The organism is Amycolatopsis sp. NPDC104863, assembly GCF_055582965.1.
In genome coordinates this window covers 25,020-79,206 of the sequence record NZ_JBVJOW010000012.1, presented here as the reverse complement: position 1 = coordinate 79,206, position 54,187 = coordinate 25,020, and the positions used below count along the sequence as shown (strand labels likewise).

Here is a 54,187-nt window from a genome sequence, read left to right as displayed (position 1 = left end):
GCTCGCGCACGATCAACGACGCGGCGGTCCAGCACGCGCAGGGCCTCACGCCCCAGCAGTTCCAGCAGGAGTTCCACGACGCGCGCATCGAGTACGACCGGCAGGTCTACGGCGACACGACCACCCGCCAGGGCGGGCACACGCAGAACTGGTGGGACCGCTACGGCAACGGGCTGACCCAGCGCTACGACCGTGAGCAGAACGAGTTCCTCCAGCTGTCCCAGCCGCAGAACTGATCATCCCGGTTCGAAGATCGCAAAACGGGGAACCCTACACCGTGTAGCCGATCGACAACGGGAGGCACGCGATGAACCGGAGGATGATCGCACTACTGGGCGGGGTCGCCGCGATGGTGGGGACCTTGGGCTTCGCGGGAACGGCCGAAGCGGCGTCGACGCCGTGCAGTGCCGAAGCGAAGGCCTGTGTCCAGCGCAGTTCGAATACGGCGTGGCTGACGGACGGCGCCGGCAACGTCACCTACGGCGGGGTCCCGATCACGGTCGGGCTGCCGAAGTACCCGACCCCGCTCGGGAAGTTCCACGTGCAGTACAAGGACATCGACCACTACAGCAAGCAGTTCAACGGGCCGATGCCGTACTCGGTGTTCTTCACGACCACCGGCGTGGCGTTCCACCAGGGCAGCCTGAAGGTCAAGTCCCACGGGTGCGTGCACCTTTCGCACGCGGCCGCGGTGATGTTCTACAACTCGCTGCACCCCGGTGACGTCGTCGAGGTCGTGTCCTGACCCGTCCGATGTGGACGGTGCAGCAGCACGGCGGTGACGGCGCCGAAGACCAGGTGGTCGAGGATCTGCGGCACGCGCGGTAATGCCCGCACGGCGGGATAGGCGCGTGCCGCGACCCCGAGGTCGAGTGCGGCGATGACGAGTCCGGCCGCCGCGCCCCGGGTGCCCCCGAGGCGGACCCGGCGGGCGGCCGCGGCGAGGACGACGGTCCACGCCGCGGAGACCAGCACGTGCGCGATCAGCCCGGCGGCGACGCCGGGCCGGTCGCGCCGGCCGGGGAGCAGGGTGCCCGCCGCGCGGGTCGCGGCCAGGACGTCCCGGCCGGTGAACAGCGCGTGGGCGGTGGAGGGAAGGCCGCTCACGACGGCGGCGACGGCTCCGGCGCGGACGGCCCGCCTGACGTCGCCCGGGGTCATCAGCTCGCCGCGAGGTAGGCGGCCACCCGGATCCGCAGGCCACGGATCTGGGGGAGCCCGATCGTGAACGTGCGCGCCGGCCGGTAGCCGGGCCAGGGATCGGCGTGGGTGCACGGCCCGGCGAAGTAGACGAAGCCGTCTTCGTCGTCGTAACGGCCCGGTGACCACCGTGCGGCGTCGGCCGCGTTCCCGGCCCGCGCCAGCCAGTACGCCTCGTGCTTCATGACGCGTTTGAGCTGCCCGGCGAAGGCCGTCAGCTCGCCTTCCGGCAGGCCCAGGCCGCGACCGCTCCAGACCCGCGGGGCCCGTTCGTACGTGCGCGCGGGGCAGCCGAAGCTGACCAAGCTTGCGGTGTAACGACGGGTCCAGCGACCGGGTTCCCTTGTCAGGGCGGAAAAAGAGGATCCGCCGGTGATCTCCAGCGTCATGGGGGAACGATAGTCGATCACGCGCCGACGGGTACCGCCGCGCGGGTGTCGATCAGTGATCCCATGGTGTATACAGTATGCAGTAGGCTACCGTGGGCACAGGAGGCCACCATGTACTCAGTCACCAACCCCGCCACCGGTGAACGGGTGGCGGAGGTCCCGAACGCGACCGACGACGAGGTCCGCGCCGCGATCGAGCGGGTGCACGGCGGGTTCGCGGCCTGGCGCGCCCGGCCGGTCGCCGAGCGGGCCGCGATCGTGCTGCGCGCGGCCGAGCTGTTCGCCGAACGCGCCGACGAGCTGGCCGCGATCATGACCCTGGAGATGGGGAAGCGGATCAACGAAGGCCGCGGTGAGGTCGGGGTGGTCGTGGACATCTTCCGCTACTACGGCGAGCGCGGCCCTGAGCTGCTGGCGGACGAGCCGATGCCGATCCGTGCCGGCGAGGCCGTGCTGACGAAGGAGCCGATCGGCGCGCTGCTTGGCGTCATGCCGTGGAACTTTCCGGCCTATCAGGTTGCGCGGTTCGTTGCGCCGAATCTTGTGCTTGGGAACACGATCCTGCTCAAGCATGCTTCGATCTGCCCGCGTTCGGCTGTGGCTATCGAGGAGGTGCTGCGGGAGGCTGGGGTGCCTTCGGATGTTTACGTGAACGTTTTTGCGTCCAGTCGGCAGGTTCCTTGGATGCTTGCTGATCCGCGGTTGGTCGGGGTCTCGTTGACCGGTAGTGAGGGGGCTGGGATTTCTGTTGCTGCTGAGGCTGGGCGGAATCTCAAGAAGTGTGTTCTCGAGCTGGGTGGGTCTGATCCGTTGATCGTTTTGGATACTGATGATCTTGATGAGACTGTGAAGGTTGTTGCCACCGCTCGGATGCGGAATTGTGGGCAGTCTTGTAATGCGCCGAAGCGGATGATTGTTCTTGGGGAGTTTTACGACGAGTTTGTTGATCGGTTGGCTAAGCGGGTTGCTGAGTATTACGTGCCGGGTGACCCGGCTGATCCGGGTACTACCCTGCCGCCGTTGGCTTCTGTTGCCGCTGCTGATGAGGTGGCTGGGCAGGTTGAGAGGGCTGTTCGGGAGGGGGCGACGCTGCGGGCTGGGGGGCGGCGGGTTCCTGGGCCTGGGGCTTTTCTTGAGGCTACCGTGCTCACCGATGTGACGTCGGGGATGGCTGCTTATCATGAGGAGATTTTTGGGCCTGTGGTGATTGTTTTTCGGGCTGAGGATGAGGATGAAGCCGTTGCTCTTGCCAATGACACGCCGTTTGGGCTTGGGGCGAGTGTTTTTGGTACTGATCGGGCGCGGTGCTTGCGGGTTGCTCGGCGGGTTGAGGCTGGGATGGTTTATCTCAACAAGTCTGGGGGGTCTGAGGCTGATCTTCCCTTTGGGGGGATCAAGCGTTCGGGGATTGGGCGGGAGTTGGGGGTTTTGGGGATTGAAGAGTTTATGAACAAGAAGCCTATTCGGTTGTGACTTTGGCTTTGGGAGACCTGCCCCTCGTCGGATATTGTTTAACACCGGCTGACCAGCGTCAAGGGCGCCTTCGGCGTCGCTTCGCGATGGGCGCAAGCGCCCACCCTTGACACTGGTCAGCCGGTGCTAACCGGTGCTGGGACGAGGGGCTGGTGGGGGTCTGTCTCCCCTCCTTTTACGGGATTATTCCTCGTGAGTTCAGTGCGTCTGTTAGGCGCTCACGTAGTTCTTTTGCTGTTGCTTCCACGTTTATCTCTGCTGGGGGTGACAGTACCTTTGAGATTACCGTTGACAGGTTCTGGTACGCCGGGGTTAGGGGGCGGACTGCTGCGTCTGTCAACGCCTTTTGGATGTCGCCCTTCATGGGGTACTGGTCCTGCATTGTCGGGTTTTCCTTGGGGTCCGCTGGTTTTGCCGGATCCAGAGGGGTGTTGTCGCTGTAGATCGATGTCAGGCTTGGGGGTACTCCGTCGACCAGGGCCTGGTACTTCTGTGATGTTGCGTTTCGTAGGCACAGGGCCGCTTCGAATGCCTCTGGCTTGTGCTGCGAATACGTCGAGACCGCCAGGTTGAAGCCGCCGATTGTCACCCTGCTGGTGCGGCCTGGGATCACCGATGGGTAGCGGGTCCACTTGAAGTGGGTCAGGTCCTGGGGCTTCTCCTTCGCGTACGACGCGTACACGAACGGCCAGTTCAGCTCGGTCGCCGCCTGGCCGCGTTGGAAGGCCTGGCGGATGTCGTCTTCCTTCTGGTTCGTCAGGGACGGGTCCGTGATGCCTGCCGTTGTCAGCCTCTTCAGCAGCTCCAGTGCTTGGACTGCGCCGTTGTCCATGACCACCGACTTGCCGTCGTCGGACAGGATGTGGCCGCCTGCCGAGGCGACCAGCGTGTTGTAGAAGACCACCAAGCCTTCGTACTGCGCGCCGGTGAACACCACCTGGTACGGCTTGCCCGCCGCCTTCAGCTGCTGGGACTGGGTCATCAGCTCGTCGAACGTCTTGGGCGGGGATGGCGTTATCCGGTCGTCGTACCAGAGCAGCTGGACGTTCGTGTTCTTCGTTGCGCCGTAGAGCTTTCCGTTCCACTTGGCGGTGGTCAGGGGCCCTGGCAGCACGTCCTGGGTGGCCGCCGCCGCGTTGGCGCCCGTCCACTCCTCGGCCCAGCCCGCCTCGGCGAACTCCGGTACCCAGGTGACGTCGAGGCCGAGGACGTCCAGCGACGTGTCGCCCGCTGCGAGGCGGCGGACCATCTGCTCGCGCTGGCCGTCCGCGCCGCGGGGGAGTTTGTTGTAGACGATCTTGTAGCGGCCCGCGGCCTCCTGCGTGCAGCGGTCGACCACCGTCTGCAGGTGGTCCTCCGGCGAGATGTACAGGTTGATCGTCAGCCCGCCGGCGGAGGAGCACGCGCTGAGCGTGGTGGCGGCCAGCAGGGCCGCGCCGGTGACGGGGAGGAGCAGGCGCATGTCGGCCTCCTTGCCGGGCAGGCTATGCCCATTGCAAGCGCTTGCAGCGATGATTAGCCTTGTTTGGGGCAGCTGTCAATGGTAAGGGCTCGGATGGCTGCAAGCGCTTGCAACGAACGGGGGGTGAAGGATGCCGGAGAAGCTCGACGACGTCGCGCGGCTCGCGGGCGTCTCGGCCGCCACCGTCTCGCGGGCGCTGCGCGGGGTTCCTGGTGTTGCCGACCGGACGCGGGTGCGGGTGCTCGCCGCGGCCGAAGAGCTCGGTTACGCCATCTCGCCCGCCGCGTCGAGCCTGGCCACCGGCCGGACCGGGACCGTCGGCGTGATCGTGCCCTACGTCGACCGCTGGTACTTCTCGCGGATCATCTCCGGGGTCGAGCGGGTGCTGCGCGACGCCGGGATCAGCCTCCTGCTCTACAACCTCGGCGACGAGCCGGGCCGCGAACGGTTCTTCGCCGGCCTGCCGCTGCGCCGCCGGGTCGACGCGGTGCTCGTGCTCTCCCTGCCGCTGACGCGGGCCGAACGTGAGCAGGTGCTGGCGCTCGGCGTCCCGCTCGTCACGATCGGGACCGAGGAGCCCGGCGGAGACTCCGTCGGGATCGACGACCACGGCGCCGCGGTGACCGCGATGCGCCACCTCGTCCAGCTGGGCCACCGCGAAATCGCGTTCATCGGCGAGAGCGCCCCGATCCCGCTCGGGTTCACGACGCCGCTGCGGCGGCTGGCCGCTTACCGGGAGGTCTACCACGAGGTGTGCCGCGAGGACGGCCGCGAGCCGGAGCCCGGGTTCGAGACCGGGGGCGGCTTCTCCGTCGCGGGCGGGGAACGCGCGATGAGCGTCCTCCTCGGCCTGCCGCGCCGGCCGACCGCGGTGTTCGCCGCGTCGGACGAAATGGCGTTCGGGGCGCTGCGCACGTTGCGCCGGGCGGGGCTGCGGGTGCCCGAGGACGTCTCGGTGCTCGGGTTCGACGACCACGACCTCGCCGGCCTGCTCGAGCTGAGCACGGTCGCGCAGCCCGTGGCCGAGCTCGGCGAGCGGGCCGGCCGGCTCCTGCTGGCCAGGTTGTCCGGCGGAAAAATCGCGACATCTCCGGCGATTCTCCGGACCCGGCTAGTCCTTCGGGGCAGTACCGCGCCGACCTCAGGGCGCTGACCAGCGCTTTTTCCGGCGTTGCTCTGTTCGGTCGATTGCGGGCTACTCGATCTTTAGGTCAAATAATCGCCGACAAGGATTAATCGCCGTGAGGAGCTGGCTGTGCACTGGGGGTCCGTGCTCGAAGAAGGCGGGGCGGGGATGGTCCGCCCGTACTTCCGCACCCATGGCCGCACCCGCCCGACCCGGGACCTCCCGATCGAGACACTCGTGTCGATCACGCAGCGCGGACGCGCGGTGGTGCGGGGGAGCACGACGGAGGAGACGGAGATCTGCGCGCTGCTGCGCACTTCGCAGTCGGTCGCCGAGGTCGCCGCGCGGCGGCGGATCCCGCTGGGGGTGGCGCGGGTCCTGCTGTCCGATCTGGCGGACCGGGGGATCGTCGCCGTGCACACCGCGCGCAAGGGCTCGGGGAACCGGCCCAGCCTCGAGCTGATGGAACGCATCCTCCACGGTCTCAGCCGGCTGTGAACTCCCGGACGAGCCGGGCGAGCTCCGCCGGCTGGTCCAGGGGCAGCAGTGTGTAGCTGTCGGCCACCTCGACAAGCTTTCCCTTCGGTAGCAACGCCTCCAGCCGTCGGCCGTGCTCGAGCGGCATGACGCGGTCCTCGCTCGCCCAGACGAGGAGCACCGGCCGGTCGAAGCTCGGCAGCCGTTCGGCCGCCTCGAGCAGGAAGCCCGGCGAAGCGGCCGCCGCCCGCAGGACGCGGACCGTGTCGCGGCGGATCGCCGCGTCGGCCAGCAGGGGGCGGATCCAGCGGGTCGTCGCCGCGTCGCCGCGCTTGGTCAGCCAGCCGAACGCGATCGGGAGCCGCCGCACCGCGCGCAGCCGCATCTGCTGCATGAACACCCCGAACAGGCCCGGTGACAGCTTTCCGGTGGCGACCAGCGTCTTGCCGGTGAGCCCGGGCGGGAAGTTGTCGAACGCGTCGCACGAGCCGAGCACCACCCCGCTCACCCGTGGCGCGCCGCCGGCCATCAGCAGCTGCACCAGCGCGCCGCCGGTGTCGACACCGACGAGCGTGACGTCCCGCAGGTCGAGGTGCTCGAGGAACTCCGTGAGCAGCGCGGCGATGCCGCTCATCGACAGGTCGGCGTCTTCGCGCATCGGCTGCCGGTGCGCGCCCAGCGGCAGGGTCGGGACGACGCACCGGTGGTCACGGGCGAGGTCCTCGACGGGGGCGTCCCAGAGTGTTCCGTCCATCAGCAGGCCGTGGACGAAGACGGTCACCGGGCCCGGGCCGCCGGTGTCGGTGTATTCGACGGTGCCCGCGGACAGCTCGACCTGCATGACAGCCTCCCAGTGTGGTCCCCTGGGCTGAAGTGAACCACGTGGTTCGCAAACTGTCGAGCGTCAGCCGGCGGCTTCCTCCCGCTCCACCGCGCGCAGCAGCGCCTCGAACCCGGCCGCCGAGCCGTCACCGTCGTCGCTGGTCAGCAGGTCGACCAGGAAGCCACGCAACGTCGCGAGGATCATCGACGCCACCTCGAACTTCCGCTGCTCCGGCCACTGCGGCGGGCAGAAGGAGATGAGCGTCGGCAGGTACTGCTGGGACGCTCCCCGCCCGAGCGCCGCGTACCGGCCCGGGTCGTACATCGCCAGGCCCATCGCCTGGTCGAGGACCCGCCGCAGCTCCGACTCCTCGTCGCGCAGGCTCACCCAGGCTGCGCGGACCCGGTCGGCCAGCGATGACGAAGAGGCGGCGACCGCGGTCAGCGCGTTGCCGATCCGCCGCTCGCGCAGCGAAAAGACCACTTGGCGGAGCAGGTCTTCGGCGCCTTCGAAGTGGTAGAGCAGCACCTTGTGCGTCGTCCCGGCCGACTTCGCCGCGCGCCGCAGCGAGAAGTCGACCAGACCGTTCTCGGCGACGTCGTCGGTGATCCTCGCCAGCAGCTCCCGGCGCCGGGCTTCGCCGCGGGCCGAGCCGGCCGAGCGCCGGTAGCCGGTAGCGTTCTCCATGCGGGACAGCTTGGCACGGGGAGGGGACGGGCATGCGGGTGCTGGTGACCGGGGGCAACGCCGGGATCGGCTATTTCGCCGTCGAGCAGCTGGCTTCGGCGGGGGCGGAAGTGGTGATCGGCAGCCGTGACGCGGCGAAGGCGGAGGCCGCGATGGCTTCGGTCCGTTCGCAGGTCGCCGGCGCGAAGGTGGGGTACGTCAAGATCGACCTCGCCGACCTGGCGTCCCTGAAGGCGCTCGACACCGGCGAGCTCGACGCGGTCGTCTGCAACGCCGGGGTCATGCTCGACCACCCGCCGCGGCGCGAGACCGACGCCGGTCACGAGCTGATGTTCGGCACGAACCACCTCGGCCACTTCGCACTGGTCGCGGCGCTGATGCCGGTGCTGAGCCCGGAAGCGCGCATCGTCACCACGGGCAGCTTCGCGGCGAAGTCGTCGAGCCTCGACTTCGCCGACCTCCAGAGCGAACGCGACTACCAGCCGAAGCGCGCGTACGAGCGGTCCAAGCTGGCCCAGATGCTGTTCGCGCTCGAGCTCGACCGGCGGCTGCGCGACGCCGGTTCGAAGCGACTGAGCGTGATCGCCCACCCCGGTGGTGCGCTCGACTCGCTGACGCCGTCGCGGCCGCCGGTGCACGTCCGCACCGTCGGCCAGTGGCTGCGCGGCCTGCCCGCCCGCGCACTGCTGCAGGGCAAGGACGCCGGCGCGCGCCCCGCCGTCCGCGCGGTGCTCGGCCCGGACGTCGCCGGCGGCCAGCTGTGGGGTCCGCGGGTGTTCGGCCTGCGCGGCCGGCCACGGCTCGAATCGCGCTGGGCCAACCTCACCGACGCCGCGGCCGCCGAGCGGGTGTGGTCGGAAAGTGTCACGCTGACCGGGGTGGACCCTCTGGGCTGACTGCACAGTCCTGACGCGTGAACTGTGCACATCGCACCGTGACGCCGCCGGGACCACTGCTTACGGTGCGGGGAACCGTTCCCCAGCCCGGAGAAGGAGGTCGACGTGGCCTCAGCAGTCGGTGTCGACGACTATGCCCTGACCAGAGTGCCGGACCACGCCCGGTACTCGTGGTGGTCGGTCGCGGTCCAGCGGTTCGGCCAGGTTTCCGCCCTGTCCCAGTTCCTCCTCGGAGCCACGGTCGGCTTCGGGATGGGCTTCTGGCCGGCGGTACTGGCGTTCACCCTCGGCTCGGTCATCCTCGAGCTCATCACCATCCTCGTCGGCGTCATCGGCGTCCGCGAGGGCCTCTCGACGTCCATGATCGCCCGCTGGACCGGCTTCGGCCGCGGCGGCTCGGCGCTCATCGGGCTCGCCATCGGGATCAGCCTCATCGGCTGGTTCGGTATCCAGTCGGCAGTATCCGCGCAAGGCCTCGTCGCGCTCATCGGCGGCCTGCCGGAGTGGGCCTGGGCGCTGCTGTTCGGCCTGCTCGTCACCGCGATCGTGGTGCGTGGCTTCCACTCCATGGCCTGGACGGCGTACCTGACCGTCCCGGCGTTCCTGATCCTGGTCGGCTGGTCGGTGATCTCCGAGCTGACCCGCCACGACCTCGGTGCGCTCGTCTCCTCGGCCCCGCCCGGGCCGTCGATGAGCTTGTTGCAGGGCACGACTTTGGTGGCGGGCGGGTTCATCGTCGGTGCCGTGATCACGCCGGACATGACCCGGTTCAACCGGTCCACTTCGGACGTCGTCAAGCAGACGCTCGTCGGGATCACCCTCGGCGAGTACGTCATCGGCCTGTCCGGTGTGCTGCTCGCGCACGCCGTCGGCAGCGCCGGGATCACCACGATCGTGACGTCGTCGGTCGGCTGGGTCGGCCTGCTGATCGTCATCGCCGGCACGATCAAGATCAACGACTGGAACCTGTACTCCTCGGGGCTCGGGGTCGTGAACTTCATCGGCACGGTGTCCGGCCGCCGCGCCCACCGCGGGCTCGTCACGGCGGTGCTCGGCCTGGCCGGCAGTGTGCTCGCCGCGGCCGGGATCCTGGCGAAGTTCACCGACTTCCTCACCGTGCTGGGGGTCGCGTTCCCGCCGATCGCCGGGATCATGGTCGCCGAGTACTTCGTGGTCAAGAAGTGGCGCGGGGAGCTGGAAAGCGCTCGCTCGCGCGGCACCGTGCCCGAGGACGCCCCGGTGTGGGTGCCCGCGACGCTCGTCGTCTGGGTCGCCGCGGCGCTCTTCGGCGAGTTCGTCGAGTGGGGCCTGCCGAGCATCAACTCGCTCGTCGTGGCCTTCGTCCTGTACGTCGTCGCCGGGAAGCTCGGCCTGGTGCGCGGGATCGGCAGCAGCCGGACCGCCGAGGCCGCTCCCGTCGTCCAGTCCGCTTAAGGAGAATCCCTGTGCGCATCGGCATCGACGTCGGCGGCACCAACACCGACGCCGTCCTCCTCGACGGCCGTCAGGTGCTCGCCTCGGTCAAGACCAGCACGACCGCGGACGTCACCTCGGGCATCGTCGCCGCGATCGACGGCCTGCAGCGGCAGCGCGCGTTCGACCCGGCGGCGGTGCGGGCGGTGATGATCGGCACCACGCACTTCATCAACGCGCTCGTCGAGGCCCACCGGCTCGCGCCGACCGCGGCCGTGCGGCTGAGCCTGCCGGCCGGGGCGTCGCTGCCGCCGATGGTCGACTGGCCCCAACGGCTCGTCGACGCGGTGCAGGGGCGCAGCTACCTGGTCCACGGTGGACACGAGTTCGACGGCCGCCACATCGCGGAGCTCGACGAGAGCGAGCTGCGCAAGGCCGCCGACGACATGGGGGAGGCCGGGGTGCGCAGCGTCGCGATCACCTCGGTCTTCTCCCCGGTCAACGCCGAGTTCGAGACCCGCGCGGCCGAGATCATCGGCGCGCAGCTGCCGGACGTCGCGATCTCGCTGTCCCACGAGATCGGCCGGATCGGTTTGCTGGAGCGGGAAAACGCGACGGTGATCAACGCGGCGCTGCGCGAGCTGGCCGCGCACATCGTCGACGGCCTGGCCGCGTCCGTCACCGGCGCGGGCATCACCGCGCCGCTCTACCTGAGCCAGAACGACGGCACGCTGATGGACGTCGACTTCGCGCGCCGGTACCCGGTGGCGACCTTCGCTTCCGGCCCGACGAACTCGATGCGCGGCGCCGCCGTGCTGTCCGGTTTGGACACCTGCGCGGTGGTCGACGTCGGTGGCACCACTTCGGACGTCGGCGTGCTGCGGCAAGGATTTCCGCGTGAGGCGACCACGGACGTCAGCGTCGCGGGCATCCGCACGAACTTCCGGATGCCGGACGTGCTGTCGATCGGCCTCGGCGGGGGCAGCCGCGTGCGCGGGAACGTCACTGTGGGCCCGGATTCGGTCGGCTACGAGCTGACGTCCAAGGCCCTCGTGTTCGGCGGGGACACGCTGACCGCGACGGACATCGCGGTCGCCGCCGGTCGCGCCGACATCGGGGACGCGTCGCTGGTGTCGCATTTGGACCGCTCGCTGGTGCGGGCCGCGCTGGACAAGATCGCCGCGGACGTGTCCGATGTGGTCGAACGGATGCGGACGTCCGCCGAGCCGTTGCCGGTGGTGGCGGTCGGCGGTGGTTCGGTGCTGCTGCCGGACGAGCTGGCCGGGTGCGGCGAGGTGCACCGGCCGGAGAACTACGCCGTGGCCAACGCAATCGGCGCGGCGATCGCGCAGATCGGCGGGGAGGTCGACCGTGTGTACGTGATCGAGCCGGGCCGCCGGGAGTCCGTTGTGGACGAAGCCAAGCAGGAGGCGATCGACCGGGCCGTCGCCGCCGGCGCGTCACCGGCGTCCGTGGCCATCGTCGACTTCGACGAGGTGCCCATCCCGTACCTGCCCGGCAACGCCACGCGCATCCGCGCGAAGGCCGTCGGCGACCTGCAGCTGGGGGCGTGATGCGCGAGATCACGCTCACCGATCTGGACGACATCGCGCGTGGCGCGGCGATCCTCGGCACCGGTGGCGGGGGAGACCCGTACATCGGCCGGCTGCTGGCGACGTCGGCGGTCCGTACTCATGGCTCGGTCCCGCTGGTCCCGTTGGCCGACCTGGACGACGACGCCGTGGTGCTGCCGGTGGCCATGATGGGCGCGCCGACCGTGATGGTGGAGAAGCTGCCCTCGGCCGAGCAGGTCGGGCTGGCCGCGCGCACGCTCGCCGGGTACCTCGGCAAGGAGCTGACGCACATCGCGTGCGCCGAGGCGGGCGGGGTCAACTCGCTGATCCCGGTCGTCGCGGCGGCGCAGCTGGGCCTGCCGCTGGTCGACGCCGACGGGATGGGCCGCGCGTTCCCGGAGCTGCAGATGGTCCTTCCCACACTGTATGGAATCCGCGCGACACCGATGTCGATTGCCGACGAAAAGGGCAACCGCGGAGTATTGGATACCGTCGACAATCACTGGGCCGAGCGGCTGGCCCGGTCGGCGACCATCGACATGGGCTGCTCGGCGATGATCAGCAACTACGCGATGTCCGGCGCGCAGGCCCGGGAAGCGCTGGTGCCGGGCACGCTCAGCCTGTGCGCCGAGCTGGGTGCGCTGGTTCGCGCGGCGCGAGAGGCGCACGTGGATCCTGTATCCCGGGTCGTCGAACGGCTCGGTGGCCGGCGGCTGTTCAGCGGCAAGGTCGTCGACGTCGCCCGGCGGACGGTCACCGGCTTTGCCCGCGGGGAGGCCCGGCTGTCGGGAATGGACGGTGACACCGGCGCGGAGCTGGTGCTGCGGTTCCAGAACGAGCACCTGGTGGCCGAACGCGACGGCGTGGTCGAGGCGTCGGTGCCGGACCTGATCTGCTCGCTCGAGCGGGAGTCGGGCGAGGCCGTCACCACCGAAGGCCTGCGGTACGGCCAGCGTGTCACGGTCATCGCCGCGCCCGCCGACCCGCGCTGGCACACCCCGGAGGGCATCGCGCTCGCCGGGCCACGGTATTTCGGATACGACATCGACCCGATCGGGGTGGCCGGGTGAGCTGGACCCTGACCGAGGACGACCTGCCCGACCTCGCCCGCGGCGCCGCGGTGCTCGGCACCGGCGGGGGCGGCGATCCGTACGTCGGCCGGCTGCTCGTGCGCGAGGCGATCCGCGAGCACGGGCCGGTCACGATCCTGGATCCGTCCGAAGTGGACGACGACGCGCTCGTGATCCCGACCGCGCAGATGGGCGCGCCGACCGTGGTGCACGAGAAGCTGCCCAACGGCGCGGAGCCGGTGCTGGCGTTGCGGACACTGGAGAAGCACCTCGGCCGATCCGCCGACGCCACCATGCCGATCGAGTGCGGGGGCATCAACTCGATGATCCCGCTGCTCGTCGGCGCGCGGCTCGGGCTGCCCGTGGTCGACGCGGACGGGATGGGCCGGGCGTTCCCGGAGCTGCAGATGGAAACGTTCGGTGTATACGGTATCCCGGGGTCACCGATGGCCATCGGCGGTGAGCGCGGCGAGACGACGGTGATCAACACCGGCGCGGACAACCGGCGGATGGAGTGGCTGGCCCGCGGGATCACTATCCGGCTCGGCGGCGTCGCGCACATCGCCGAGTACGCGATGAGCGGCGCCGACGTCAAGCGCACGGCCGTGCCGCAAACGCTTTCGCTGGCGTTGACCGTGGGCCGGACGATCCGGTCCGCGCGGGAACGCACCGAGGATCCGGTCGAGCGGCTGGCCGCCGCGTTGCGCTCGACGCCGTACGCACACCTGCGGGTGCTGTTCCGCGGCAAGGTGTCCGATGTGGAGCGTCGGACCGAAGAGGGCTTCGCTCGCGGCCGCGCCGAGGCGGTGTCGTTCGACGGCGCGCACAAGCTCGAAATCCTGTTCCAGAACGAGAACCTGCTGGCCACTGTGGACGGTTCCGTGCGATGCGTGGTGCCCGACCTGATCTGCGTGCTGGAGGCGGCCACCGCCGAGCCGATCACGACCGAGACCCTGCGGTACGGCCAGCGCGTCACGGTGGTCGGCATCTCGACCCCGCCGCTGATGCGCACGCCGGCGGCCCTGGACACCTTCGGCCCGGCCGCGTTCGGGTTGCCGCACCCCTTCCGGCCCGTCGAGGAGATCGCGTGAGCCTGACCGGGAAGCACGTCGTGATCATCGGCGGCGGGTCGGGTATCGGGCTGGCGGTGGCCCGGCGCTGCGCCGCCGCGGGTGCTTCGGTCCACCTCGGCGGGCGGACGCCGGAGAAGCTGGCCGCGGCGGCCGATCCGCTGGGGGCCACCTGGCAGGTCGTCGACAGCACCGACCAGGAGTCGCTGGCCGCGTTCTTCGGCGCGCTCGACCGCGTCGACCACCTGTTCACGCCCGGCGCGTCCTACACGGTCGGGCCGCTGCGGGAGCTGAGTGACGAGGACGCGGCGAGCCCGTTCGTCACGAAGTTCTGGGGGCAGTACCACGCCGTCAAGCACGCGGTGCCGCGGTTGGCTCCCGAGGCGTCGATCGTGCTGATGTCGGGGGCGGCGAGCGTCCGGCCACCCGGCGCGGCGCCTGCGTACGTCGCCTGCAACGCGGCGATCGAGGGCCTCGGGCGCGGGCTGGCGGTGGAGCTGGCGCCGGTGCGGGTGAACGTCGTCTCGCCCGGCACGATCGACGGCGACCTGTGGGCCGGGCGGCCCGCGGCGGTGCGGGAGGCGAGCTTCGCGCAGTACCGGGCGGACACGCTGCTGCACCGCGTCGGGAAGGAGTCCGAAGTGGCCGATGCGGTGCTGTACCTGTTCGGCAGCACGTACACCACGGGGTCGACGCTCTACCCCGACGGTGGGTACGCCCTGCGCTGAGTTCGTCTACTGTGGTCGTTCATGCGCATCACGGCCGGTGACGTGCCCGCCCTCGAACGCGGCGCCGCCCTGCTCGGCTCCGGCGGCGGGGGCGACACCGTCACCGCGGCCGTGCTGCTGCGGCGGCAGCTCGAACGCGGGCACGAGCCGGTGGTGCGGCCGGTGGACACGCTGCCGCCGTCGGCGCGGGTGGTGCCGGTCGGGGTGGTCGGCGCGACGGCGGCGTTCACCGAGAAGCTGCCGGGCGGCGACGAGTTCGCGTCCGCGGTGGCGGCGATCGAGCGCTGGACCGGCGAGCGCGCCGACGCGCTGATGTCGATCGAAATCGGCGGCCTGAACGGGCTGATGCCGCTGGTGGTGGCGCTCGAGCTCGGCCGGGCGTACGTCGACGCCGACCTGTCCGGCCGCGGCCTGCCCCGGCTCGACCAGCTGGCGGTCGCGGCGACCGGCCGCGGAGTCGCACCCGCGGCACTGGCGGAGCAGAGCGGCCAGGTCATGCTGCTCGCGGCCGGGTCGGACACGATGGTCGAGCGCGCGGCCCGGGCGTTCGTCGCCAGCTCGGGCGGCTGGGCGGCGCTGGCCCTGGCACCGATTCCGGCGGGCGAGCTGGCCGCGTGTTCGGTGCTCGGCTCGACGAGCGCGGCCCTGGCCCTCGGCCGCCGGGTGCTTGCGGCGGGGGAGAGCCCACCGCGCGACCGGCTGGAGACGGCGCTCAACGGGTCGGTGCTCGCCCGCGGCCGGGTCCTGGAGGTGGCGCGGCACGTGGGACCGGGCTTCGGCCGCGGCAGCGTGACCCTGGCCGACCACCACAGCGGCGAGCTGCTGCGCCTGGAGATGGAGAACGAGTACCTGCTCGCGTTGCGCGACGGCGAACCGGTGGCCTCGACCCCGGACGTGCTGTCGGTGCTCGACCACCGCACGGGAGTCCCGGTCCCGTGCGACGCACTCCGGGCGGGAGTGGAGGTAGACGTGGTCCGCCTGGCGGCGGCGGAGTTCTGGCTGGATCCGGCGCGGTTGCCGGTGCTGGAGCCGCGGGCGTACGGCATCGACTGCGATCCGGTGGGGTTGCGGTGAGCGGGCGGTGTGTCGGGTTGGCTGGGCCGCGGTGGGGTTTGCGTCTGCGGTGGGTCGGGTCGCAGGCGCCCGGCTGCGATTCGGTGGGGCTGGGATGAGCGCGCGGGTTGGTATCGGCTTGGCTGCTGCGGGGTGGGTTGGGCCCGCGGGTTGGCGCGGTGGGGTTTGTGCCGACGGTGGGTCGCAGGCGCCTGGCTGCGATTCGGTGGGGCTGGGATGAGCGCGCGCGATGGCATCGACTGGGCCGTGGCTTGGGGTTTGCCCCTGCGGCGGGCCGAGTCGCAGGCGCCCGGCATCGACTGCGATCCGGTGTGGTTGCGGTGAGCGGGCGGGGCTGGGCCGCGGTGCGGTGGGGTTGCGCCCCCGGGTTGGCATTTGCTCGGGGTGGGGCATGAACCCGTGGCGTGGCATCAACCTAGCCGCGGCAGGGCCGTCATGAGCCTCCGGCGGGTGCTCGCCCTCCCCGGTTGGGCCGAGCACGTCCGTCTTCTGGCCGGCGCGGCTGGGCTCGACCGTCCACTCACGACCGTCCAGGCCACTTTGGACGCTTCACACCTTCCGGCGCCCGGTGAACTCACCGTCGTCGCCCGGACTGTCGCCGGGACCGACTGGCAGATCGATGCCCTGCTGCGGCGGTGTGCCGATGCCGGGGGCGCCGGTGTGCTGCTGCCCGGCACCGACCCGCTCACCGCGTCGCGGCTTCTTGCCGAACGGCTCAGTGTGCCGCTGCTGACCACCGCTGCGCCGCCGCTGGATCTGCTTGTCGAGGCTCGGCTGCTGCTCGCCGCTCCCGGACTCGACCGGGCCGACCTGCTGCTGGCCACCCACCGCGCGCTCGGGGATCGGCTGCGGCCGCCCGAGGAAGTTGTTGCCGTGCTTCGGCGGCTGCTTCGGTCGCCCGTCGCCGTGCTCGATGACGGGGGTGTGCCGCTCGCCGGGGAAGTCGGTGGGCGCGTGCGGCTTGATGAACCCGTGCCGCAGCGGACCGAGCTGGACGGCGGTGTCCTGCTCGCGCACCCCGTGCTGCTGGAGCGGCCGGCGATGTGGCTGGCCGTCGAACTGCGCGGCACCGAGGCCGCGCGCGCCGATGTCGTTCCACCCGCGCTCGCCGTGGCCGCCGGGGCGCTGCAACGCTGGCTGCTGGCCAACCGGCTGGAGCTCGAACGGGACGCGCGCTCGCGCACAGCCCTGCTCGCCGATCTGCTGCGGCTGGATTCCGAGCCCGGCGCGGACCTGCGCCGCCGGGTCGCCGACGCGGGCTGGCGGCTCGGCGGCTGGCACGTCGGGCTGCACCTCGGCGTCCCGGCGGCGGTCGACACCGTGGCGCGCACCCAGGAGGTCATGCGGGCGCTGGACGTCGAGGCCGTCGTCGAGCACGGTGACGGCTGGACCGGCTGGGTCACCTTCGACCACGAGCCCACCGCGGAACGCGTGCGCGCCCTGGCCACCCGGCTCCAGGCCGCGCACAGGACGCTGCGCCTCGGCGCCCACATGGGTGTCGGACGGCCACACCCGCGTCCGGAGGGGCTGGCGGCGACCGTCGCGGAGGCCCTCGACGCCGCCCGGCTGGCCGCGACCCGCCCGGAGACCGGGCACTTCCTGCACGTCGACCAGCTCGGCATGGCCCAGCTGCTGCTCGAGTGGACCCGGACGGACACCTTCGAGCCCGCGGCCCGAGCCCTGGTCGCACCGCTGCGCGCGGCACCCGGAGACCTCGTCCGGACGCTCGCCGCCTACCTCGACGCCGAGTCCTCGATCGCCGAGACGGCCACGGTGCTGGGCGTGCACCGCAACACCGTGGCCGCCCGCGTCGCGCGGATCGAGCAGCTGCTGGGAGTGGACCTGTCCCGGCCGGACGAACGGCTGGCGCTGCACCTCGCTTCGCGCGCGGTGATCCTTTCGGACGAGTGACCGGCCGGGTTTGACCCGGACCGCGCTCCGGGTTGCAGGATCGGGGCCATGACCGAACTGGACGACTACCGGCCGCTGGGCCGCTCCGGCCTGCGGGTTTCCCCGCTGGCCCTCGGCGCGATGACCTTCGGCACCGGGTCCTTCTGCGCCGACGACACCACCGCGCGCAAGATCTTCCGCGCCTACGTCGAGGGCGGCGGCAACTTCGTCGACACCGCGGACAACTACAGCGCGGGACGCAGCGAAGAGCTCGTCGGCGAGTTCCTGCGCGACGTCGACCGGGACGACGTCGTCCTCGCCACGAAGTACTCCGGGCCCGACTTCCGCGGCGGGGAACCGCGGTCGGACCCGCGCCGGCGCAGCAACGGCCGCAAGAACATGGTCGCCTCGCTGGAGGCGTCGCTGCGGCGGCTGCGCGTCGACCACGTCGACCTGTACTGGCTGCACATCTGGGACGGCTTCACCCCGGCGGAGGAGGTGATGGCGGCCTTCGGCGACCTGGTGCGCGCCGGGAAGATCCGCGCCGTCGGGCTCAGCGACGTCCCGGCCTGGTACGCGACGAAGGCCGCGATGCTCGACGGGCCACCGGTGACGGCGCTGCAGCTCGAATACTCCCTGATCGAGCGCGCCATCGAGGCCGAACACGTGCCGCTGGCGCGGGAGTTCGGCATCGCGGTCCAGCCGTGGGGCGCGATCGGGGGCGGGTTCCTGTCCGGCAAGTACACCCGCGACGGCGACGGTGAGGGACGGCTCGCCGAGGCGTCCCGGGCCACGCCCGAGAGCCGCTGGGCCGTGCTGGACGTCGTCCGCGAGGTCGCCGCGGAGGTGGGCGCGACCCCGGCCCAGGTCGCCCTGCACTGGGTGACGCGCCGGGCGGTGATGCCCGCGCCGCTGATCGGCGCGCGGTCACCCGAGCAGCTCGCCGACTCCCTCCGCGCGCTCACCCTCGACCTCACCGAGGCCCAGCTCGACCGGCTGACCGAGGTCAGCGCGCCGGATCTGCCGTTCCCGCACGGTGTCCTGGCCCGGCTCAACGCCGGCTTGCCGTCCTAACCGCGGCCGCGGTGGCCGCCGCTGTCGTCGGCGACGGTTTCGGCGTGCGGCTCACCGTTGAGGCACGTCACGGCCGTCACGTACTCGGCCCCGTCGTTCTTGAACTTCACCGACGCGGTGGCGGCGGGGCCGCGCGCGACGTCGTCGACGCGGTAGCCCGGGGCCGGGCTCCACGACTTCAGGGTGACCTGGCCGCCTTCGCACGTGGCGACCAGGCTGCCGCCGGAAACGGTCAGGCCGCGCGGCGCCGGCGCGCTCGAGGTGACCGGCGTGGTTGACGGTGCCGGGGTGGTGCTCGTCGGCACGGTTTCGAGCGCGCGGGCGACGTCGTCGGCGGACAGTGGCTGGTTCTGCGGGCCGAGGATGCCCGCGCCGACCAGGTCGAGGGCCACCGTGCCGACCCCGGCGGTGGCCGCGGCGGCCAGCAGCCAGCCCGCCGTCATCAGCAGTCCGCGCCGTCCCATCCGTCCACTGTGCCATCCGGGCGGGTTAAAGCGCGGCTAAGACGTCCTTAGCGTTCGCCAGAAGCCCGGCTAAGCGGCTTCGCCTGTGTAGCCTCCCCGGAATGGCGACCGTGCTGCTCGTCGAGGACGACCCGACCATCCGCACGGCCGTGCTGCGCGCGCTGGGCGAGCGTGGGCACACCGTGACCTCGGCGCCGACCGCGATGTCCGGGCTGCAGGCGGCCGTCACCGACCGGCCCGACGTCGTCCTGCTCGACCTCGGCCTGCCCGACCTCGACGGCCGCGAGGTGCTGCGGATGGTGCGGGCGGTCAGCGCGGTGCCGATCATCGTGGTCACCGCGCGCGGCGCCGAAGAGGAGATCGTCCGGCTGCTCGACGCCGGCGCCGACGACTACGTGGTCAAGCCGTTCGGCGGCGCGCAGCTCGACGCGCGGATCCGCGCGGTGCTGCGGCGGGCCGAGCCGGAGGAGACGACGGGCCCGGTGGTCGTCGGCGGCCTGTCGGTCGACGCGCGGACGCGGGAGGCGTCCCTCGACGGCGCGCCGCTGGACCTCACCCCGCGCGAGTTCGACCTGCTCCACTACCTCGCCAGCCGCGCGGGAACCGTGGTGAGCAAACGCGAACTGCTCGCCGACGTCTGGAAGCTGCCCTACGCCGGCGCGGACAAGACCGTCGACGTGCACCTGTCGTGGCTGCGGCGCAAGCTCGGCGAAACCGCGCAGGAGCCCCGGTACCTGCACACCGTGCGCCGCGTCGGCGTCCGGCTGGCCGAGCCGGGGACACAGCCGTGAGGAAACGGCTCGCGCTGCTGGTCGCCGCCGCGATGAGCCTGGTGCTCGTCGCGTTCCTCGTGCCGCTGGCGATCCTGCTGCGATCGGTCACGGCGGACCGCGCGGTCACCGCCGCGACGGCGAAGGCGCAGTCCCTCACCTCCTTGGTCGCGACGGCCGAGACGGCGGCACTGCGGCCGGCGGTCGACCAGCTCAATACCACCGCGGGTCACCCGGTCACGGTGTTCCTGCCGGACGGCACCGTGCTCGGCGCGCCGGGTCCGCGCACCCCCGGCGTCGCGCTGGCCGCGGCGCAGGGCAGCAGTCTCACCGTGGAGGACGCGGGCGGCCGGGAGATCCTCGTCGCGGTGCAGGGCCTGCCGCGGGGGACGGCCGTGGTGCGGGCCTTCGTCGACCGTGCGGAGCTGACGCGGGGGCTCGGCGCGGCGTGGCTGGTGCTGGCCGCGCTGGGCGTCCTGCTGCTGGCACTCGGGGTGTTCGTCGCCGACCGGCTGGCCCGGTCGATCGTCCGGCCGGTGCACGAGCTCGCGGCGGTGTCGCGCCGGCTCGCCGAAGGGGACCTCGACGCGCGGGCGCGGCCGGGCGGGCCCACGGAGGTGCGGTCGGTCGCCGCCGCGCTCAACCTGCTGGCCGCGCGGATCCGCGACCTGGTCCGGCAGGAGCGCGAGGCCGTCGCCGACATCTCGCACCGGCTGCGGACGCCGCTGACCGTGCTGCGGCTGGACGCCGAGTCGCTCGCCGACCCCGCCGAGGCCGAGCGGATCACCGGGCACGCCGAGAGCCTGGAACGCCAAGTCACCGCGCTCATCGACCAGGCGCGCGCCCGGGACTCCGCGCCGGGGGCATGCGACGCGGCCGCCGTCGTGGGCGCGCGGGCGGAGTTCTGGTCGGTGCTCGCGCAGGACCAGGACCGGGCGGCGACGGTCTCGCTCGATCCCGGCCCGCTGCCGGTCGCGGTCGGCGAGCCGGAGCTGGCCGCGTGCCTGGACGCGTTGCTGGGCAACGTCTTCGCGCACACGCCAGAGGGGACGGGATACACGATCCGGCTCACGGCGACACCGGACGGCGCCCGGCTGGAGGTCGCGGACGAGGGGCCGGGGTTCGACCTCGGTGGCGTCGAGCGGGGTGCGAGCGGCGCCGGGTCGACCGGACTCGGGCTCGACATCGCGCGTCAGACCGCGCGTGCGTCCGGCGGGACGTTCAGTGTTACGCGGGTGCGGCCCCACGGGGCGCGGGTCGTGCTCGAGCTCGGGAAGGCTTTAGGGATGCCTTAATCCTCGCGCAGTGCGCCGCTATCGTCGGGCGCGGGAAGCTCTTTTTGTTGTCGGAGAACCAAAAGGAGCAGACATGCGCAAGATTCTGGTGATCGCCGCGGCCGGTGCGGCACTCGCGGTCGGGGGTACTACGGCGGCGCTCGCGCAGTCCGGAGCCGACGACGGCACGCAGGTGCCGGCCACCTCGACGCCGTCGGCCACGACCTCAGCGGAGACCTCCACAGCCACTCCGGAGACCACGGAGACCTCGGCGTCGCCGAGCACGTACCCGACCCGGTCCGCGCCGAGCACGTACCCGACCCGCACCCACGACCTCGGTGACGACCACGGTGGCCGCGGGAACGAGCCGGGTGACGACCACGGCGGCCGCGGGAACGAGCGCGGCGACGACCACGGCGGCCACCACGAGGCCGGTGACGACCACGGCGGCCGCCGCTAACCGGTCCACAATGGACGACACGCGTGCCTGGATGGACGACACGCGTGTCGTCCGCCGGTGGGTTACGGCTGGGCGGGGCCGGCGGTGACCGGGCCGACGGTCAGGCCGTGCGCCTCGGCGGAGTTGTCGAGCGGGCCCTGGTTCCACGGCAGGGTGATCGCCGGGTCGCTGGTGTCACCGCGCGGGGTGGTCGTCTGCGGCGCGGTCACCGTGACGCTCGCCGGCGAGACCTGGTTCTCCGGGCCCTCGATGCCGGTCCAGTGCAGCAGCATCGACGCGGGCGCGCCGTCGGCGACGGTGACGCGCGGCGCGTCGGCCGCGGCCGGGTCGGGGGTCACCGTGATGCCCTCGGCGCCGGCCAGGCTGACCGGCAGGGCGCCCTGCAGCGTGCAGGACTCGCCGGGCTTGGCGGTGAACTGGACCGACGCGTAACGCTGGCCCGCGCCGGGGGAGCCGGCGACCAGCGTGGTGTCGACCTGGGACGAGGTGCAGGCGAAGTCGGTCGGCATCGCGGACGCGGTCCCGGCCGCGGCGACCACGGCGGTCGCGGCGGCGCCGGTCACGGCGAGGGCGGTCACGGTGCGGCGGACGCTCGGACGAACGGACATGAGCGGAACCCCTTCCTGTGTCAGGCGGTCCGGTGAGTTCCCCACCGGAATCCGCGCTCACTAGGAAAGATGCCCACGACACGATCAGGTTAGCTCCGAAGTGCGATTGCCCGCACAAAAGCAACCCTGGGTGATCTTGGACGTCTATCAGGATGGTTCATGTGTGCGGACCCAACCGTCTCGCGGGCTCGAGCGTGTACTTCGCCGACGGCTCCGGACCGACCGGGGCCCTGGGGAGGGATCCGGCTCATGACCCGACTGCTGACGATCGGCGCGGTGGCCGCCGCCGCGCTGGTGACGATGACCGCGCCCGCCACCGCGAGCCCGGCCGCCACCTGGCCGAACGACACGTTCCTCGTGTGCGTCCCGGTCGCGCCCTGCCCGGCCCAGACGAACGGCGGCATCATCTGGAGCAGCCGCTCGGCGCTGATGAAAGGGCAGGTGCGATCGTTGTCCGGCACCGGGACGACCGTGTACTTCGAGGCGTACGCCGGAAGCGTCAAGGTCGACAGCGACACCCGGACCGCGCACCCCGGCGAAGACCTGCCGTACGACGTCTCGCTCACCACGAACGTGGTCGGCGGGTTCGACCGGGTGAAGATCCAGATCTGCCTGCCCGGGCCGACGAAGTGCAGCGAGCCGCTCCACGCGCACCGCGACGCGGTCGCGGAGCAGCTGGTCGGCTGAGCGACGCCGGCGCCGGTGGGACCGGGTGCGTCTCAGCCCACCGGCACTCCGCGCACCGCGACCGGCCCGCGGGTCGGGTCCAGCTCGACTCCTTGATCGACCCCCGCCGGCGTGAGCACGTCCATCGCCTTCGGCGCCGTGGCCGGGTCCGTGGCGCAGATCGGCGCCGTGCCGCCCGCCGCGCAGAGCCCGAACGTGTACTGGCCCGCCGTCGGCGTGAACGGCCGTGCCTGGTCGGGGGAGTTGCCGTCCTGGCCGGTGAGCACCACCGCGACCGTCCAGCCCGCGGCCGGGGTCCCGAACGCCGCCTTCGCCACGCTGACCGTGATGTAGCGCGTCGCCTGCGAAGCCTGCACCGACGGCGAAGCGAGCGTTGCGCCCGAAGCGTCGACCAGCGCCGGTTCGGCGAAGCCCTGGACCTCGATGCGACGGCTCCAGGCGTCTTGTGCCGCGATCGTGTACGCGCGGCTCGCGAACGGCGGCGCGGTGGACGTCGCCGTCGCCGCCGGGTCGTGCGCGTAGATCGTCAGCAGCTGCGCGCCGAGCGGGGAGCCGAACGTCGGGGTCAGGTCGCGGACCTGGGCGCGGAACACGAGGTTGGCGCCCGAGTCGATGACCTGGAACCGCTGCAGGTCGAACGCGCCGGCGTGGAAGTCGCCCGCCGTCGGGTAGGTGTACGTGCCCGGGCCGGTGTCGTCGCCGTCCGGGTCGGTCGTGTCGAGCAGCACCGTGCCGGTGACGAAGTCCGAGCTGATCGTCTTCTGCGCGTACCCGGTGCCCGCGCCGGTGGTGGCGGTCGCGGTGACGACGTTCGCGCCCAGCGGCGTCGGCACCGTCGCGCTGAACGTGCCCGCCGCCGAAGCCCGGGTCGACAGCACGGAAGTCGTCCCGGCGTCGGTGGCCGACACGGCGAGGTCGACCCGGCTGCCGGCGGGCGCGGTGCCGGTGACCGCGGCGGTCGCGGTGGACACCGACGCGGGCACGTCCAGCGTCTCCGCCAAGGCCGTGGGCGGCGCGTGCGAGACGTACCGCTCGCGGACGTCGGCGGGCTGTTCGGGCAGGCGGCCGTCGGCCAGCGCGCGGGCCAGCCGCACCGACTGGGACTGCGCCCAGCTCAACGGTGCGACCGAGCCGGCGGGCTGCCCGGGGGTGAACCCGATCGACGCCGTACGGGGATCCGTGCCGTAGGGCGAGGCCGGCACTGCCGGGTTTTCCCACGCCTGCTCGGGAATCAGGCCGGTGCCGCCGGTCTGGGCCCGCATCGCGCGCAGCAGCGCCGAAGCACCCGCGCGGTCGCCGGTCTGCACGGCCTGCTCGCCGCGTTCGCCCGCGAGCACCGGCCAGAGGTGCCCGGACCCGGTGTTCGTCGTCGGCCAGGGCGCGCCGGTCGGGGCGCAGTTCGTCGGGTCCGGTTCGTAGCAGTCGCCGTACCCGTCTTCGCTGCCCGGCGCCGAAGTGCCGTAGCGGTACCAGCCCGGCCCGGCCGGGGTGTCCCGCTTGATCACGCGGTCCACCACCCCGAGGGACGCGGTGACGTCGGGGTCGTTCGCGGGCAGCACCCCGAGGCGCGTCAGCTCCAGGAACCCGGCGTCGACGACCGCGCGCTGGTCGGCGTCGACCGAACCGTTGCCCAGGTTGTAGAAGAACTCCGAGTTGGGATCACCGTTCTTGGTCAGCCGCAGGAAGTACCGGCCGCCGTACGGCCCGTTCGACGTCACCGTCCAGCCCTTGATGCTGCGCTGGAAGTGGTCCGCGGTGGCCCGGTAGACGCGGGCGCGCGCCGGGTCGCCGTTGCGGTCGGCGATCACGCCGGCCGCGACCAGCCCGGCGATCTCCGCGGCGATCGTCGAAGGGGAGTAGCCGCCCTGTTCTTCCCAGCGCTCCGAGCCGAACGACGGCCCGTGCGCGACGACGAAGTCCGCCGCCGCGCGGATGTGGCCGGTGTAGAGCGTGCGGTCGCGGTCGAGCCCGGCCTGCAACGCCATCAGGATCGGGTACGCGCTTTCGTCGAGCTGGTCACCGCCGGAGTCGGGCGCCTTCTTGCCGTTGAGCAGCGAGTTGCGCGGGAACCGGCCGTCCGGCTGCTGCTGGCGGGAGAACAGCCAGCGCACGCTCGCCCGCGCGGTGTCGCGGTCACCCGCGGCGAGCAGCCCGGAGAAGCTTTCGTAGAGGTCACGCGCGAAGATCTCGCGGTAGGACCCGAAGTAGACGGGTTTGCCGCCGGGCGCGTCCCCCGCGGAGACGGCCTGGCCCCACGGGCTGCCGAGCGAGGCCACCACCGCGCCCGGGAAAGTCTTGTCCTCACTGGCCTTCAGGACGTTGACCGACTGGAAGTAGGCGTCCGAATCCTTGCCCCGCAGCGGAGTCAGCCCGTTGTCGTAGTCGCGCCAGCCGCGCGCGTAGTCGCGGTAGCTCTGGTCGAACGGCGTGCGCAGGCTCGCTCCGGCCGTGGCGACGGCGGCGCGAGCGTCCGCGCCGAACCCGAGCGCCAGCACCGCCGGCCGGCGCGGCTGCAGGTCCAGCTGCGCGGTCTGGACGACGTTGCCGTTCACCGCGGACGGCGTCGTGTCGGTCAGCCGGTGGTCGCGGTCCAGCTGGGCCAGCCCGTCGCCGGCCGTGCCGGCAAAACCGCTGGCGGTGCTGAGGAACCGGCGGTCGGCGCGCAACGCCGCCGCCAGCGGCGTCCCGTAGTCGCGGGCCGGGGCGCTGGAGACGGTGTTCGTGTCGGCGCTGACCAGCGCGCTCGTGCCCGCGTCGACGCTGGCGGTGTCCCCGCCGCCGTTGGCCGGGCCGCCCCCGCCGTTGCCGTTGATGCTCGCGTCGAACCGCACGTAGACCTTGAGGTCCTGGCCCGAGCCCCGTAGCGGCTCCAGGCGCGTCCGGATCAGGACGCCGGTCCGCGCCGGGTCGGTCAGGTACTCGGTGACCAGCCGGTACTTGCCGCTGCGCGGGGTCGACGTCACTTCGCAGGCCATCCCGCCCGCGCTGGTCCGCACGGTGTAGGTCATGTCGCGGGCCTGCAGGTCGGTGAAGCTGCGGCCGTCGGTGACGGCGAACTGCAGCGTCTCGACGTTCGTGTTGTCGATCACCGGCGCGTAGACGTCGGAGAGCACACCGCCGGCGACCGTGAACCAGGCTTTGCTGGCAGTGGTGCGCGCCGTGCCCAGGCAGTCCTTGCGGGCCAGGCCGAAGTGCGAGACCGCGCCCGGTCCCGGCGCGGGCGCCGCGGCGGCCACCGGCCCCGGCAGGAGGGTCGCGGCCAGCACCGCGCACAGCACCACGGACGTCGTCGACCGAGTCATCAGCACATCCGATCACGCCGGTTCGCGGCGCACCAGACCCGAACGGCAGCACGGGAGAAGTTACCGATGATTGAGAAATCCGACCGGTGGGTAGCAAACCCACAGTCCCCCGAGGAGGTGAACGTGGAAGAGCACGGATCGGACGGCTGGCGGTACCGCGGCACCATTTCGCCGCGCACGTTGCCGAGCCTGCGCAAGCACCTGATTTCGTGGCTGCGCCGCCAAGCTGGAGACGCGGTCGGGCGCGAGGCCGACGACGTGGTGCTGGCCTGCTGGGAAGCGATGGCGAACGTGCTGGACCACGCCTACCGGGGCCGGCCCGGGCTGATCGACGTCCGGGCGCGGATCGACGAAGACGTGCTGGTGGTGACCGTCGCCGACCAGGGCCGGTGGGAGTCGCTCGAAGAGAGCGGCGGGCGCGGGCGCGGCCTGCGGCTGATCCAGAACCTCGTCGACGGGCTCGACCTCCGCTCGACCGAGGACGGCACGGTGATGACCCTGACCTGGCCGTTCCCCGCTCGCCGCCGCACCGCCTGAGGCACGTCAGCCGTCCGAGGACAGTCCGTCGACGAACCGCGCCGCGACGTCCCGGAGCTTCACGTTCGAGTGCTGCGACTCCTCGATGAGCCGTTTCATGGCGTCTTCGGCGGTGATCCGGTGCACGGCCATCAGGATGCCCTTGGCCTGCTCGATCACCGCCCGCGATCTCATCGCCGTCTCGAGGTCGGCGGCCCGCTGCCGGGCCTGCTGGTAGCGCCGGGTGGTGCGCAGGCCGAACGAGACGATCGTCGTGTAGAGGGCCAGCAGCCGGGAGTCGGTTTCGGCGAACCCGTGGTCGCCGTACCCGAAGAGGTTGAGCGCGCCGGAGAGGCGCTCGTCCACCTGCAGGGGCGCGGCGAGGTAGCTGCCCACCCCGAGGCCGCGGGCGTGCTCGGTGAACTCCGGCCACAGCTTCCCGGCCGTCGCCAGCGGCAGCCGGACGATCTCCCCGGTCGCCGCCGCCCGCAGGCACGGTCCCTCACCCTGCGCGTACTGGACGCGGTCGATCTCGACGGCGCGCTCGTCGGTGGAGGCCGCGGTGGTCGGCTCGCCGTCCCGGATCGCGGTGATGCTGGCCATGTCGGCGCCCGGGATCACCCGCACGGCTTCGGCGCACACGGCGTCGAGGATCTCGGCTTCGGCGGGTTCGGCTTCCAGCGTGCCCGTCAGGTCCGCCATCGCGGCGGTCAGCTCGTCGAGCTGCTCGGGCAGGATCGGCTCACCGGTCAAAGGTCCATCTCCCGTCCCGGACGACTTGCGGCAGGTGCCGAACCGCTGCTGCTCAACGCCGGCGGCGAAACCCTACCCGCGGCCGATGCGCGCTCCGCACCAACCGGGTCCGAGGGGGCGGTGGCTCCGGCCCGGCGCTCACTGCTGAACGTCCGTGGGTTGGCGCCGGGAACCACCTGGCGACGGCCGGTGGCACAACCCCACCCCGCGACCGTCGCTGGGTGTCGCATACCCGGTGGGCGCCGGTCCAACCCCTCAGCCGGGGGTCACTTTCACGATCTGCGCCAGCCCGGACACCCGCAGCACCCGGTCGAGCAGCCGCGGCGCGACCAGCCGCAGGTCGTGCTCGGCGGCCCGGTCGAACAGCACCGCGACCCCGGCGCTGTCGAGGTAGGCCACCCCGGTCAGGTCGACGATGACCGCCGTCCCGGCCGCCAGCTCGCGGTCGAGCGCGGCCCCGAACTCCGCGGCGTTGCTCATGTCGATCTCACCCGTGGCGGTCAGGACCCGGTGCCCGTGGTGGCCCGGGCCGGCGACCAGCGTGAGTGCCGTCGTCACGAACCGATCCTCCATTCCAGCGTGACGGTGGTGCCGCCCACGTCGTGGCGGACGGTGACGGTGTCGGCGAGTGCCTCCATCATCGGCACGCCGCGGCCGCGCAGCACGTGGTTGTCCGGCGGCGGCTGCCTCCAGCGGCCGTGGTCGGTCACGGTGACGACCAGGTGCGCGCCGGTGAGGTCGGCTGCCAGGTGCCCGTTCTCGCCGGCTCCGCCGTCGGCGTAGGCGTGCTCGACGGCGTTGGCGCAGGCCTCACCCACGGCGACCAGCACATCCTGGGCGAGGTCTTCGTCGAGCGCCGCGTCCGCCAGCCACGCGCGCAGCCCGCGGCGGGTCACGGCGAGGCTGTCCGGGTGCGCCGGGAAGTCCAGTTCGAGCGGCGGCAGCGAGCGCCGGTAGAGCAGCAGGGCGACGTCGTCCTCGTACCCGTCGGCCGGGCGCAGGCGGTCCATCAGGGCGGACGCCAGGCCGGTCAGGCCGCCGCCGCGCGCTTCGTGGGCGACCGCGGTGGCCCGGTCGATGCCGTCGTCCAGCGGCTCGCGGCGGCGCTCGACGAGACCGTCGGTGTAGAGCATCAGCAACGAGCCGATCGGGACGACCGCGGTGGCCTCCGGCCGGGCGGCGGCGATGCGGACGGCGAGCGGCACGCTGCCGGCCGCGTCGAGGAACTCCGCCGTGCCGTCGCGGTGCACCAGGGTGGCCGGCGGGTGCCCGGCACTGCTGTAGGTGAGCGTGCCGGTCGCGGGGTCGAGGACACCGCAGAAGACGGTGGTGCACAGGGCGCCCGGCAGCCGGCCGGCGAAGCGGTCGAGCGCGGTCAGCGTGTGCGCCGGGCTGTTGGCCTCCAGCAACAGCGCGCGGCAGGCGCTGCGCAGCTGGCCCATCACCGCGGCCGCCGCGAGCCCGCGGCCGACGCAGTCGCCGACGACGATCCCGATCCGGTCACCGGCCAGCGCGACGACGTCGTACCAGTCCCCGCCGACCTCGAGAGGCGGGTTCGCCGGCTCGTAGCGCACCGCGAAGCCGTCCGGGAGCCGGGCCGGGCCGAGGATCGAGCGCTGCAGCGCGATGGCGACCTCACGCTGCCGGTCGTCGCGGTGGGCGCGGCGCAGAGCGTGCGCCAGCGTCCCGGTCAGCAGGGCGAGCAGCGTCCGGTCCTCGGTGCCGAGCGGGCGGTCCGGCGCGGTTTCGACCCAGAGCGTCAGACGGCCGCCGGGGTGGTCGAGGGTGGCGCCCGCACCGCCGTCCGCCGGGGACGCGTGCAGCGCCGGCAGCGAACGCACCTGGCCGAGCGTCTCGCGCAGCGGCGCGGCGAGGTCGGTCCAGCTCCGGTCGCCGCGGTCAGTCGACATGAGGCCCGGCTCGCCGTCCCGCGCCCAGGTGACCGCCAGGACACGCTCGGCGTGCCACAGCTCCCGCAGCAGGTCCAGCGCGGTGCGCAGCACCTCCGGCACCCCGCTGACCCCGGCGAGGCGCTGGTTCATCGAGGCGAGCGCGGACTCCCGCTGCACGGCGTAGCGCTCCGCGGTGACGTCGCGGATCGTGCCGACCAGCCGGCGGCGGCCCTCGTCGTCGTGCAGCTCGTTGTAGGCGATCGCGGCCCAGACCCGGTGCCCGGCCCGGTGCCGCAGCGGCACCACGAAGCTCCCGGCGGGCTCGGCCTGCGCCCGGCGCAGCGCGGTGACCACCTCCCGGTAGGCGACGGGATCGGCGTCCCGGCTCGGCAGCCACGGGAACGGCGGCGCGTAGGGCAGGCCCTCGGGACCGAACCCGAGCAGCTCGGCGCAGGCGGCGTTGATCTCGACGACCCGCCCGGCGGCGTCGCAGACGAAGAAGCCCTCCTGCAGCGAGTCGATCATCGCCGAGCGCCACCGCGAGTGCTGCGTCCGCAGGTGGGCCAGCTGAATGGTCGTGCGGACGCGGGCCACCAGCTCCCGCGCCGAGAACGGCTTCACGAGGTAGTCGTCGGCCCCGGCGCCCAGCCCGTCGACGGCGGCCTCCTGCCCGGCCCGGGCCGACAGCAGCAGCACGGGCACGGCGGCGGTGCGCGGGTCGGCCCGCAGCTCGGCGAGCAGGCTCAGGCCGTCCATCCGCGGCATCATGACGTCGCTGATGATCAGGTCGGGCGGCTCGGCGCACGCGGCGGCGAACGCCTCGACGCCGTCGCGCACCGCGGTGAGCGTGTAGTCGTCGCGCAGCAGCCGGCCAAGGTAGTCGCGCATGTCGGCGTTGTCGTCGGCGATCAGCACCCGGGCGCTGCCGGCCGGGGCGGCCGCGGGCCGCGGCACGTGGCCGCCGCCGGGCAGCCACCGCAGGGCCTCCTGCACGTACGGCTCCACGGTCTCCGCGGCGATCCCGCCGCCCGAGGGCGCCGGGGCGAGGTGCTCGGCCGGCAGGTGCCCGGTGCCCAGCGGGAGCCGGATCCGGAACGTCGTGCCGGCGCCCGGTGTGCTCTCGACGGCGACCTCACCGCCGTGCATGCCGACGAGCTCGCGCACCAGCGCCAGGCCGATCCCGCTGCCTTCGTTCGAGCGCGCCCGCACCGACGGGATCCGGTGGAACCGCTCGAACAGCCGCGGCAGCTCGGCGGCGTCGATCCCGATGCCGGTGTCGGACACCGCGACGACGGCGTGCCCGTCGTCGAGGACCGCGCTGACCCGGATCGCGCCGTCGAAGGTGTACTTGACGGCGTTGGACAGCAGGTTGAGGACGACCTTCTCCCACATCCCGCGGTCGACGTGCACCGGCCGGGCCAGCGGCGGGCAGTCGACCTCGAACGCCAGCCCGGCCCGCTCGACGGCGGCGCGGAAGACACTCGCCAGCTCCGCGGTGAACGCCGCGAGGTCGACCGGCTCGAAGCGCGCCTGCATCCGGCCGGCTTCGATCCGGGAGAAGTCGAGCAGGTTGTTCACCAGCCGCCCGAGCCGCAGCGCGTTGCGGTGGATGACGTCGACCTCTTCGCGCACCCGCTCGTCGGCGTCGCCGAGCGCCTTCTTCAGCTCCACGACCGGGCCGAGGATGAGGGTGAGCGGGGTCCGGAACTCGTGGCTGATGTTGGCGAAGAAGGTGGTCTTCGCCGCGTCCAGCGCGGCCAGGTCCTCGGCGCGCTGCTGCTGGGCCTGGTAGGCGAGCGCGCCGTTGACCAGTGCCGTCGTCTGCTGCGCGACCAGCCCGAGGAACGTCCGGTAGGACTCGTCGAGCGCGTGCCCGGCGCCGGCCGCGAGCACGATGACCCCGGGAGCCGCGGCACCGGCGTCCCCGGGCAGCGGCAGCACGACCGCCTCGGTGGGCGGGCTGGACCAGCCGCCCGCCGGCAGCTCACCGGCAGTCTCGACCGTGCGGGCGACACCGTCGGCGAGCACCTGCTCGAGCGGCCAGTTCCCGGCTTCCTCGCCGGGGGTGACGGCCGCGAGCACGAGCCGCCCGGCGTCGTCGCGCAGGTGGATCGCGGCGTACGGAACGTCTGCGCCCGCGCGGCTCAGCACATCGGCGACCAGCTCGCAGGCTTCGGTCGCGGTGCGGGCGATCCCGGCCTGGGTGCCGAGCTCGCGCAGCGTCGCCAGCCGGCGCTCGCCGATCACGCGCTCGGTGGTGTCGGTGACCGCGGTGAACACCGCCTGCACGGCGCCGTCGTCGTCGTGCACCGGGCTGTAGGAGTAGGTCCAGTAGGTCTCTTCCCAGTAGCCGTGCCGGTTCATCGGCAGCAGCAGGTCTTCCGACCAGGTCGCCTCGCCGGTGGCCAGCACGCCCTCGAGCATCGGGCCGACGATGTGCCAGATCTCGCCCCAGATGTCCTCGCCGCGCTTGGCGAGCGCCGGGTGCTTGGTGCCGAGCAGCGGCAGGTACGCGTCGTTGTAGAGGAACCGGAGCTCCGGGCCCCACCAGACGATCATCGGGAAGCGCGAGGTGAGGCAGATCCGCACGGCGGTGGTCAGGCTGACGGGCCAGCCGGCCGGCTCCCCGAGCGGCGACGACGTCCAGTCGAACTCCCGCATCCGCGCCGCCATCCGGCTGGTCCCGGGAAAAGCGGCCTGCTGACCGGATTCCTCGCCGACGCTCATCACACTCCCGGGTCCACGCGGTCGCGGACGAGCCTACTCGGCCGGGCGTTTTCCCGCTGGCCACGGGGTCGGCGCCGGTGCTCAGTCTCCCGCGCCGTTGCTCAGCCAGGTCATCGTGACCGTCGTGCCGTCCTCGCGGTGGACCTTCGCGCTGTGGTCGGCGAGGCTGTCGATCAGCAGCAAACCGCGGCCCCGCAAGCCGTTCGTGTCCGCCGGGGGCTGCCACGTCCCGTAGTCCGTGACCGTCACCGTCAACCGCCCGCCCAGTGCCTCCGCCCGGACGTCGACCTGGCCCGCTTCGCCTTCGCGGTAGGCGTGCTCGGCCGAGTTGGCCATCGCCTCGTACCCCGCGAGGACGACGTCCTCCTGCTTCTCCGTGCTGAGGCCGAGGGTGCCCAGCCATTCGGCGAGCGCCTCGCGCAGTTCCGGCAGCCGGTGGGCCAGTGCGACCGTGCGGCGGTGGAACGACGCCGGGGGAGCGGGCGCGCCCGGGGGGAGGGGGTCCGTCATGTGCCGTCCTCTCCGCGGTGGCGGACGTGGATCACGGCGATGTCGTCGTCGTGGCGGCCGTGCGTCAGCTCGTCGACGAGCTTGTCCCAGGCCGTGTCGAGGTCGGCCGCGGTCAGCAGTGCCGGGATGCCGGACAGCAGCCACTCGATCCCCAGGGTGAGGTCGCGGGTGCGGCTCTCGACCAGCCCGTCGGTGTAGAGCACCAGGTCCGAGCCGGGCGGGAAGGCGGTGGTGCGCTGCGGGAAGTTCGTCCCGACGCCCAGCGGCTGCGCCAGCGCCTCGCCGATCTGCTCCGGCTCGCCGTCCGGGCGGACGAGGATCGCCGGCAGGTGCCCGGCGTTCGCGTAGGTCAGCGTGCCGTCCGGCTCGTGGACCGCGTAGAAGCAGGTGACGAAGCTTTCGCCGAACAGGCCGCCGGTCAGCGCGGAGACGTTGCGCAGCACCTCCGACGGCGGCAGCTCCAGCAGCGCGTAGCTGCGGACGGCGGTGCGGACCTGGCCCATCACCGTCGCCGCGGTGACGCCGTGGCCGACGACGTCGCCGATCACGAACGCGGTCGCGCCCGAGGGCAGCCGGATGACGTCGAACCAGTCGCCGCCCACCTTGGCGCCGGTGGCGGCGGGCAGGTACCGGGTGAACACGTCGAGCCCGGGCGTTTCCGGGGCGACCGGCAGCATGCTGCGCGACAGCTCGGTGGCGAGCGTGCGCTCTCGCTCGTACAGCCGGGCGTTGTCCAGCGCGATCGCCGAATACCCGGCGATGCCCTCGGCGAGGTACGCGTGCCGCTCGGTGAACCGGTCCGGTTCGGAGTGTCCGAAGAAGAACCCGCCCAGCACCTCGCCGGTGGTCGGGCTGAGCACCGAGACGGCGAGGTAGCTGCACACGGGCAGGTGCCCGTCCGGCATCCCGTGGTACGGCGCGTTCTTGCCGAAGCGCGGGTCCCGCGTGATGTCCGGGCTGCGGACGGTGCCGGTGCCGTCGAAGGTCGGCCCGAAGACCTCGGTGTTGCGCGGCATCGGGAACCGCTCGAACGCCTCCCGCGGCACCCCCGAGATCGTGTAGAGCGTGTACGACTCGCCGAGCTCGTTGACCAGGTTGTAGAAGAACGCGCCGAACTCGGCGCCGGTCGCCTTCGTGGCCGCGTCCGTCGCGTCCTGCACGATCCGGTCGATGTCGAGCTGGGCGGTCAGCTCGCGGCCGGTGGAGTGCAGCGCGTCGACCAGCGCGGCCTCGTTGCGCAGCCGCCCCACCGTCGCCGCGAGATGAGTCGTGACGGCCTCGATCGCGGCGGCGATCGGCGGCAGCCCACCGTCCTCCGCGGTGGTGTAGACCAGCGCGGACCGGTCGCCGTCGTCCGCGACCGCCAGCGCGGCGGTGACCACCGGGCCCGGCACCAGGTCCGCGAGCACCGCCGGGTCGGTCACCGACGCCACGACGCGGCCGCCCAGCACCGCTTGCGCCTCGACCGGCCCGAGTGGACGGACGCCGGTGGTGACGGGAGCGCCCGTGCCGTCGACGAAGACCCGGCGCACGGCGTCGAGTACGGCGTCGAAGTCGGAGCCGGCCGGCATCAGGGCGCCAGCGCTTCGGGCAGTGACGGGTAGACGGCGAATTCGTCGACCAGCCGGGTCAGCTGCAGCGGCCGCAACGTGATCCGGTCACGGGCGACCACCCGCAGCGGCGCCGACGTGGCCAGCCCGCGGTGCGCGCGGACGAGCTCGGCCATGCCGGCCGAGGCGAGGAAGGTGACGTCGGTGAGGTCGACGACCAGGGCTCCGGGGTGCAGCCGCACCGCCCGTTCGGCCAGCTGCCGGAGCTTGGGCGCCAGTGCGAGGTCCAAAGCCCCGTCGACCCGCAGCACCGCCGTGCCGTTCCGATGCTCCAGCGCCACGCTGCCCGTCTCGTCGCCGCGCGAATTCCCGATCGCGTCCGTTTCGGCCATGACGTTCATCCTGCCTGCTCGCGGGCCCGCGGCAAAGTGGAAGGGGTACTGACACGGCGGCGGGCGCCGGGTGTTGGCATGATTGGGCGCGGGGTTGAGCAGACAGCCTTCGTGATCAAGCGCGCCCACCGGAAATCCCGGGGGCGGCGCCGGAGGCGGGAGAACGCCATGACTGACCAGGCCCACAATGACGGCTCCGCCACGGCTGTGCCATTCGGCGCGTTCCGGATCGCCCGATCGGACCAGGACGAGGTGATCGTCCTCGAAGTCGCCGGGGACGTGGACACGACCACGGCGCCGGCTCTCGTGCGGGCCGGGGACGAGGCGCTGGCGGCCGCGCCGCGGGTGCTCGTCGTCGACCTGACCAGGGTCGACTTCCTCGCCTCGCCCGGGCTGACCGCGCTGCTGACCATCCACCGCAACGCCGGTTCCGGCACCGCGGTGCGGATCGTCGCGTCCGGCCGGGCGACCCTGCGCCCGATCCAGCTGACCGGGCTCGAAGAGAGCCTTTCGCTGTTCCCGACCCGCGAAGCGGCGCTCACCGCGTAGTGCGCGGTGTCCCGGCCGGTCAGCCGCCGGCCGGGACGGCCACGCGCCGGATGGTGAGCAGGGCGACGTCGTCCTGGGCCGGCTGGTTGCCGATCATCCGGGCCATCACCCGCGCGCAGAGCCGTTCCGGGTCCTCGGCCTGCACGGCTTCGGTCAGCTCGGCCATCCCGGTGTCCACCGGCCGGTCGCGCCGTTCGACGAGCCCGTCGGTGTAGAACGTGAGCACGGCGCCCACCGGCAGCTCGACCGTGGTGACGCGCCGCTCGGGAACGCCGATCGTCAGCCCGATCGGGGGATCCGGCTGCGCCGCCACCAGCTCGGGGGCTTCGCCCGGCCGGACCAGCACGGGCGGCAGGTGCCCGGCGAGGGAAAGCGTCATCGCCTTGCGGTCCGGGCCGATCACGCCGTAGGCGACGGTGGCCATCGCGCCGTGCTCGAAGTGGTTGGCCTTGCGGTCGAGCTTGCCGAGCACCTCGGAGGGGCTCTCGCAGTCGAGGGCGTACGCGCGCAGGGCGCTGCGCAGCCGTCCCATGATCACGGCCGCCTCGAGGCCGTGGCCGGAGACGTCGCCCATCACGACGCCGACCCGGTCGCCCGGCAGGACGAACAGGTCGTACCAGTCGCCGCCGAGGCCGGTCTCGGCGCCGGGCACGTACCGGGCGGCGAACGCGAGGCCGGGCACGGCGGGCAGGCGGCTCGGCAGCAGGCTGCGCTGCAGGGCCATGGTCGCCGAGCGGTTCTCCTCCAGCGCTTCCACCTGGATCGCCATGGCGAGGCGGTCGGCGACCAACTGCAGGACGCTGATGTCCGCTTCGGTGAACACCCGGGGCGCGACGGAGCCGATGTGCAGCACGCCGACCAGGTCGTCGCCGGCGACCATGGGCACACCGAGCATCGCGTGCAGGCCCCGCTCCCACAGCAGCGCGTTGACGACGGTGGTCTCGTCCACCTGGTCGAGGACGACGGGCTGCCGGCGGAGCGCCACCTGGCCCGCGAAGCCGCTGCCGACCGGGACCCGGACGCCCTGGTGCACCTCTTCTTCGATGCCCGCCGCCGCGACGGCGACCAGCTGCTGCCCGCCCGCCTGGTACCGCAGCACGGTCGCGGTGTCGACCTCGAGCACCTCGCGCAGGCGGTGCAGGGTCTCGCGGAGGACGTCGGTCAGCCCGAGGTGCCCCGCCGGGGCGCCGATGACCGTCTCCAGCAGGTGAAGCCGCTTCTGGGCGTCGAGACTCCGCGACATGTGCAGAATCTAGCCGCCTGCTCTTCGGGCGCCCAGCCATCCCGGGTTTCGCCGGCGGGTCCGCCCGGGTACCAGCCGGGCGTGAGCGTCGACCTGGAGTGGGTGGGTGTGCTGCGGCACGGCCAGAGCACCGGAAACGTGGCCCGCGAAGAGGCGGAGGCGGCCGGCGCCGAGGTGATCGACATCGCCGAACGCGACGCCGACGTCCCGCTGACCGAGCTCGGCGAGGAGCAGGCGAGGGCGGCGGGCGGGCTGTTCGCCGAACGCCCGCCGGACCTCGTGGTGACCTCGACCTACCGCCGCGCCTGGGACACCGCCCGGCTGGCCGCGCCGGACGGCGTGCGGATCGTCCCGGACGAACGGCTGCGCGACCGCGAACTCGGCGTCCTGGACCTGCTGACCTCGCACGGCGTCCGCGAGCGGTGGCCCGACGAGCTGCGGCGCAAGCGGCGGCTGGGCAAGTTCTACTACCGGCCGCCCGGCGGCGAGTCCTGGGCCGACGTCGTGCTGCGGCTGCGGTCGCTGCTGGCCGAGCTGGGCGCCGAGCAGCCGGGCGGGCGCGTGCTGCTGTCGGCGCACGAGATGACGATCTTCGGCCTGCGCTACCTGCTCGAAGGCCTGCCGGAACCCGACCTCATGCGCGCGGAGTCGGCCACCGGGATCCCCAACGGCTCGGTGACGACCTGGGAGCGCGACCGCGACGGCGGGTTCACCATGGTGCTGGCCCAGGAGGTCGGGCAGCTCTCCTGACCCGGCGTGTCACCGCTGGGCGGTCGGCCGCACGATGATCTCGTTGACGTCGACGCCCGCCGGCTGCCCGATCGCGTAGGAGATCGCCCCGGCGATCGTGTCCGGGGGCAGCGTCACCGCGCGGTAGGTCCGCATCGCTTCCCGCGCACCGGGTTCGGTGATGGTGTCGGCCAGTTCGGACTCGACGACGCCCGGCGACACGGTCGTGACGCGGATGCCGGGCTCGGCCTCCAGCCGCAGGCCTTCGGTGATCGCGCGGGCCGCGTGTTTCGTGGCGCAGTAGACCGCGGCGGTCGGCACGACCTCGTGCGCGCCGGTGGAGGCGATCGTCACGAAGTGGCCACTTCCCGCGCGCCGGAAGTGCGGCAGGGCCGCCGCGATCCCGTGGAGCAGCCCGCGGACGTTGACGTCGATCATCCGGTCCCACTCGTCGACGAGCAGGGAGTCCAGGCGGGACAACGGCATCACGCCGGCGTTGGCGACGAACACGTCGAGCCGGCCGTGCGCGCGCACGGCGGCGTCGGCGAACCCGGCGACCTCCGCGCGGTCGGTGACGTCGAGGCGGTGCACGTCGGCGGTGCCGCCGGCGTCGTGGATTTCCTCGGCCAGCGCGGTGAGCCGGTCTTCCCGGCGGGCGCCGAGCACGACGTGGTGGCCTTCGCGGGCCAGGCGCAGCGCGGTGGCGTGGCCGATGCCGCTGCTGGCGCCGGTGATGAGCACGATCTTTCCGGGCACGACGAACTACTCCATCCATTGTGGAATGACGGGAAAAGGGGAATCTTCAGCCGGCGGCGAGACTGCCGAGCAGGGCGAGCCCGGCTTCCGACGGGCTGCCGGGCTCGGCTTGGTAGACCACCAGCTGCTGGCCGGGCGCGCTGTTCACGGTCAGCGCCTCGTAGCTCAGGACGAGCTCGCCGACCTGCGGGTGGTGGAACCGCTTGGTTTCGTGCGTCTTCTGCCGGATGTCGTGGCGCGCCCACAACCGGCGGAAGTCCGCGCTCTTGACCGACAGCTCACCGACCGTCTCGATGAGCCGCGGATCGTCCGGGTCGAGGCCCGCGGTCGCACGCAGGGCGCCGACGGTGTTCACCGCGACGCGCTCCCAGTCCGGGTAGAACTCGCGCGCGTCCGGATCGAGGAACACCAGCCGGACCAGGTCACCGCTGTGGGTGTGGCCGCCGAACAGCGCCTCGCCCAGCGCGTTGTGCGCGAGCACCTCGAGGCAGCGGCCGAGCACCAGCGCGGGCGTGTCCGGCCAGCCGTCCATCAGCCGCCGGAGGTTCGGGCTGACCTGCTCCCGCCGCCGCGGGCGACGGCGTCCCGGCGCGGGCCGGGCCAGCCGGTGCAGGTGGGCGGTGGTGTCGTCGTCGAGGGCCAGCCCGCGGGCCAGCGCGTCGAGGACCTGCGCCGACGGGTGCCGCTCCCGGCCCTGTTCGAGCCGGACGTAGTAGTCGGTGCTGACGCCGGCCAGCACCGCGACCTCCTCGCGGCGCAGCCCGGCGACCCGCCGCGCCCCGCCCGCGGGCAGGCCGAGCTCTTCCGGGCCCACCTGCGCGCGGCGGGCCCGGAGGAACTCCCCGAGAGCGTTTTCCGCGGCCATGATCCGAGGCTAACCCGGCGCGGACCGCGCAGGGAGGTCGTGGCGCACCCACCCTCAGGTGAGCGGGATCGGGTCCCCGTCCCGCTCCGGCTGCAGCAGGGTCGCGGTGGCTTCGCGCCCGTCGACGTCGAAGGTCATCACGGCGTTCCCGAAGTGCGGCCCCGAGACACGACCCCAGGTCAGCGGCGCGGGCGGGACCCCGACCCGGCGCGCCAGCCCCTCGCTCAGCCGGGTCAGCCCGCGCGCCCAGCCGGCGCGGAACAGGCGGTTCATGTACCAGGGGACGGTGTTGTGCACCGGTGAGCAGGTGAGCTGGTGGACCGGCGCCCCCGGGAGGTCGGCCCGCGCGACGTACGCGTGGTGGACGTCGCCCGAGAGCACGCTCACCGACGCCGTGCCCTCGTCCGCGACCCGCGCGATCAGCCGCGTCAGCCGGTCGAACGACTCGCGGAAGGCCGGCCAGTGCTCGAGGTCGGCGAGCTGCCGGAACCACTCGGACACCCGCCCGACGCGCCCCGGCCGCGCGCAGAGGCGCTCGTTGACCGACTGCGCGGCCGCCAGCGCCGTGGGCATCAGCCACGGCAGCGACGTCCCGATCAGCAGGTGGTCGAACTCGCCCGAGCTCTGCTCCTCGATCCAGCGGAACTCCGCCTCGCCGATCATCGAGCGTTCGCCGCCGGCGAGGATCCGCCCGGCCCGCGAGTCGATGACCAGCAGCCGGACCGGGCCGAAGTCGCGCCGGTAGGACCACCGGGTGCCCTTGGCGCCGTCGGCTTCGCGGTCGGCCCGGTCGGCGAACTCGCGCAGCAGCTCCGCGTTGTCCACCCCCGAGGTGCTCACCCGCTGGTAGAGGTCGTCTCCTTCCAGCTCGCGCGGGCCGAGGTTGCCCAGGTGCTGGTAGACCCAGTACGACACGAGCGCGCCGCGGATCCGCTCGGGCCACCACGAGGTGCCGGCCATCTCTTCGCGCCAGGCCTGCGAGGTGTTCCAGTCGTCGCGGACGTCGTGGTCGTCGAAGATCATCGACGTCGGCACGGTCGACATCAGCCAGCGCACGGCCGGTTCGCACCAGGCCTCGAAGTACAGGTGGCAGTACTCCTCGAAGTCGGCGACCTCCTTGCCGGGCGGTTTGCTCGTGTCACGCCGGGTGGCCAGCCACTTTTGCGTCTCGTCGGTGGTCTCGTCGGCGTAGACCTGGTCGCCGAGCAGCAGCAGCGACTCGGGCCACTCGGCTTCGTCGAGCCCGGCCATCCGGTGGGCGTAGGCTGCGAGCGCGTCCGGGCCGAGCGCGTCCTCCTCCCGCGGCTTGCGGCAGGACCCGAAGACCAGCCGGAACCGCGGGTCACCCGGGGCCAGCGTCCGGATCCGGCTCGGCGGCAGGTCGCTGTCCGGGTCGGGCCAGACGAGCTCGCCGTCGAGCCGCACCTCGTACGGCGTGCTCCGCCCGGGTTCGAGCCCGGTCAGCACCACCAGCGCGTAGTGGTGCCCGGAGACTTCGAACGTCCGCGCTTTCGCTTCCGCGACAAGAACTTCACACGGACCGCCGGTCTCGACCCAGATCGTCGCCGAGGTGTCGTCGACGTGCCGGAGCAGCGGTCCCAGCAGGAGGTCGGTCATCCGTGGATCCTCCCAGCAGTCCGGCCCGTCGGCAGTTCGAGCGGGCGGCGAAACATTCCGAAAATCGTTGACCGGTCCCGGGTCGCGAACCAACGATCGTCACAGCTGCGCCCTGCTCCCGGAAAGGAACGTCGAGTGCGAAGACTCTTCACCGCTCTCCTCGCCGCAGTCTTGTCGATCGCCGCCGCCATCGTCCTGGTGATCACGGCGCAGCCCGCGTCGGCGGCCACGCTGACCCGCGTGACCGGTTTCGGCGCCAACCCCAGCAACCTGAACATGTACACCTACGTCCCGGACCGGGTCGCCGCCCGCCCGGCGCTGCTGGTCGCCATCCACTACTGCACCGGCTCGGCCTCGGCGGTCTTCAACGGCTACGCGCACGACTACGTCACCGCGGCCGACCAGTACGGCTACGTCATCGTGTTCCCCGAGGCCACGCGCAGCGGGCAGTGCTTCGACGTCTCTTCGCCGCAGGCCCTCACCCGCGGCGGCGGCAGCGACCCGGTCGGCATCCTGTCGATGGTCGACTACGCCAAGCAGCACTACAACGTCGATCCCGGCCGGGTGTTCGTCACCGGCTTCTCCTCCGGCGCGATGATGACGAACGTGCTCGCCGCCGAGTACCCGGACGTCTTCACCGCCGGTTCGGCGTTCATGGGCGTGCCCGCCGGCTGCTTCGCGACCACCGACGGCTCGAGCTGGAACAGCCAGTGCTCCGGCGGCCAGCTGACCAAGACCGCACAGCAGTGGGGCGACCAGGCCCGCCAGATGAGCGGCGGGCGCAGCGGCCCGTTCCCGCGGATGCAGCTGTGGCACGGCACCGCCGACGACACCCTCCGCTACCCGAACTTCGGGGAGGAGGTCAAGCAGTGGACCAACCTCGCCGGGGTGAGCCAGACGCCGTCGTCGAGTGACGCGCCGCAGTCCGGCTGGACGCGCACCCGCTACGGCGGCACCGGTGCGCAGGCGCCGGTCGAGGGCATCAGCGTCCAGGGCGCCGGGCACGTGCTGCCGCGGAGCGGGATGGTGGCATACGCGATCGCGTTCCTCGGCCTGAACAGCGGCGGGACGACGACCACCACGACGCCGACGTCACCCTCGGCCGGCACCACGCTCGGCGGCGCGGCGAACCGGACCGGCCGCTACTTCGGCACGGCGGTCTCGGCGGGCAAGCTCTCGGACAGCGTCTACACCGGGATCCTGAGCCGGGAGTTCTCCATGGTCACGCCGGAGAACGAGATGAAGATCGACGCCACCGAGCCCGCGCAGAACCAGTTCTCCTACGGCAACGCCGACCGGATCGTCGGCCAGGCGACCGCCCAGGGCGCCCGGATGCGCGGGCACACGCTGGCGTGGCACTCGCAGCAGCCCGGCTGGATGCAGACCATGGAGGGCTCCGCGCTGCGGTCGGCGATCCTGAACCACGTCACCCAGGTCGCGACCCACTACCGCGGCCAGATCTACGCCTGGGACGTCGTCAACGAGGCGTTCGCGGACGGCAGTTCGGGCGCCCGGCGCGATTCGAACCTGCAGCGCACCGGCAACGACTGGATCGAGGCGGCGTTCCGCGCCGCGCGGGCGGCCGACTCGGGCGCGAAGCTCTGTTACAACGACTACAACACCGACGACTGGAACCAGGCGAAGACCCAGGCCGTGTACCGCATGGTGCAGGACTTCAAGTCCCGCGGCGTGCCGATCGACTGCGTCGGCTTCCAGTCGCACTTCAACCCCAACAGCCCGGTGCCGTCGAGCTACCAGACGACCCTGCAGAACTTCGCCGCCCTCGGTGTCGACGTGCAGATCACCGAGCTGGACATCGAAGGCTCGGGCACCGCGCAGGCGAACAACTTCCGCACGGTGACCCAGGCATGCCTCGCGGTGGCGCGGTGCACCGGGATCACGGTGTGGGGGATCCGGGACACCGACTCCTGGCGCGCGTCGGCCACGCCGCTGCTCTTCGACGGCAACGGGCAGAAGAAGGCCGCCTACACCGCGGTGCTCGACGCGCTGAACAACGGCGCCCCGCCGGACGGCGGCCCGACGACGACCACCCCGCCGCCGCCCACCACCACGACCACCCCGCCGCCGGGGAACTGTGCCGCGACCTACACCAGGACCGCGGAGTGGAACGTCGGCTTCAACGGGCAGGTTTCGGTGTCGGGCACGAACACCTGGGTGCTCACGATCACCTTCCACGCGCCGCAGAAGGTCATCGGCAGCTGGAACTACACGGGAACCTGGGACAGCACGGGATACGTGCTGACCGCCCGGCCGAACGGGAGCGGGAACGTCATCGGGTTCACCGTGCAGCACGGCGGGAACCTGACGGACCCGACCGTGACCTGCACGACCGGCTAGAACAGGCGGCCGACCTCGTCCGCGGGCGGTTCCTCGAGGCTGAGGAGGAACCGCTTGCGGGTGAGGCCGCCGGCGTACCCGGTCAGGCCGCCGCTCGTGCCGACCACGCGGTGGCAGGGCACGATGACGCTGATCGGGTTCCAGCCGTTGGCGTTCCCGACCGCCTGCGCGGCGCCGGGGTCGCCCAGCTCCGCGGCCAGCTGCCCGTACGTGCGGGTTTCGCCGTACGGGATCTTCGTCAGCAGCGCCCAGACCTGCTTTTCGAACGTGGAGCCACGCGGCGCGAGCTCGAGGTCGAACTCGCGCCGCGTGCCAGCGAAGTACTCGCCGAGCTGACGCTTCACGTCGTCGAAGCCGTCTTCGACGCGGGGGCCGAGATCGGTGACGCGCGGGGTCCGCAGGTGGCCGTCGAAGTACAGGCCGATGAGCCCGGCATCGTCGCGGACCAGGGTCAGCGGCCCGATGGGCGAGTCGAGGACGGTGTGCCGGACGCTCATGGCGCCAGCCTACCGGTCAGCCGGCGCTGACCTTCACCGACAGCGAGTCGACGCTCATCTCGGCGCCGGGCGTGATGTCGGCGGACGGGCTGGTGCAGCCGCAGACCTTGTTCGGGTACGAGCCGCCGATCGCGACGTCGAAGATGACGAAGAACCCGTGGTCGACGGCGGCCTTCCAGGTGGCGTCGGAGACCTGGTTCTGCTGCACCGCGAAGGTCTGGTTGCCGTCGAGGTAGAAGCGCAGCTGCTCGGCCGCGGTGTTGCGGCGGTCCACGATCACCGAGTAGGTGTGGTAGCCCTCCTGGCAGCCCGCGCACTCCTGGAGGTCGCTGGTGATGCCGTCCGGGTCGTGGCACTCGCCCTGCCACTGTCCACAGTGGAACGTGGTGGAGTGCTTGCTCAGCGCGTTGACGTCCTCCATGATGTCGAGCTCGCCGATGCTCGGCCAGTTCGTCGCGCCGACTGGGCGCGCGTCGGCGCCCATCGCCCAAAACGCCGGCCAGTACCCGAGCCCGCTCGCCGGGGACGGCTGCTTCAGCGACGCGCTGATCTCGAGCTGGCCGCCTTCGGGGGCGGCGAAGTCGGTCCGCTGGGTTTCGATCCGGCCGGACGTCCAGTTGCCGGCGGCGTCGCGCAGCGGCTTGATCGCGAGGTGCCCGGCGCCGTCGTGGTAGACGTTGTCGGTCGAGTCCGTCGCCGTCTCGAGCTCGCCGGTGCCCCAGTTCGCCGCGCCACCCGGGTAGCCGGTTCCCTTGTCGTAGAGCCAGTCCTGGGTGTTCAGGCCGGTGCCCGCGGCGCCGTCGAAGGTGTCTTCGAAGACCGTGGTCCAGTTCTCTTCGGCGTGCGCCGGGGTGGCCGTGGCAAGGAATGACAACGTTGCCAGCACGGCGGTGAGCCGCTTGACGGTGTGCATGGAGGTCTCGCTTCCTGAGGGGAATGGGGGTCGTCCACGACCTGCGAGGCCGTCCACTGTCACCGCCGGTTCGTGCCCGAGTCAAGGGATGTGCCCGGAAGTACTCCGCACGCGGTACCCGTGGGCAGTCCCGAAGGGATCGCGTTTGGAATTCGCCCCGGTGGGGCATCGCGCGGGCCGGCTGATGCGGTGGTCTGGACCTTCTTTCGAAGGGTTGCCAGGTAACAAAAGTGGAGTCATAGTTTGTTGACGTCCACAACGAATCCTGCGAACCGCCCTCGGATGTCCATTATGGACTCCGCCGTATCCTCAACGTGGAGGACGCCATGATCTCCCGTCGCTCGTTCCTCGGTCTCACGGCGGCGACGCTCGCCACGGCCACCGCGCTGCCGCTCGCGCGGTCCGCCTACGCCGCGACACCGGACACGTTCGGCCTCAAGCTGGTCAACAACTCCGGCTCCGGCACCGTGTACGCCTACGTCACCGGCACGACGCCGGACGGGCGGCTGGTGCTGCTGCGCGCCGACGGCACGCCGTACTACCCGGACTCGCCGTCCGGGCCCACCACACCACTGCCGGAGGACTGCGCGATCCCGGTCGGGTCCGGCGCCCAGGTTTCGGTGCCCAAGATGGGCGGCGCGCGCATCTACGTCGTCACGGACGCGAAGCTCGACTTCTTCCTCGACCCGGGGCCGAACCTGGTGCACCCCAGCTTCCTCAACTCCGGGGACGCCAACTACGGCAAGAACTGGTCGTTCAGCGAGTTCACGTTCAACGACCAGCAGTTGTTCGCCAACATCAGCTACGTCGACTTCGTCGGCATCCCGATGGGACTGTCGCTGACCACGGCCGGCTCCGGCACGAAGTCCGTCGCGGGCCTGCCTTCGGGGGCGATGGACCAGATCGCGTCGGAGCTGTCCGGGCTGGGCGGCGAATGGCCGGGCCTGGTGCAGACCGGCGGGGGAGGGAACCTGCGTGTGCTGTCCCCGCACCACCACGCCGAGCAGTTCGGGGGTTACCTCGACGCGTACATCGACCAGGTGTGGCAGAAGTACGAGGGCGCGGACCTGGTCGTCGACTCGCAGAACCCGGGCCTGGGCACGTTCACGGGCCGGGTTTCCGGCGGGCAGCTGGTGTTCGGCGCCGAGTCGTTCGCCAAGCCCGCCACGGCGGACGTGTGGAGCTGCGACAGCGGGCCGTTCGCGCTGGCGGCGGGAGCGAGCGACGCGCGCAAGAGCATCGTCCCGCGCCTGGCGGCGGCGCTGAACCGGACGACGTTGCTGGACAACCCGAACCAGCCCACGGCGGAGGACCCGGCGAAGTTCTACCAGGGTGACGTGACCAATCACTACGCCCGGATCGTGCACGCGAAACTGCCGGACAACCGGGGATACGCGTTCCCGTACGACGACGTCAGCCCGGGCCCGGACTTCAGCGGCGCGGTGTTCGCGGGCGACCCGCAGGAGCTCACGATCACCATCGGCGCGACCCACGGCTGAGGCCGTGCGAAAACTGTCGGTGGTGGCGGCTAGCCTCTTCTCATGAACACGGACGACGCGACAGTCCCGGCGCACCAGCTCACCAAGGGCCAGTGGTTCTGGCACGAGCCCGCGCCGGGGCTGCCCGCGTGGCAGTTGCAGGTGAATTCGGCGGAACTGCTCGAAGATTCCGTCGAGATCTTCACGACGGACGAGGAACGAGAGCTGGTTTCTTACCCACGAAACCGCTTGGTGCGGCTGGCCAGCGCGGCCTGAGGTTGTGAGGTAGGACACTTTCTGGGGGATGGGGGAAGGTTTGCAGCTGGGGGATCGCTGTAGGCGAGTGAACCGGGTTGAGCACGCTGGGAGTTGCGGCGTTTCCGGTTGAGTCTTTTCCGGCCGCCGGTCAGTTGCGGCTTTCTTCCCCCAACGCCGTCGCGTGCCAGGTCATGCGGATGCTCGTTCCTTCGTCGCTGCTGGTGATGTCGGAGTGGTCCGTCACCTTCTCGATGAGCAGCAGGCCGCGGCCGCCCGAGGTGCGCAGGCCCGGTTGGCGCGGGCGGGTCGCGTCGATTCCGCAGCCGGTGTCGGTCACCGTGACCGTCAAGGCGTCTCCGGTGCGCGTGGCCTGAAGGCGGGCCCAGCCGTGGCCGTCCGGGTAGGCGTGCGCCGCCACGTTCGACAGCGCTTCGTACGTCGCCAGTGTGATGTCGTGCTTGCTGTCCGGGCCCAGCGGGAAGCCGCCGAGCCAGTGGGTGAGCTTGCGGCGCAGGTCGGCCATCTCGTTGGGCAGGGCCGGTGCTAGTTCTTCGAACGTCCAGGCGGGCCCGTCGCCGACCGGCGCCGGGCTCCCGGGTTCCGGGCTGTGTCGAGGCACGATCCGCTCCCCTCGTTACTGCTTCTCTCACGGGCTACCCACCGCCACGAGGTCTCACCCGTTGTGCTTTCTCGCCGGTCTCGCTACAGTGAGGGTGCTCCTCACGGATGTCGGCCCCGCGGCCGCCCGGTGGAAGCTCCCGGATCCAGGCCACTCGGCCTCTTTCCTCATCTTTCCGGCCCGCCTTCACGTGCGGCGCCGGTCCTCTCGTCAGGAGACAACCATGTCCTTCCACGGAATCCTCGACCTTTCGGGGAAAACCCCGTACGTCCGCACCGGCCACGCGCCGGGCCCGGGCGACCTCACCTTGCCGCTTTCCTTGGTGCGCAAGCACAATCTGCGGCCCGGTGACACGATCACCGGCACCACCGAGAAGATCACCAGCGTCAACGGCGCCGATCCGGGGGAGCCGCGGCCGCACTTCGCGGACCTCGTCCCGGTGCACCCGGACGAGCGGCTGCTGCTGGAAACCACACCGACGCGGCTGCTGTCGCGCGTCATCGACCTCGTCACCCCGATCGGCAAGGGGCAGCGCGCTCTGGTCGTTTCGCCGCCGAAAGCCGGGAAAACCACGGTGCTGCGCGAAATCGCCCACGGCGTCGCGGTCAACCACCCGGAGTGCCGGCTGCTGGTGCTGCTCGCCGACGAACGTCCGGAGGAGGTCACCGAGCTGAGCCGGACCGTGCGCGGCGAGGTGATCGCGTCCACTTTCGACCGGCCGCCCGCCGAGCACGTCGCGGTCGCGGAACTCACCGTCGAGCGCGCGAAACGCTTGGTGGAGCAGGGCGAAGACGTCGTGCTGCTGCTGGACTCGCTGACCCGGCTCGGCCGGGCGTACAACCTTTCGGCCCGCCCGTCCGGCCGCACGCTGTCCGGCGGTGTCGACGCGGCGGCGCTGCAGCCGATGAAGCGGATCCTCGGCGCCGCAAGGAATGTCGAGGGCGGCGGCTCCCTCACGATCATCGCGACGGCGCTGGTGGAAACCAGTTCTCTTGCCGACACGGTGTTCTTCGAAGAGCTGAAGAGCACGGGCAACGCCGAGCTCAAGCTCGACCGCAAGACCGCCGAGCGCCGCGTGTTCCCGGCGGTCGACATCGCCGCCTCCGGCACCCGGCGCGAGGAACTCCTGGTCACCCCGGAAGAACTCCACGCGATGCACGACGTGCGACGGGCGTTGGCGGGACCGCACGCGATCGAGCAGCTGCTCGACCAGCTCCGCAAGACGGGCTCGAACGCCGAGTTCCTCTTCCGCGTGTCGGGCGCAGCGTTGGCGCAAGCCGCCTGAGCATCCGGAACTCACGGTGCTCCGCGACGCTCCCGAAGCTCGCCGATCACCTTCTGCCCGACACCACGGGCATCCTCGGCACTCTCCGGCGGCGCACCCTCGCCGGGCTCGTAGCGGTCATCCTCCGCCCGCCCGGGGTCCGGCGTGCCGGGCCGCGCGATCTCAGGCTGTTCGTTCGGCTGGGACATCCTCGGGTGGTACCCACGCCCCGGCGTCGCCAACCGAGCAGTCTCAGGCGCCCCGCCCGGTGGTCCGCTGCAACGCGTCGATCCGCTCGGACGCCTCAGCCTTGGTCAGACCGTCCGGGACTTCTTCACCGGCCTCCTGGGCCAGCGTCTGCAGGTACGACTTCTGCGGCCCGGTCATCGGCTCGTCGCCGGTGGTCCAGTCGCTGGGGTCCTTCTCCGGGTTCGGCTCCACCGAGTCCGTCATGACGCCTCCTATCGAACACTTGTTCGTTCCGGTTCGACTGTAGCGCAGGGGTACGACAATCGCTCACGGAGCGGGAGTGCTCGGCGGACCGGCCTCGTGCCCCGCCCGCCCCGGCGTGCGGCGGGCCGCCTTCATCTGCTGTTCCTGCAGGTGGCGACGCCCGCCGGTGAGGTCGTCGAGCAGCTCGCGCTCGAGGTCGCGGCAGGTTTTGTAGTACCCGTCGTCGTACTCCTCGACGACCTGGAACGTCCACCGTTCGGGGAGCACGTTGAGCCCGATGAGCTCTTCCGAGATCCGCCGCGCCCACTCGCCGTGCCCGGCTTCTTCCAGCTGCTTGACGGCGTCGCCGAACGTGAGGTCCGCCCAGCCGGTGAGCTGGTGGAACGAGTACAGGTGTCCGCGCGCCCGCTCGATGGTCTCGAGGGCTTCGGTCACCTTGCCGATCGCGTCGAGACTGGCGGCGTCGTGTTCGTCGACCATGCGCGGAAGATGCCCCGTTCCGGGAGTTCTACACATCCCGAACGGGGCATCCGCGTCAGGCGGTCGGCCGCGTGGCGCCCGCGTACTGGCTCTGCAGCGGCGAGATCTTGACGACGTCACCGCTGGTCGGCGCGTGGACCATCTTGCCGTCGCCGAGGTACATCCCGATGTGGGACACCGGGGAGTAGTACGCGACCAGGTCGCCCGGCTGGAGCTGGTCCCGCGACACCGGCGTGCCGAACCCGGCCTGCGCCGAGGACGTGCGCGGGAGGTTGATGCCCGCCTGCTTGTACGCCCACTGCATCAGGCCGGAGCAGTCGAACGTGGAGGGTCCGGTGGCGCCCCAGACGTACGCGCTGCCGAGCTTGCTCAGCGCCGCGTTGACGGCCTTCTGTGCCGCCGCGGTGGGGGCCTTCACGGTCGGCGCCGCGCCGCCCGTGTCCTTCTGCGCGGCCTTGTCGGACGTGCTGAGCGTCCGGCTGGTCGCCTCGAGCTGGTCGATCTGGGCCTGGAGGCCCTTCTTCTTGCCCTCGATGTCCGACGCCAGCTTCGCCGCCGCGTCGCGGGCGTCGGTCGCCCGCTTCGCCGCGTCGGTCGCCGTCTTCTCGGCGGCCACGGCCTTGTCGGCGGCGCCGCTGAGGTTGTCCATCGCGGCGTTCTTGTCGGTCGCGATGACCTCGAGGGCCGCCGAGCGGTCCAGGAAGTCCTGCGTCGACGTGCCGGCCAGCAGCGCCGACAGCTTGTTCATCGCGACGCCGCTGGTGAACGACGCGCCGGCGAACTTGTCCACCTGGGACTGGTACTTCTGCTTGGCCTCGATGGCCTGGGCGCCGGAGTCCTTGGCGGCGGTGACGTCGGCGTTGGCCTTGTCGAGCTGCCCCTGCTTCGCGGCCAGGTCGTCCTGGGCCTTGAGCAGGTCTTCGTTGAGCTTTTCGGCCTGCGCCGCGAGGTCGCGGTACTTGGCCAGGGCTTCCGACCCGGTGGGCGGAGCCTGGAGGGCGGGGATGGGGGCGGCGGTGGCCGTCGGCTGGGCCACGGTGATCACGGTGATCACCGCGGCGGCCGCGAGGGCACCTGACACCACGCGCTTGACGGGATGCGAACGCATTCTCGCGCGGGTCTCCTTTGCTGTTCGGCCGCCGTCGGGCACCGGGCGGGCGAGTCGGGGGCCTCGTCCGCGCTGACCCGGCATCGGCCGCGCTTCACCGCATCTGGTGAAGCCGCGAATGGGGGTCCGGTCCCCGGCAGGGGGGTATCGGCGGCGATCTCGCGTCGCCGTCCATCGACGACCGGGGGCCGCGAGATCTCGAACAGGTTACGAAAAGAACACGGCAGCGTCCAGGGCTGCGGGAAAGCAACTGTGCGTGACGACGAGAAACACGCTTGGACCAGCGGCGCGGGGATCGGGTGTGGCGTGGGTTACAAGCCGTGACACCTCTTGCATACAGTACCCCCCTAGGGTATCCAGGAGTCATGACAGCCACGACGTACACCGTCACCGGGATGACCTGCGGCCACTGCGCCCGGTCGGTCGAAGAGGAGATCCGCGAGCTCGGCGGCGTCACCGACGTCGCGGTGGACCCGGTCACCGGCTCGGTGACCGTCCACAGCACCGGTGCGCTCGCCGTCTCGGCCGTGCGCGAAGCCGTCGAAGAAGCGGGATACCGGCTGACATGAACACCGCAGCGAAGCTCTCCGCCTACGGTGCGGCGCTCGCCCTCGTCGCCGGGGGCGGCTGGGCGGCCGGCACGGCCATCGGTCCCTTCCCCGGCCCGGCCGGGGCGCACGGCGGCGAGGACACCGCGCACGGCGACGGCCACGGCGGCGCCGTCACGGCCGCCGCGGACCACCAGCCCGGCGGCCTGGCCTCGTCCGCGGGCGGGTACACCCTCACGCCCACCGGCACGACGCTCACCCCCGGTGCCACCACGAAGTTCACCTTCACGATCACCGGCCCGGACGGCGCCGCCGTGACCGCCTACGACGTCGAGCACGAGAAGCGGATGCACTTCATCGTCGTCCGCCGCGACACCGCCGGTTACCAGCACCTGCACCCCGAACTCGGCGCCGGCGGCACGTGGACGGTGCCGGTCACGGTCGCCGAGGCGGGCAGTTACCGCGCCTTCGCCGACTTCACGCCCGCCGGCGGCCAGGGACAGACGCTCGGGGTCGACCTCGTCGCGCCGGGGCTGTTCCAGCCGGTCGATCACCCGGAGTCGCGCGTCGCCGACGTCGACGGCTACCGCGTCCGGCTCGACGGCGACCTCGTCCCCGGCCGCTCGTCCCGGCTCACGGCGACCGTCACCCGGGACGGCCGCCCGGTCACCGACCTGCAGCCCTACCTCGGCGCGTTCGGCCACCTCGTCGCGCTCCGCGGCGGAGACCTCGGCTACCTCCACGTCCACCCGGACGGCGAGCCCGGCGACGGCAGGACACCGGCCGGGCCCGCGGTGACGTTCTTCGCCGAGGTGCCCTCGGCCGGGACCTACCGGCTGTTCCTGGACTTCCGCCACAACGGCGTCGTCCGCACCGCCGAGTTCACCACGGCCACCGGGGAAGGGGACCGGCCATGACTCTGCAGCTGGAGGCCCAGAGCGTCGAGCTCACGATCACCGGGATGACCTGCGCGTCCTGCGCCGCGCGGATCGAACGCAAGCTCGGCAAGCTGGACGGCGTCACCGCGACCGTCAACTACGCCACCGAGAAGGCGAAGGTCTCCTACGGCGGCGATGTCACCCCGCAGGATCTCGTGGCGCAGGTCGAAGCGGCGGGCTACGGCGCGACCCTGCCCGCCGCCGGACCGGAGGAAGCCCCGGAAGAAAACCCCACCCGGGTATTGCGGCAACGGCTGCTCGGCTCCGCGGTGCTGAGCGTCCCGGTTGTCGTCCTGGCGATGGTGCCCGCGTGGCAGTTCACGTACTGGCAGTGGCTCTCGCTGACCCTGGCCGCGCCGGTGCTGGTGTGGGGCGCATGGCCGTTCCACCGGGCCGCGTTCGCCAACCTCCGCCACGGCGCCGCCACGATGGACACGCTGATCTCGATCGGCACGATCGCCGCCTTCGGCTGGTCGCTGTACGCGCTGTTCTTCGGCACCGCGGGCACCCCCGGCCTGAAGCACCCGTTCGAACTCACCATCGAGCGGATGGCCGGCGACGGCGCGATCTACCTCGAGGTCGCCGCCGGCGTGACGACGTTCATCCTGGCCGGGCGCTACTTCGAGGCCCGCTCCAAGCGCCGCGCCGGCGCCGCCTTGCGGGCGCTGCTCGACCTCGGCGCCAAGGACGTCGCCGTCCTGCGCGACGGCCGTGAGCTGCGGGTCCCGGTCGGCGACCTGGCCGTCGGCGACCGGTTCGTGGTGCGGCCGGGGGAGAAGGTCGCGACCGACGGTGTGGTCGAGGACGGCGGGTCCGCGATCGACGCGAGCCTGCTCACCGGCGAAAGCGTGCCGGTCGAGGTCGCCCCGGGCGACACCGTGGCCGGCGCGACGGTCAACGTCGGCGGGCGGCTCGTCGTCCGCGCCACCCGTGTCGGCGCCGACACGCAGCTGGCGCAGACCGCGCGGCTGGTCGAGGAGGCGCAGACCGGCAAAGCCCGGGTCCAGCGGCTCGCGGACCGCGTCTCGGCGGTCTTCGTCCCGGTGGTCATCGCGCTGGCCGTGGCGACGCTCGCCTTCTGGCTCGGCGCGGGCGGCTCGCCCTCGGCCGCGTTCACCGCGGCGGTCGCCGTGCTGATCATCGCCTGCCCGTGCGCGCTGGGCCTGGCCACGCCGACCGCGCTGCTGGTCGGCACCGGCCGCGGCGCGCAGCTGGGCATCCTCATCAAGGGCCCGGAGGTGCTCGAGTCGACCCGTCGGGTCGACACCGTGGTGCTCGACAAGACCGGCACCGTGACCACCGGCCGGATGTCCCTGGTCGAGGGGGACGGCGAGGTGCTGCGGCTCGCGGGCGCCGTCGAGGCCGCGTCCGAGCACCCGATCGCCCGCGCGATCACCGACGCCGCCCGGGAGCGCTTCGGGACGCTGCCGTCCGTTGTGGACTTCCGCAGCACGCCCGGGCTCGGCGTGACCGGCACAGTGGAGGGTCGCACGGTGAGCGTCGGCCGGGCGGACGCCCCGGGAGCCGAGGTGACCACGGTCGCCGTGACGTGGGACGGCGAGGTCCGCGGCACGCTCGCGGTGGCCGACACCGTCAAGCCGACGTCCGCCGAGGCGGTCCGGCGGCTGCGCGGGCTCGGGCTGACCCCGGTGCTGCTCACCGGCGACAGCGCCGCTGTCGCCCACGCCGTGGCCGCCGAGGTCGGGATCGAGCACGTGATCGCCGAAGTGCTGCCGAAGGACAAGGCCGACGTCGTCAAGCGACTGCAGGAAGAGGGCAAGGCCGTCGCGATGGCCGGGGACGGCGTCAACGACGCGGCCGCGCTCGCGCAGGCCGACCTGGGCCTCGCCATGGGCACCGGCACCGACGTCGCGATCGAGGCGGCCGACCTGACGCTGGTGCGCGGCGACCTGCGCGTGGCGGCCGACGCGATCCGGCTCTCCCGCCGGACGCTGGCGACGATCAAGGGCAACCTCTTCTGGGCGTTCGCCTACAACGTCGCCGCGCTGCCGCTGGCCGCCGCCGGTCTGCTGAACCCGATGCTCGCCGGCGCGGCGATGGCGGTCAGCTCGGTCTTCGTCGTCACGAACAGCCTGCGCCTGCGGGGGTTCCGGGCGGGGTGACCGCCCGTTTTGTACGTCCCTTGTATCCGGTGGGGTGATCCTCTGGGCGGTAAGGGAATCCGACCAGTGGAGGACAGGGATGTTCACGAAGGCCGCCGTCCTGACGGCGATGATCGGAGCGGCGTTCGCCGTGGCCGCACCGGCTCAGGCCGCGCCCGCGGTCACGACGGCGCTGCCTGCGGCGAACATGGAGGCCGTGCTGAAGGCGGCCCAGATCGACCCACGCCGCGCCGACGACACGCAGACGCCGGGCGCGCACGACAGCGTCCTGCTCGTCGAGCAGGCGCTGCAGGCGAAGGGCCTGCTCGAGAGCAAGTACGTCGACGGGTACTTCGGCACCACGACGATCACGGCGTACTCGCAGTACCAGAAGTCGTTGGGCTACACCGGGATCGACGCCTCCGGCCTGCCGGGCAAGACGTCGCTGGAGAAGCTGGGCGACGGCCGGTACACGGTGACTTCGCCGGTTTCGGCGGGCAGCCGCGTCTCCTACCGCGGGGTCACGATCAACACCCGCACCAAGGCGATGCTGCTGGAGGCCGAACGCATTTCCGGCACCACGGTCAGTCTGACGCAGGGTTCGTACAACCCGGGCGGTGTCGACGCTTCGGCCGGGACGCACGACGGCGGCGGCGCGATGGACATCTCGGTGTCCGGCATGTCGTCGACGACCCGGACGAACTTCATCAAGGCGCTGCGCCAGGTCGGCTTCGCGGCCTGGTACCGCACGCCGGCGCAGGGGTTCGCCTACCACGTCCACGCCGAGGCGATCTCCGACCCGGACCTCTCCTCGGGCGCGCAGCACCAGACGGGTGACTACTACCTGGGCAAGAACGGCCTCGCCGGCGGCGGCGCCGACGACGGCCCCGCGGTCACGAAGGTGACGTGGGAGGAGTACCAGCGCGGCTGACGCTCCGGCGCGGGGGGGGGGGGGGGGGGGGGGGGGGGGGGGGGGGGGGGGGGGGGGGGGGGGGGGGGGGGGGGGGAGGGGGGGGGGGGGGGGGGGGGGAGGGGGGGGGGGGGGGGAGGGGGGGGGGGGGGGGGGTGGGTGGTGGGTAGG

The 54,187-nt window shown here is 72.1% G+C and carries 55 protein-coding genes, 1 tRNA gene and 1 pseudogene (1 of these 57 running past the window's edge); 30 read left to right on the top strand and 27 right to left on the bottom strand.

Annotated features, from left to right (window positions below):
* On the top strand, nt 1-236 hold the final stretch of the coding sequence (locus tag ACZ63J_RS45900; protein WP_465401456.1) for a hypothetical protein. Its footprint begins 688 nt before the window's first position; 236 of the gene's 924 nt are visible here — the last part of the coding sequence; its start codon lies off the left edge, out of view; the stop codon is at nt 234-236.
* A 71-nt stretch (nt 237-307) separates the two neighbouring features.
* Nucleotides 308-745 carry a L,D-transpeptidase gene (locus tag ACZ63J_RS45895; RefSeq protein ID WP_465401455.1) on the top strand — a complete coding sequence of 146 codons (438 nt, stop codon included), beginning with the start codon at nt 308-310 and terminating at the stop codon, nt 743-745.
* On the opposite strand, the gene ACZ63J_RS45890 is transcribed toward ACZ63J_RS45895, so the two are convergent.
* Together ACZ63J_RS45890 and ACZ63J_RS45885 are read right to left on the bottom strand one after the other, a co-directional pair.
* Nucleotides 700-1,161: a hypothetical protein gene (locus ACZ63J_RS45890; RefSeq protein WP_465401454.1), complete on the bottom strand. Its 462-nt coding sequence runs from the start codon at nt 1,159-1,161 to the stop codon at nt 700-702. The genes ACZ63J_RS45895 and ACZ63J_RS45890 overlap by 46 nt on opposite strands.
* Nucleotides 1,161-1,505 carry a hypothetical protein gene (locus tag ACZ63J_RS45885; protein WP_465401453.1) on the bottom strand — a complete coding sequence of 115 codons (345 nt, stop codon included), beginning with the start codon at nt 1,503-1,505 and terminating at the stop codon, nt 1,161-1,163. The genes ACZ63J_RS45890 and ACZ63J_RS45885 overlap by 1 nt, the downstream gene beginning before the upstream one ends.
* Before the next feature lie 195 nt (nt 1,506-1,700).
* Here ACZ63J_RS45885 and ACZ63J_RS45880 point away from each other — a divergent pair, with 195 nt between their 5' ends.
* Nucleotides 1,701-3,062 (top strand): NAD-dependent succinate-semialdehyde dehydrogenase, encoded by a 1,362-nt coding sequence (locus tag ACZ63J_RS45880; RefSeq protein ID WP_465401452.1) that lies wholly within the window; start codon nt 1,701-1,703, stop codon nt 3,060-3,062.
* Between the two features lie 175 nt (nt 3,063-3,237).
* Here the strand turns inward: ACZ63J_RS45880 and ACZ63J_RS45875 are convergent, their stop codons facing one another.
* The gene (locus ACZ63J_RS45875; protein WP_465401451.1) at nt 3,238-4,524 is read right to left on the bottom strand and encodes an ABC transporter substrate-binding protein; all 1,287 of its coding nucleotides are present in this window, start codon (nt 4,522-4,524) and stop codon (nt 3,238-3,240) included.
* Nucleotides 4,525-4,654: 130 nt separating this feature from the next.
* On the opposite strand from ACZ63J_RS45875, the gene ACZ63J_RS45870 reads away from it, so the two are divergent.
* Both ACZ63J_RS45870 and ACZ63J_RS45865 read left to right on the top strand, forming a co-directional pair.
* The gene (locus ACZ63J_RS45870) at nt 4,655-5,677 is read left to right on the top strand and encodes a LacI family DNA-binding transcriptional regulator (protein ID WP_465401450.1); all 1,023 of its coding nucleotides are present in this window, start codon (nt 4,655-4,657) and stop codon (nt 5,675-5,677) included.
* A gap of 102 nt (nt 5,678-5,779) precedes the next feature.
* Nucleotides 5,780-6,148 carry a DUF742 domain-containing protein gene (locus tag ACZ63J_RS45865; protein WP_465313577.1) on the top strand — a complete coding sequence of 123 codons (369 nt, stop codon included), beginning with the start codon at nt 5,780-5,782 and terminating at the stop codon, nt 6,146-6,148.
* On the opposite strand, the gene ACZ63J_RS45860 is transcribed toward ACZ63J_RS45865, so the two are convergent.
* Together ACZ63J_RS45860 and ACZ63J_RS45855 are read right to left on the bottom strand one after the other, a co-directional pair.
* Nucleotides 6,135-6,968, bottom strand: a complete 834-nt coding sequence (locus ACZ63J_RS45860; protein ID WP_465401449.1) for an alpha/beta fold hydrolase — start codon at nt 6,966-6,968, stop codon at nt 6,135-6,137. The genes ACZ63J_RS45865 and ACZ63J_RS45860 overlap by 14 nt on opposite strands.
* 63 nt (nt 6,969-7,031) lie before the next feature.
* The gene (locus ACZ63J_RS45855; RefSeq protein ID WP_465401448.1) at nt 7,032-7,637 is read right to left on the bottom strand and encodes a TetR/AcrR family transcriptional regulator; all 606 of its coding nucleotides are present in this window, start codon (nt 7,635-7,637) and stop codon (nt 7,032-7,034) included.
* A 32-nt stretch (nt 7,638-7,669) separates the two neighbouring features.
* On the opposite strand from ACZ63J_RS45855, the gene ACZ63J_RS45850 reads away from it, so the two are divergent.
* The 7 genes from ACZ63J_RS45850 to ACZ63J_RS45820 all read left to right on the top strand — a co-directional run bounded on the left by ACZ63J_RS45850 (nt 7,670) and on the right by ACZ63J_RS45820 (nt 15,462).
* Nucleotides 7,670-8,533 carry an SDR family NAD(P)-dependent oxidoreductase gene (locus tag ACZ63J_RS45850; protein ID WP_465401447.1) on the top strand — a complete coding sequence of 288 codons (864 nt, stop codon included), beginning with the start codon at nt 7,670-7,672 and terminating at the stop codon, nt 8,531-8,533.
* A 105-nt stretch (nt 8,534-8,638) separates the two neighbouring features.
* The gene (locus ACZ63J_RS45845) at nt 8,639-9,967 is read left to right on the top strand and encodes a purine-cytosine permease family protein (protein WP_465338960.1); all 1,329 of its coding nucleotides are present in this window, start codon (nt 8,639-8,641) and stop codon (nt 9,965-9,967) included.
* 11 nt (nt 9,968-9,978) lie between these two features.
* Complete coding sequence (locus tag ACZ63J_RS45840) at nt 9,979-11,520, top strand: hydantoinase/oxoprolinase N-terminal domain-containing protein (protein WP_465401446.1); 1,542 nt, start codon at nt 9,979-9,981, stop codon at nt 11,518-11,520.
* The gene (locus ACZ63J_RS45835) at nt 11,520-12,590 is read left to right on the top strand and encodes a DUF917 domain-containing protein (protein ID WP_465401445.1); all 1,071 of its coding nucleotides are present in this window, start codon (nt 11,520-11,522) and stop codon (nt 12,588-12,590) included. Before ACZ63J_RS45840 ends, ACZ63J_RS45835 begins: the two co-directional genes overlap by 1 nt.
* Entirely contained in the window at nt 12,587-13,681 is a 1,095-nt protein-coding gene (locus tag ACZ63J_RS45830) for a DUF917 domain-containing protein (protein WP_465401444.1), read from the top strand. Before ACZ63J_RS45835 ends, ACZ63J_RS45830 begins: the two co-directional genes overlap by 4 nt.
* Nucleotides 13,678-14,388, top strand: coding sequence for an SDR family oxidoreductase (locus ACZ63J_RS45825; protein WP_465401443.1), 711 nt, complete (start codon nt 13,678-13,680; stop codon nt 14,386-14,388). The genes ACZ63J_RS45830 and ACZ63J_RS45825 overlap by 4 nt, the downstream gene beginning before the upstream one ends.
* A 21-nt stretch (nt 14,389-14,409) precedes the next feature.
* Entirely contained in the window at nt 14,410-15,462 is a 1,053-nt protein-coding gene (locus ACZ63J_RS45820) for a DUF917 domain-containing protein (protein ID WP_465401442.1), read from the top strand.
* Between the two features lie 549 nt (nt 15,463-16,011).
* On the opposite strand, the gene ACZ63J_RS45815 is transcribed toward ACZ63J_RS45820, so the two are convergent.
* On the bottom strand, nt 16,012-16,479 hold the full coding sequence (locus tag ACZ63J_RS45815) for a hypothetical protein (RefSeq protein WP_465401441.1): 468 nt from the start codon (nt 16,477-16,479) through the stop codon (nt 16,012-16,014).
* Here ACZ63J_RS45815 and ACZ63J_RS45810 point away from each other — a divergent pair.
* Both ACZ63J_RS45810 and ACZ63J_RS45805 read left to right on the top strand, forming a co-directional pair.
* Nucleotides 16,435-17,373, top strand: coding sequence for a PucR family transcriptional regulator (locus ACZ63J_RS45810; RefSeq protein ID WP_465401440.1), 939 nt, complete (start codon nt 16,435-16,437; stop codon nt 17,371-17,373). The two genes, ACZ63J_RS45815 and ACZ63J_RS45810, sit on opposite strands and share 45 nt — an antisense overlap.
* 48 nt (nt 17,374-17,421) lie before the next feature.
* Nucleotides 17,422-18,426 (top strand): aldo/keto reductase, encoded by a 1,005-nt coding sequence (locus ACZ63J_RS45805; RefSeq protein ID WP_465401439.1) that lies wholly within the window; start codon nt 17,422-17,424, stop codon nt 18,424-18,426.
* Here ACZ63J_RS45805 and ACZ63J_RS45800 read toward each other — a convergent pair.
* On the bottom strand, nt 18,423-18,890 hold the full coding sequence (locus ACZ63J_RS45800; protein ID WP_465401438.1) for a hypothetical protein: 468 nt from the start codon (nt 18,888-18,890) through the stop codon (nt 18,423-18,425). The genes ACZ63J_RS45805 and ACZ63J_RS45800 overlap by 4 nt on opposite strands.
* 101 nt (nt 18,891-18,991) lie before the next feature.
* On the opposite strand from ACZ63J_RS45800, the gene ACZ63J_RS45795 reads away from it, so the two are divergent.
* The 3 genes from ACZ63J_RS45795 to ACZ63J_RS45785 all read left to right on the top strand — a co-directional run bounded on the left by ACZ63J_RS45795 (nt 18,992) and on the right by ACZ63J_RS45785 (nt 21,394).
* Entirely contained in the window at nt 18,992-19,681 is a 690-nt protein-coding gene (locus ACZ63J_RS45795) for a response regulator transcription factor (RefSeq protein WP_465401437.1), read from the top strand.
* The gene (locus ACZ63J_RS45790) at nt 19,678-20,955 is read left to right on the top strand and encodes a HAMP domain-containing sensor histidine kinase (RefSeq protein WP_465401436.1); all 1,278 of its coding nucleotides are present in this window, start codon (nt 19,678-19,680) and stop codon (nt 20,953-20,955) included. The genes ACZ63J_RS45795 and ACZ63J_RS45790 overlap by 4 nt, the downstream gene beginning before the upstream one ends.
* A 73-nt stretch (nt 20,956-21,028) precedes the next feature.
* Nucleotides 21,029-21,394, top strand: a complete 366-nt coding sequence (locus ACZ63J_RS45785; protein WP_465401435.1) for a hypothetical protein — start codon at nt 21,029-21,031, stop codon at nt 21,392-21,394.
* Nucleotides 21,395-21,456: 62 nt separating this feature from the next.
* Here the strand turns inward: ACZ63J_RS45785 and ACZ63J_RS45780 are convergent, their stop codons facing one another.
* Nucleotides 21,457-22,002 carry a DUF4232 domain-containing protein gene (locus ACZ63J_RS45780; protein ID WP_465401434.1) on the bottom strand — a complete coding sequence of 182 codons (546 nt, stop codon included), beginning with the start codon at nt 22,000-22,002 and terminating at the stop codon, nt 21,457-21,459.
* Between the two features lie 249 nt (nt 22,003-22,251).
* Here ACZ63J_RS45780 and ACZ63J_RS45775 point away from each other — a divergent pair, with 249 nt between their 5' ends.
* On the top strand, nt 22,252-22,689 hold the full coding sequence (locus ACZ63J_RS45775) for a hypothetical protein (protein ID WP_465401433.1): 438 nt from the start codon (nt 22,252-22,254) through the stop codon (nt 22,687-22,689).
* A 32-nt stretch (nt 22,690-22,721) separates the two neighbouring features.
* Here the strand turns inward: ACZ63J_RS45775 and ACZ63J_RS45770 are convergent, their stop codons facing one another.
* Complete coding sequence (locus tag ACZ63J_RS45770) at nt 22,722-25,991, bottom strand: glucodextranase DOMON-like domain-containing protein (RefSeq protein ID WP_465401432.1); 3,270 nt, start codon at nt 25,989-25,991, stop codon at nt 22,722-22,724.
* A 123-nt stretch (nt 25,992-26,114) separates the two neighbouring features.
* Between ACZ63J_RS45770 and ACZ63J_RS45765 the strand changes: the two genes are divergently transcribed.
* Nucleotides 26,115-26,528 carry an ATP-binding protein gene (locus ACZ63J_RS45765; RefSeq protein WP_465401431.1) on the top strand — a complete coding sequence of 138 codons (414 nt, stop codon included), beginning with the start codon at nt 26,115-26,117 and terminating at the stop codon, nt 26,526-26,528.
* Nucleotides 26,529-26,534: 6 nt separating this feature from the next.
* On the opposite strand, the gene ACZ63J_RS45760 is transcribed toward ACZ63J_RS45765, so the two are convergent.
* The 6 genes from ACZ63J_RS45760 to ACZ63J_RS45735 all read right to left on the bottom strand — a co-directional run bounded on the left by ACZ63J_RS45760 (nt 26,535) and on the right by ACZ63J_RS45735 (nt 34,331).
* A complete protein-coding gene (locus tag ACZ63J_RS45760) occupies nt 26,535-27,260 on the bottom strand; it encodes an ANTAR domain-containing protein (protein WP_465401430.1) in 726 nt (241 codons plus the stop codon).
* Nucleotides 27,261-27,515: 255 nt separating this feature from the next.
* Nucleotides 27,516-27,818 carry an STAS domain-containing protein gene (locus ACZ63J_RS45755; RefSeq protein WP_465401429.1) on the bottom strand — a complete coding sequence of 101 codons (303 nt, stop codon included), beginning with the start codon at nt 27,816-27,818 and terminating at the stop codon, nt 27,516-27,518.
* On the bottom strand, nt 27,815-31,879 hold the full coding sequence (locus ACZ63J_RS45750; RefSeq protein WP_465401428.1) for a SpoIIE family protein phosphatase: 4,065 nt from the start codon (nt 31,877-31,879) through the stop codon (nt 27,815-27,817). The genes ACZ63J_RS45755 and ACZ63J_RS45750 overlap by 4 nt, the downstream gene beginning before the upstream one ends.
* A gap of 81 nt (nt 31,880-31,960) precedes the next feature.
* Nucleotides 31,961-32,389, bottom strand: a complete 429-nt coding sequence (locus ACZ63J_RS45745) for an ATP-binding protein (protein ID WP_465401427.1) — start codon at nt 32,387-32,389, stop codon at nt 31,961-31,963.
* Nucleotides 32,386-33,960, bottom strand: coding sequence for a PP2C family protein-serine/threonine phosphatase (locus tag ACZ63J_RS45740; RefSeq protein WP_465401426.1), 1,575 nt, complete (start codon nt 33,958-33,960; stop codon nt 32,386-32,388). The genes ACZ63J_RS45745 and ACZ63J_RS45740 overlap by 4 nt, the downstream gene beginning before the upstream one ends.
* On the bottom strand, nt 33,960-34,331 hold the full coding sequence (locus ACZ63J_RS45735; RefSeq protein ID WP_465401425.1) for an STAS domain-containing protein: 372 nt from the start codon (nt 34,329-34,331) through the stop codon (nt 33,960-33,962). The genes ACZ63J_RS45740 and ACZ63J_RS45735 overlap by 1 nt, the downstream gene beginning before the upstream one ends.
* A 168-nt stretch (nt 34,332-34,499) precedes the next feature.
* Here ACZ63J_RS45735 and ACZ63J_RS45730 point away from each other — a divergent pair, with 168 nt between their 5' ends.
* Nucleotides 34,500-34,880 carry an STAS domain-containing protein gene (locus tag ACZ63J_RS45730; protein WP_465401424.1) on the top strand — a complete coding sequence of 127 codons (381 nt, stop codon included), beginning with the start codon at nt 34,500-34,502 and terminating at the stop codon, nt 34,878-34,880.
* Between the two features lie 19 nt (nt 34,881-34,899).
* Here the strand turns inward: ACZ63J_RS45730 and ACZ63J_RS45725 are convergent, their stop codons facing one another.
* Nucleotides 34,900-36,123 carry a PP2C family protein-serine/threonine phosphatase gene (locus ACZ63J_RS45725; RefSeq protein WP_465401423.1) on the bottom strand — a complete coding sequence of 408 codons (1,224 nt, stop codon included), beginning with the start codon at nt 36,121-36,123 and terminating at the stop codon, nt 34,900-34,902.
* Nucleotides 36,124-36,204: 81 nt separating this feature from the next.
* On the opposite strand from ACZ63J_RS45725, the gene ACZ63J_RS45720 reads away from it, so the two are divergent.
* Nucleotides 36,205-36,873, top strand: coding sequence for a histidine phosphatase family protein (locus tag ACZ63J_RS45720; protein ID WP_465401422.1), 669 nt, complete (start codon nt 36,205-36,207; stop codon nt 36,871-36,873).
* A 9-nt stretch (nt 36,874-36,882) separates the two neighbouring features.
* Here ACZ63J_RS45720 and ACZ63J_RS45715 read toward each other — a convergent pair whose 3' ends face one another.
* From ACZ63J_RS45715 to ACZ63J_RS45705, 3 genes are read right to left on the bottom strand one after another with little or no spacing between them, the layout of a single operon-like run.
* Entirely contained in the window at nt 36,883-37,608 is a 726-nt protein-coding gene (locus ACZ63J_RS45715; protein WP_465401421.1) for an SDR family oxidoreductase, read from the bottom strand.
* Between the two features lie 46 nt (nt 37,609-37,654).
* Nucleotides 37,655-38,473: a helix-turn-helix transcriptional regulator gene (locus tag ACZ63J_RS45710; protein ID WP_465401420.1), complete on the bottom strand. Its 819-nt coding sequence runs from the start codon at nt 38,471-38,473 to the stop codon at nt 37,655-37,657.
* Between the two features lie 54 nt (nt 38,474-38,527).
* Nucleotides 38,528-39,898, bottom strand: coding sequence for an alkaline phosphatase D family protein (locus tag ACZ63J_RS45705; protein WP_465401559.1), 1,371 nt, complete (start codon nt 39,896-39,898; stop codon nt 38,528-38,530).
* Here ACZ63J_RS45705 and ACZ63J_RS45700 point away from each other — a divergent pair.
* Nucleotides 39,853-39,945, top strand: a tRNA-OTHER gene (locus ACZ63J_RS45700). The genes ACZ63J_RS45705 and ACZ63J_RS45700 overlap by 46 nt on opposite strands.
* On the opposite strand, the pseudogene ACZ63J_RS45695 reads toward ACZ63J_RS45700, so the two are convergent.
* Nucleotides 39,896-40,090, bottom strand: a pseudogene (locus ACZ63J_RS45695) (DUF7800 domain-containing protein); the annotation flags it as partial. The gene ACZ63J_RS45700 and the pseudogene ACZ63J_RS45695 overlap by 50 nt on opposite strands.
* A gap of 135 nt (nt 40,091-40,225) precedes the next feature.
* On the opposite strand from ACZ63J_RS45695, the gene ACZ63J_RS45690 reads away from it, so the two are divergent.
* Nucleotides 40,226-42,448 carry an extracellular catalytic domain type 1 short-chain-length polyhydroxyalkanoate depolymerase gene (locus ACZ63J_RS45690; RefSeq protein WP_465401419.1) on the top strand — a complete coding sequence of 741 codons (2,223 nt, stop codon included), beginning with the start codon at nt 40,226-40,228 and terminating at the stop codon, nt 42,446-42,448.
* Here the strand turns inward: ACZ63J_RS45690 and ACZ63J_RS45685 are convergent.
* A complete protein-coding gene (locus tag ACZ63J_RS45685) occupies nt 42,445-42,945 on the bottom strand; it encodes a methylated-DNA--[protein]-cysteine S-methyltransferase (protein ID WP_465313602.1) in 501 nt (166 codons plus the stop codon). The genes ACZ63J_RS45690 and ACZ63J_RS45685 overlap by 4 nt on opposite strands.
* Before the next feature lie 16 nt (nt 42,946-42,961).
* A complete protein-coding gene (locus ACZ63J_RS45680) occupies nt 42,962-43,858 on the bottom strand; it encodes a glycoside hydrolase family 16 protein (protein WP_465401418.1) in 897 nt (298 codons plus the stop codon).
* A 326-nt stretch (nt 43,859-44,184) separates the two neighbouring features.
* Here ACZ63J_RS45680 and ACZ63J_RS45675 point away from each other — a divergent pair, with 326 nt between their 5' ends.
* Together ACZ63J_RS45675 and ACZ63J_RS45670 are read left to right on the top strand one after the other, a co-directional pair.
* Entirely contained in the window at nt 44,185-45,357 is a 1,173-nt protein-coding gene (locus tag ACZ63J_RS45675; RefSeq protein WP_465401417.1) for a glycoside hydrolase family 64 protein, read from the top strand.
* Between the two features lie 42 nt (nt 45,358-45,399).
* Entirely contained in the window at nt 45,400-45,612 is a 213-nt protein-coding gene (locus ACZ63J_RS45670) for a hypothetical protein (RefSeq protein ID WP_465401416.1), read from the top strand.
* A 130-nt stretch (nt 45,613-45,742) separates the two neighbouring features.
* Here the strand turns inward: ACZ63J_RS45670 and ACZ63J_RS45665 are convergent, their stop codons facing one another.
* Complete coding sequence (locus ACZ63J_RS45665) at nt 45,743-46,213, bottom strand: ATP-binding protein (RefSeq protein WP_465401415.1); 471 nt, start codon at nt 46,211-46,213, stop codon at nt 45,743-45,745.
* 190 nt (nt 46,214-46,403) lie between these two features.
* Here ACZ63J_RS45665 and rho point away from each other — a divergent pair, with 190 nt between their 5' ends.
* Entirely contained in the window at nt 46,404-47,498 is a 1,095-nt protein-coding gene (gene rho / locus ACZ63J_RS45660; protein ID WP_465401414.1) for a transcription termination factor Rho, read from the top strand.
* Between the two features lie 11 nt (nt 47,499-47,509).
* Here rho and ACZ63J_RS45655 read toward each other — a convergent pair whose 3' ends face one another.
* From ACZ63J_RS45655 to ACZ63J_RS45640, 4 genes are all read right to left on the bottom strand, one after another.
* A complete protein-coding gene (locus ACZ63J_RS45655) occupies nt 47,510-47,686 on the bottom strand; it encodes a hypothetical protein (RefSeq protein WP_465401413.1) in 177 nt (58 codons plus the stop codon).
* 43 nt (nt 47,687-47,729) lie between these two features.
* Nucleotides 47,730-47,930: a DUF3072 domain-containing protein gene (locus ACZ63J_RS45650; protein ID WP_465313608.1), complete on the bottom strand. Its 201-nt coding sequence runs from the start codon at nt 47,928-47,930 to the stop codon at nt 47,730-47,732.
* A gap of 63 nt (nt 47,931-47,993) precedes the next feature.
* Nucleotides 47,994-48,410, bottom strand: coding sequence for a hypothetical protein (locus ACZ63J_RS45645; protein ID WP_465401412.1), 417 nt, complete (start codon nt 48,408-48,410; stop codon nt 47,994-47,996).
* Nucleotides 48,411-48,465: 55 nt separating this feature from the next.
* Nucleotides 48,466-49,518 (bottom strand): C40 family peptidase, encoded by a 1,053-nt coding sequence (locus ACZ63J_RS45640; RefSeq protein ID WP_465401411.1) that lies wholly within the window; start codon nt 49,516-49,518, stop codon nt 48,466-48,468.
* Between the two features lie 365 nt (nt 49,519-49,883).
* On the opposite strand from ACZ63J_RS45640, the gene ACZ63J_RS45635 reads away from it, so the two are divergent.
* From ACZ63J_RS45635 to ACZ63J_RS45620, 4 genes are all read left to right on the top strand, one after another.
* The gene (locus ACZ63J_RS45635; RefSeq protein WP_465338924.1) at nt 49,884-50,087 is read left to right on the top strand and encodes a heavy-metal-associated domain-containing protein; all 204 of its coding nucleotides are present in this window, start codon (nt 49,884-49,886) and stop codon (nt 50,085-50,087) included.
* The gene (locus tag ACZ63J_RS45630; protein WP_465401410.1) at nt 50,084-50,983 is read left to right on the top strand and encodes a hypothetical protein; all 900 of its coding nucleotides are present in this window, start codon (nt 50,084-50,086) and stop codon (nt 50,981-50,983) included. The genes ACZ63J_RS45635 and ACZ63J_RS45630 overlap by 4 nt, the downstream gene beginning before the upstream one ends.
* On the top strand, nt 50,980-53,127 hold the full coding sequence (locus tag ACZ63J_RS45625) for a heavy metal translocating P-type ATPase (protein ID WP_465401409.1): 2,148 nt from the start codon (nt 50,980-50,982) through the stop codon (nt 53,125-53,127). Before ACZ63J_RS45630 ends, ACZ63J_RS45625 begins: the two co-directional genes overlap by 4 nt.
* Nucleotides 53,128-53,206: 79 nt before the next feature.
* Nucleotides 53,207-54,037, top strand: a complete 831-nt coding sequence (locus tag ACZ63J_RS45620) for a peptidoglycan-binding protein (RefSeq protein ID WP_465401408.1) — start codon at nt 53,207-53,209, stop codon at nt 54,035-54,037.
* Nucleotides 54,038-54,187: the final 150 nt, after the last annotated feature.

What these genes read in the sequence shown, in the direction of transcription:
- ACZ63J_RS45890 (WP_465401454.1), bottom strand. Translation starts at nt 1,161, where the DNA reads ATGACCCCGGGCGACGTCAGGCGGGCCGTCCGCGCCGGAGCCGTCGCC.
- ACZ63J_RS45670 (WP_465401416.1), top strand. Translation starts at nt 45,400, where the DNA reads ATGAACACGGACGACGCGACAGTCCCGGCGCACCAGCTCACCAAGGGC.
- ACZ63J_RS45630 (WP_465401410.1), top strand. Translation starts at nt 50,084, where the DNA reads ATGAACACCGCAGCGAAGCTCTCCGCCTACGGTGCGGCGCTCGCCCTC.
- ACZ63J_RS45875 (WP_465401451.1), bottom strand. Translation starts at nt 4,524, where the DNA reads ATGCGCCTGCTCCTCCCCGTCACCGGCGCGGCCCTGCTGGCCGCCACC.
- ACZ63J_RS45685 (WP_465313602.1), bottom strand. Translation starts at nt 42,945, where the DNA reads ATGAGCGTCCGGCACACCGTCCTCGACTCGCCCATCGGGCCGCTGACC.
- ACZ63J_RS45645 (WP_465401412.1), bottom strand. Translation starts at nt 48,410, where the DNA reads ATGGTCGACGAACACGACGCCGCCAGTCTCGACGCGATCGGCAAGGTG.
- ACZ63J_RS45730 (WP_465401424.1), top strand. Translation starts at nt 34,500, where the DNA reads ATGACTGACCAGGCCCACAATGACGGCTCCGCCACGGCTGTGCCATTC.
- ACZ63J_RS45620 (WP_465401408.1), top strand. Translation starts at nt 53,207, where the DNA reads ATGTTCACGAAGGCCGCCGTCCTGACGGCGATGATCGGAGCGGCGTTC.
- ACZ63J_RS45710 (WP_465401420.1), bottom strand. Translation starts at nt 38,473, where the DNA reads ATGGCCGCGGAAAACGCTCTCGGGGAGTTCCTCCGGGCCCGCCGCGCG.
- ACZ63J_RS45800 (WP_465401438.1), bottom strand. Translation starts at nt 18,890, where the DNA reads ATGGGACGGCGCGGACTGCTGATGACGGCGGGCTGGCTGCTGGCCGCC.
- ACZ63J_RS45835 (WP_465401445.1), top strand. Translation starts at nt 11,520, where the DNA reads ATGCGCGAGATCACGCTCACCGATCTGGACGACATCGCGCGTGGCGCG.
- ACZ63J_RS45860 (WP_465401449.1), bottom strand. Translation starts at nt 6,968, where the DNA reads ATGCAGGTCGAGCTGTCCGCGGGCACCGTCGAATACACCGACACCGGC.
- ACZ63J_RS45635 (WP_465338924.1), top strand. Translation starts at nt 49,884, where the DNA reads ATGACAGCCACGACGTACACCGTCACCGGGATGACCTGCGGCCACTGC.
- ACZ63J_RS45855 (WP_465401448.1), bottom strand. Translation starts at nt 7,637, where the DNA reads ATGGAGAACGCTACCGGCTACCGGCGCTCGGCCGGCTCGGCCCGCGGC.
- ACZ63J_RS45725 (WP_465401423.1), bottom strand. Translation starts at nt 36,123, where the DNA reads ATGTCGCGGAGTCTCGACGCCCAGAAGCGGCTTCACCTGCTGGAGACG.
- ACZ63J_RS45770 (WP_465401432.1), bottom strand. Translation starts at nt 25,991, where the DNA reads ATGACTCGGTCGACGACGTCCGTGGTGCTGTGCGCGGTGCTGGCCGCG.
- ACZ63J_RS45805 (WP_465401439.1), top strand. Translation starts at nt 17,422, where the DNA reads ATGACCGAACTGGACGACTACCGGCCGCTGGGCCGCTCCGGCCTGCGG.
- ACZ63J_RS45680 (WP_465401418.1), bottom strand. Translation starts at nt 43,858, where the DNA reads ATGCACACCGTCAAGCGGCTCACCGCCGTGCTGGCAACGTTGTCATTC.
- ACZ63J_RS45775 (WP_465401433.1), top strand. Translation starts at nt 22,252, where the DNA reads ATGACCCGACTGCTGACGATCGGCGCGGTGGCCGCCGCCGCGCTGGTG.
- ACZ63J_RS45795 (WP_465401437.1), top strand. Translation starts at nt 18,992, where the DNA reads ATGGCGACCGTGCTGCTCGTCGAGGACGACCCGACCATCCGCACGGCC.
- ACZ63J_RS45675 (WP_465401417.1), top strand. Translation starts at nt 44,185, where the DNA reads ATGATCTCCCGTCGCTCGTTCCTCGGTCTCACGGCGGCGACGCTCGCC.
- ACZ63J_RS45735 (WP_465401425.1), bottom strand. Translation starts at nt 34,331, where the DNA reads ATGGCCGAAACGGACGCGATCGGGAATTCGCGCGGCGACGAGACGGGC.
- ACZ63J_RS45780 (WP_465401434.1), bottom strand. Translation starts at nt 22,002, where the DNA reads ATGTCCGTTCGTCCGAGCGTCCGCCGCACCGTGACCGCCCTCGCCGTG.
- ACZ63J_RS45880 (WP_465401452.1), top strand. Translation starts at nt 1,701, where the DNA reads ATGTACTCAGTCACCAACCCCGCCACCGGTGAACGGGTGGCGGAGGTC.
- ACZ63J_RS45655 (WP_465401413.1), bottom strand. Translation starts at nt 47,686, where the DNA reads ATGTCCCAGCCGAACGAACAGCCTGAGATCGCGCGGCCCGGCACGCCG.
- ACZ63J_RS45820 (WP_465401442.1), top strand. Translation starts at nt 14,410, where the DNA reads ATGCGCATCACGGCCGGTGACGTGCCCGCCCTCGAACGCGGCGCCGCC.
- ACZ63J_RS45625 (WP_465401409.1), top strand. Translation starts at nt 50,980, where the DNA reads ATGACTCTGCAGCTGGAGGCCCAGAGCGTCGAGCTCACGATCACCGGG.
- ACZ63J_RS45785 (WP_465401435.1), top strand. Translation starts at nt 21,029, where the DNA reads ATGCGCAAGATTCTGGTGATCGCCGCGGCCGGTGCGGCACTCGCGGTC.
- ACZ63J_RS45640 (WP_465401411.1), bottom strand. Translation starts at nt 49,518, where the DNA reads ATGCGTTCGCATCCCGTCAAGCGCGTGGTGTCAGGTGCCCTCGCGGCC.
- ACZ63J_RS45740 (WP_465401426.1), bottom strand. Translation starts at nt 33,960, where the DNA reads ATGCCGGCCGGCTCCGACTTCGACGCCGTACTCGACGCCGTGCGCCGG.
- ACZ63J_RS45870 (WP_465401450.1), top strand. Translation starts at nt 4,655, where the DNA reads ATGCCGGAGAAGCTCGACGACGTCGCGCGGCTCGCGGGCGTCTCGGCC.
- ACZ63J_RS45850 (WP_465401447.1), top strand. Translation starts at nt 7,670, where the DNA reads ATGCGGGTGCTGGTGACCGGGGGCAACGCCGGGATCGGCTATTTCGCC.
- ACZ63J_RS45650 (WP_465313608.1), bottom strand. Translation starts at nt 47,930, where the DNA reads ATGACGGACTCGGTGGAGCCGAACCCGGAGAAGGACCCCAGCGACTGG.
- ACZ63J_RS45895 (WP_465401455.1), top strand. Translation starts at nt 308, where the DNA reads ATGAACCGGAGGATGATCGCACTACTGGGCGGGGTCGCCGCGATGGTG.
- ACZ63J_RS45750 (WP_465401428.1), bottom strand. Translation starts at nt 31,879, where the DNA reads ATGAGCGTCGGCGAGGAATCCGGTCAGCAGGCCGCTTTTCCCGGGACC.
- ACZ63J_RS45745 (WP_465401427.1), bottom strand. Translation starts at nt 32,389, where the DNA reads ATGACGGACCCCCTCCCCCCGGGCGCGCCCGCTCCCCCGGCGTCGTTC.